The organism is Butyrivibrio sp., assembly GCF_015056685.1.
In the GTDB taxonomy this organism is placed as follows: Bacteria; Bacillota; Clostridia; order Lachnospirales; family Lachnospiraceae; genus Butyrivibrio.
The window spans coordinates 1-56558 of sequence record NZ_SVFW01000012.1 but is presented as its reverse complement, the minus strand read 5'-3'; the positions used below and the strand labels follow the sequence as shown (position 1 = coordinate 56558).

Annotated in this window: 66 protein-coding genes, 3 pseudogenes and 1 riboswitch; of the genes and pseudogenes, 58 read left to right on the top strand and 11 right to left on the bottom strand. The window is 40.9% G+C overall.

Annotated elements, in window-relative coordinates; genetic code table 11:
• Positions 1-1046: 1046 nt before the first annotated feature.
• Positions 1047-1364: pseudogene (locus tag E7303_RS18150) on the bottom strand (alpha/beta hydrolase family protein); the annotation flags it as partial.
• Between the two features lie 379 nt (positions 1365-1743).
• Between E7303_RS18150 and E7303_RS06110 the strand changes: the two are divergent.
• From E7303_RS06110 to E7303_RS06010, 21 genes and pseudogenes are all read left to right on the top strand, one after another.
• Positions 1744-2556, top strand: a complete 813-nt coding sequence (locus E7303_RS06110; protein WP_292144312.1) for an AraC family transcriptional regulator — start codon at positions 1744-1746, stop codon at positions 2554-2556.
• A 125-nt stretch (positions 2557-2681) separates the two neighbouring features.
• On the top strand, positions 2682-2867 hold the full coding sequence (locus E7303_RS06105) for a hypothetical protein (RefSeq protein WP_292144311.1): 186 nt from the start codon (positions 2682-2684) through the stop codon (positions 2865-2867).
• A gap of 3 nt (positions 2868-2870) precedes the next feature.
• Positions 2871-3185, top strand: coding sequence for a TIGR04076 family protein (locus tag E7303_RS06100; protein WP_292144310.1), 315 nt, complete (start codon positions 2871-2873; stop codon positions 3183-3185).
• 86 nt (positions 3186-3271) lie between these two features.
• Positions 3272-4360 (top strand): macro domain-containing protein, encoded by a 1089-nt coding sequence (locus E7303_RS06095; RefSeq protein ID WP_292144309.1) that lies wholly within the window; start codon positions 3272-3274, stop codon positions 4358-4360.
• A gap of 115 nt (positions 4361-4475) precedes the next feature.
• Positions 4476-5753, top strand: coding sequence for an ADP-ribosylglycohydrolase family protein (locus E7303_RS06090; RefSeq protein WP_292144308.1), 1278 nt, complete (start codon positions 4476-4478; stop codon positions 5751-5753).
• Between the two features lie 2 nt (positions 5754-5755).
• Entirely contained in the window at positions 5756-6430 is a 675-nt protein-coding gene (locus E7303_RS06085) for an SIMPL domain-containing protein (protein ID WP_292144307.1), read from the top strand.
• The gene (locus tag E7303_RS06080) at positions 6427-6873 is read left to right on the top strand and encodes a BRO family protein (RefSeq protein ID WP_292144306.1); all 447 of its coding nucleotides are present in this window, start codon (positions 6427-6429) and stop codon (positions 6871-6873) included. The genes E7303_RS06085 and E7303_RS06080 overlap by 4 nt, the downstream gene beginning before the upstream one ends.
• The gene (locus E7303_RS06075; RefSeq protein WP_292144305.1) at positions 6870-7691 is read left to right on the top strand and encodes an AAA family ATPase; all 822 of its coding nucleotides are present in this window, start codon (positions 6870-6872) and stop codon (positions 7689-7691) included. Before E7303_RS06080 ends, E7303_RS06075 begins: the two co-directional genes overlap by 4 nt.
• A gap of 278 nt (positions 7692-7969) precedes the next feature.
• Positions 7970-8587 carry a hypothetical protein gene (locus tag E7303_RS06070; RefSeq protein ID WP_074892158.1) on the top strand — a complete coding sequence of 206 codons (618 nt, stop codon included), beginning with the start codon at positions 7970-7972 and terminating at the stop codon, positions 8585-8587.
• Positions 8574-9482: a nucleotidyl transferase AbiEii/AbiGii toxin family protein gene (locus E7303_RS06065; protein ID WP_292144304.1), complete on the top strand. Its 909-nt coding sequence runs from the start codon at positions 8574-8576 to the stop codon at positions 9480-9482. The genes E7303_RS06070 and E7303_RS06065 overlap by 14 nt, the downstream gene beginning before the upstream one ends.
• Before the next feature lie 242 nt (positions 9483-9724).
• Entirely contained in the window at positions 9725-10000 is a 276-nt protein-coding gene (locus E7303_RS06060) for a type II toxin-antitoxin system prevent-host-death family antitoxin (protein ID WP_292144303.1), read from the top strand.
• Position 10001: 1 nt separating this feature from the next.
• The gene (locus E7303_RS06055; protein WP_292144302.1) at positions 10002-10283 is read left to right on the top strand and encodes a type II toxin-antitoxin system RelE/ParE family toxin; all 282 of its coding nucleotides are present in this window, start codon (positions 10002-10004) and stop codon (positions 10281-10283) included.
• A gap of 176 nt (positions 10284-10459) precedes the next feature.
• Positions 10460-11263: a cyclophilin-like fold protein gene (locus tag E7303_RS06050; protein WP_292144301.1), complete on the top strand. Its 804-nt coding sequence runs from the start codon at positions 10460-10462 to the stop codon at positions 11261-11263.
• A gap of 21 nt (positions 11264-11284) precedes the next feature.
• A complete protein-coding gene (locus E7303_RS06045; protein WP_292144336.1) occupies positions 11285-11875 on the top strand; it encodes a sce7726 family protein in 591 nt (196 codons plus the stop codon).
• 17 nt (positions 11876-11892) lie between these two features.
• On the top strand, positions 11893-12639 hold the full coding sequence (locus tag E7303_RS18010) for a YdcF family protein (protein WP_334298569.1): 747 nt from the start codon (positions 11893-11895) through the stop codon (positions 12637-12639).
• A pseudogene (locus E7303_RS18065) lies at positions 12621-12758 on the top strand (VOC family protein); the annotation flags it as partial. The gene E7303_RS18010 and the pseudogene E7303_RS18065, both read left to right, overlap by 19 nt.
• A 21-nt stretch (positions 12759-12779) precedes the next feature.
• Positions 12780-13193 (top strand): EamA family transporter, encoded by a 414-nt coding sequence (locus E7303_RS06030; protein WP_074892142.1) that lies wholly within the window; start codon positions 12780-12782, stop codon positions 13191-13193.
• Positions 13194-13207: 14 nt separating this feature from the next.
• Entirely contained in the window at positions 13208-13543 is a 336-nt protein-coding gene (locus tag E7303_RS06025) for a hypothetical protein (protein ID WP_074892164.1), read from the top strand.
• Positions 13544-13568: 25 nt separating this feature from the next.
• Positions 13569-14036, top strand: a complete 468-nt coding sequence (locus tag E7303_RS06020) for an HD domain-containing protein (protein ID WP_292144300.1) — start codon at positions 13569-13571, stop codon at positions 14034-14036.
• Between the two features lie 770 nt (positions 14037-14806).
• Positions 14807-15514, top strand: coding sequence for a PBECR4 domain-containing protein (locus E7303_RS06015; RefSeq protein ID WP_292144299.1), 708 nt, complete (start codon positions 14807-14809; stop codon positions 15512-15514).
• Positions 15515-15556: 42 nt separating this feature from the next.
• Positions 15557-15772 carry a hypothetical protein gene (locus E7303_RS06010; protein WP_292144298.1) on the top strand — a complete coding sequence of 72 codons (216 nt, stop codon included), beginning with the start codon at positions 15557-15559 and terminating at the stop codon, positions 15770-15772.
• A gap of 31 nt (positions 15773-15803) precedes the next feature.
• Here the strand turns inward: E7303_RS06010 and E7303_RS06005 are convergent, their stop codons facing one another.
• Entirely contained in the window at positions 15804-16253 is a 450-nt protein-coding gene (locus E7303_RS06005; RefSeq protein WP_292144297.1) for a cysteine hydrolase family protein, read from the bottom strand.
• A 97-nt stretch (positions 16254-16350) separates the two neighbouring features.
• On the opposite strand from E7303_RS06005, the gene E7303_RS06000 reads away from it, so the two are divergent.
• Positions 16351-17463: a putative glycoside hydrolase gene (locus tag E7303_RS06000; RefSeq protein WP_292144296.1), complete on the top strand. Its 1113-nt coding sequence runs from the start codon at positions 16351-16353 to the stop codon at positions 17461-17463.
• Between the two features lie 4 nt (positions 17464-17467).
• On the opposite strand, the gene E7303_RS05995 is transcribed toward E7303_RS06000, so the two are convergent.
• Positions 17468-17686 (bottom strand): hypothetical protein, encoded by a 219-nt coding sequence (locus E7303_RS05995; protein WP_292144295.1) that lies wholly within the window; start codon positions 17684-17686, stop codon positions 17468-17470.
• A 121-nt stretch (positions 17687-17807) separates the two neighbouring features.
• On the bottom strand, positions 17808-18221 hold the full coding sequence (locus tag E7303_RS05990) for a hypothetical protein (RefSeq protein ID WP_292144294.1): 414 nt from the start codon (positions 18219-18221) through the stop codon (positions 17808-17810).
• Positions 18222-18539: 318 nt separating this feature from the next.
• On the opposite strand from E7303_RS05990, the gene E7303_RS05985 reads away from it, so the two are divergent.
• The 23 genes from E7303_RS05985 to E7303_RS05875 all read left to right on the top strand — a co-directional run bounded on the left by E7303_RS05985 (position 18540) and on the right by E7303_RS05875 (position 36956).
• A complete protein-coding gene (locus tag E7303_RS05985; protein ID WP_074885247.1) occupies positions 18540-18737 on the top strand; it encodes a hypothetical protein in 198 nt (65 codons plus the stop codon).
• A gap of 13 nt (positions 18738-18750) precedes the next feature.
• A complete protein-coding gene (locus E7303_RS05980; protein ID WP_292144293.1) occupies positions 18751-18960 on the top strand; it encodes a PspC domain-containing protein in 210 nt (69 codons plus the stop codon).
• 915 nt (positions 18961-19875) lie between these two features.
• The gene (locus tag E7303_RS05975; RefSeq protein WP_292144292.1) at positions 19876-20439 is read left to right on the top strand and encodes a GNAT family N-acetyltransferase; all 564 of its coding nucleotides are present in this window, start codon (positions 19876-19878) and stop codon (positions 20437-20439) included.
• Between the two features lie 85 nt (positions 20440-20524).
• Positions 20525-22006, top strand: a complete 1482-nt coding sequence (locus E7303_RS05970; RefSeq protein WP_292144291.1) for an ABC transporter substrate-binding protein — start codon at positions 20525-20527, stop codon at positions 22004-22006.
• Between the two features lie 24 nt (positions 22007-22030).
• Positions 22031-23815 carry an MATE family efflux transporter gene (locus E7303_RS05965; RefSeq protein WP_292144290.1) on the top strand — a complete coding sequence of 595 codons (1785 nt, stop codon included), beginning with the start codon at positions 22031-22033 and terminating at the stop codon, positions 23813-23815.
• 19 nt (positions 23816-23834) lie between these two features.
• Positions 23835-24737 carry an ABC transporter permease gene (locus tag E7303_RS05960; RefSeq protein ID WP_292144289.1) on the top strand — a complete coding sequence of 301 codons (903 nt, stop codon included), beginning with the start codon at positions 23835-23837 and terminating at the stop codon, positions 24735-24737.
• A gap of 15 nt (positions 24738-24752) precedes the next feature.
• A complete protein-coding gene (locus E7303_RS05955; protein ID WP_292144288.1) occupies positions 24753-25655 on the top strand; it encodes a carbohydrate ABC transporter permease in 903 nt (300 codons plus the stop codon).
• A gap of 63 nt (positions 25656-25718) precedes the next feature.
• Positions 25719-27095 carry a replication-associated recombination protein A gene (locus E7303_RS05950; protein ID WP_292144334.1) on the top strand — a complete coding sequence of 459 codons (1377 nt, stop codon included), beginning with the start codon at positions 25719-25721 and terminating at the stop codon, positions 27093-27095.
• 140 nt (positions 27096-27235) lie between these two features.
• A riboswitch (cyclic di-GMP riboswitch) is annotated at positions 27236-27310 on the top strand.
• A gap of 47 nt (positions 27311-27357) precedes the next feature.
• On the top strand, positions 27358-28326 hold the full coding sequence (locus E7303_RS05945; protein ID WP_292144287.1) for a DNA/RNA non-specific endonuclease: 969 nt from the start codon (positions 27358-27360) through the stop codon (positions 28324-28326).
• A gap of 21 nt (positions 28327-28347) precedes the next feature.
• Positions 28348-28920 carry a hypothetical protein gene (locus E7303_RS05940; protein WP_292144286.1) on the top strand — a complete coding sequence of 191 codons (573 nt, stop codon included), beginning with the start codon at positions 28348-28350 and terminating at the stop codon, positions 28918-28920.
• A gap of 463 nt (positions 28921-29383) precedes the next feature.
• Positions 29384-29602: a hypothetical protein gene (locus E7303_RS05935; protein WP_292144285.1), complete on the top strand. Its 219-nt coding sequence runs from the start codon at positions 29384-29386 to the stop codon at positions 29600-29602.
• A gap of 368 nt (positions 29603-29970) precedes the next feature.
• Positions 29971-30282, top strand: a complete 312-nt coding sequence (locus E7303_RS05930) for a hypothetical protein (protein WP_029231752.1) — start codon at positions 29971-29973, stop codon at positions 30280-30282.
• A gap of 70 nt (positions 30283-30352) precedes the next feature.
• Positions 30353-30655, top strand: a complete 303-nt coding sequence (locus E7303_RS05925) for a Dabb family protein (RefSeq protein WP_292144333.1) — start codon at positions 30353-30355, stop codon at positions 30653-30655.
• 89 nt (positions 30656-30744) lie between these two features.
• Positions 30745-31122: a zinc ribbon domain-containing protein gene (locus tag E7303_RS05920; protein WP_022775205.1), complete on the top strand. Its 378-nt coding sequence runs from the start codon at positions 30745-30747 to the stop codon at positions 31120-31122.
• 4 nt (positions 31123-31126) lie between these two features.
• On the top strand, positions 31127-31606 hold the full coding sequence (locus E7303_RS05915) for a MazG nucleotide pyrophosphohydrolase domain-containing protein (RefSeq protein ID WP_292144284.1): 480 nt from the start codon (positions 31127-31129) through the stop codon (positions 31604-31606).
• Positions 31607-31622: 16 nt separating this feature from the next.
• Positions 31623-32042 (top strand): DUF523 domain-containing protein, encoded by a 420-nt coding sequence (locus tag E7303_RS05910; RefSeq protein ID WP_292144283.1) that lies wholly within the window; start codon positions 31623-31625, stop codon positions 32040-32042.
• A 749-nt stretch (positions 32043-32791) separates the two neighbouring features.
• Entirely contained in the window at positions 32792-33136 is a 345-nt protein-coding gene (locus E7303_RS05905; protein WP_292144282.1) for a hypothetical protein, read from the top strand.
• A 592-nt stretch (positions 33137-33728) separates the two neighbouring features.
• Complete coding sequence (locus tag E7303_RS05900) at positions 33729-34274, top strand: GNAT family N-acetyltransferase (RefSeq protein ID WP_292144281.1); 546 nt, start codon at positions 33729-33731, stop codon at positions 34272-34274.
• A 42-nt stretch (positions 34275-34316) separates the two neighbouring features.
• Entirely contained in the window at positions 34317-34820 is a 504-nt protein-coding gene (locus tag E7303_RS05895) for a GNAT family N-acetyltransferase (RefSeq protein WP_292144280.1), read from the top strand.
• Between the two features lie 197 nt (positions 34821-35017).
• Complete coding sequence (locus E7303_RS05890) at positions 35018-35578, top strand: hypothetical protein (RefSeq protein WP_292144279.1); 561 nt, start codon at positions 35018-35020, stop codon at positions 35576-35578.
• The gene (locus E7303_RS05885) at positions 35541-35882 is read left to right on the top strand and encodes an arsenate reductase family protein (protein WP_292144278.1); all 342 of its coding nucleotides are present in this window, start codon (positions 35541-35543) and stop codon (positions 35880-35882) included. The genes E7303_RS05890 and E7303_RS05885 overlap by 38 nt, the downstream gene beginning before the upstream one ends.
• 55 nt (positions 35883-35937) lie before the next feature.
• Positions 35938-36291, top strand: coding sequence for an arsenate reductase family protein (locus E7303_RS05880; RefSeq protein ID WP_292144277.1), 354 nt, complete (start codon positions 35938-35940; stop codon positions 36289-36291).
• A 116-nt stretch (positions 36292-36407) separates the two neighbouring features.
• A complete protein-coding gene (locus E7303_RS05875) occupies positions 36408-36956 on the top strand; it encodes a GNAT family N-acetyltransferase (protein WP_292144276.1) in 549 nt (182 codons plus the stop codon).
• A 540-nt stretch (positions 36957-37496) separates the two neighbouring features.
• On the opposite strand, the gene E7303_RS05870 is transcribed toward E7303_RS05875, so the two are convergent.
• Positions 37497-38990: a hypothetical protein gene (locus E7303_RS05870; protein ID WP_292144275.1), complete on the bottom strand. Its 1494-nt coding sequence runs from the start codon at positions 38988-38990 to the stop codon at positions 37497-37499.
• A gap of 194 nt (positions 38991-39184) precedes the next feature.
• Here E7303_RS05870 and E7303_RS05865 point away from each other — a divergent pair, with 194 nt between their 5' ends.
• Both E7303_RS05865 and E7303_RS05860 read left to right on the top strand, forming a co-directional pair.
• Positions 39185-39904 carry a sulfite exporter TauE/SafE family protein gene (locus E7303_RS05865; protein WP_292144274.1) on the top strand — a complete coding sequence of 240 codons (720 nt, stop codon included), beginning with the start codon at positions 39185-39187 and terminating at the stop codon, positions 39902-39904.
• A 69-nt stretch (positions 39905-39973) separates the two neighbouring features.
• The gene (locus E7303_RS05860) at positions 39974-40645 is read left to right on the top strand and encodes an HAD family hydrolase (protein ID WP_292144273.1); all 672 of its coding nucleotides are present in this window, start codon (positions 39974-39976) and stop codon (positions 40643-40645) included.
• An 89-nt stretch (positions 40646-40734) separates the two neighbouring features.
• On the opposite strand, the pseudogene E7303_RS18060 reads toward E7303_RS05860, so the two are convergent.
• A pseudogene (locus E7303_RS18060) lies at positions 40735-40821 on the bottom strand (DUF1349 domain-containing protein); the annotation flags it as partial.
• Between the two features lie 192 nt (positions 40822-41013).
• On the opposite strand from E7303_RS18060, the gene E7303_RS05850 reads away from it, so the two are divergent.
• Entirely contained in the window at positions 41014-41547 is a 534-nt protein-coding gene (locus tag E7303_RS05850; protein ID WP_292144272.1) for a hypothetical protein, read from the top strand.
• 42 nt (positions 41548-41589) lie between these two features.
• Here E7303_RS05850 and E7303_RS05845 read toward each other — a convergent pair whose 3' ends face one another.
• Positions 41590-43590, bottom strand: a complete 2001-nt coding sequence (locus E7303_RS05845) for a glycoside hydrolase family 3 protein (RefSeq protein WP_292144271.1) — start codon at positions 43588-43590, stop codon at positions 41590-41592.
• 190 nt (positions 43591-43780) lie between these two features.
• Between E7303_RS05845 and E7303_RS05840 the strand changes: the two genes are divergently transcribed.
• From E7303_RS05840 to E7303_RS05805, 8 genes are all read left to right on the top strand, one after another.
• Positions 43781-44326 carry a prolyl-tRNA synthetase associated domain-containing protein gene (locus E7303_RS05840; RefSeq protein ID WP_292144270.1) on the top strand — a complete coding sequence of 182 codons (546 nt, stop codon included), beginning with the start codon at positions 43781-43783 and terminating at the stop codon, positions 44324-44326.
• Between the two features lie 109 nt (positions 44327-44435).
• Positions 44436-44921: a GNAT family N-acetyltransferase gene (locus tag E7303_RS05835; protein WP_292144269.1), complete on the top strand. Its 486-nt coding sequence runs from the start codon at positions 44436-44438 to the stop codon at positions 44919-44921.
• A gap of 210 nt (positions 44922-45131) precedes the next feature.
• A complete protein-coding gene (locus E7303_RS05830) occupies positions 45132-45296 on the top strand; it encodes a hypothetical protein (protein WP_292144268.1) in 165 nt (54 codons plus the stop codon).
• Positions 45297-45333: 37 nt separating this feature from the next.
• The gene (locus E7303_RS05825; RefSeq protein ID WP_292144267.1) at positions 45334-45633 is read left to right on the top strand and encodes an HNH endonuclease; all 300 of its coding nucleotides are present in this window, start codon (positions 45334-45336) and stop codon (positions 45631-45633) included.
• Positions 45634-45650: 17 nt separating this feature from the next.
• On the top strand, positions 45651-46235 hold the full coding sequence (locus E7303_RS05820) for an SOS response-associated peptidase (RefSeq protein ID WP_292144266.1): 585 nt from the start codon (positions 45651-45653) through the stop codon (positions 46233-46235).
• A gap of 174 nt (positions 46236-46409) precedes the next feature.
• Positions 46410-47822, top strand: coding sequence for a transglutaminase domain-containing protein (locus E7303_RS05815; RefSeq protein ID WP_292144265.1), 1413 nt, complete (start codon positions 46410-46412; stop codon positions 47820-47822).
• A 49-nt stretch (positions 47823-47871) separates the two neighbouring features.
• Positions 47872-48252, top strand: coding sequence for a DUF1284 domain-containing protein (locus tag E7303_RS05810; protein WP_292144264.1), 381 nt, complete (start codon positions 47872-47874; stop codon positions 48250-48252).
• Positions 48253-48384: 132 nt separating this feature from the next.
• The gene (locus E7303_RS05805; RefSeq protein ID WP_292144263.1) at positions 48385-48597 is read left to right on the top strand and encodes a hypothetical protein; all 213 of its coding nucleotides are present in this window, start codon (positions 48385-48387) and stop codon (positions 48595-48597) included.
• Positions 48598-48609: 12 nt separating this feature from the next.
• On the opposite strand, the gene E7303_RS05800 is transcribed toward E7303_RS05805, so the two are convergent.
• Both E7303_RS05800 and E7303_RS05795 read right to left on the bottom strand, forming a co-directional pair.
• Complete coding sequence (locus E7303_RS05800) at positions 48610-49788, bottom strand: MFS transporter (RefSeq protein ID WP_292144262.1); 1179 nt, start codon at positions 49786-49788, stop codon at positions 48610-48612.
• A 38-nt stretch (positions 49789-49826) separates the two neighbouring features.
• Positions 49827-52262 (bottom strand): EAL domain-containing protein, encoded by a 2436-nt coding sequence (locus E7303_RS05795; protein ID WP_292144261.1) that lies wholly within the window; start codon positions 52260-52262, stop codon positions 49827-49829.
• 236 nt (positions 52263-52498) lie between these two features.
• On the opposite strand from E7303_RS05795, the gene E7303_RS05790 reads away from it, so the two are divergent.
• The gene (locus E7303_RS05790; RefSeq protein ID WP_292144260.1) at positions 52499-53431 is read left to right on the top strand and encodes a DUF1848 domain-containing protein; all 933 of its coding nucleotides are present in this window, start codon (positions 52499-52501) and stop codon (positions 53429-53431) included.
• A gap of 185 nt (positions 53432-53616) precedes the next feature.
• Complete coding sequence (locus E7303_RS05785) at positions 53617-54006, top strand: DUF4342 domain-containing protein (RefSeq protein WP_292144259.1); 390 nt, start codon at positions 53617-53619, stop codon at positions 54004-54006.
• A gap of 191 nt (positions 54007-54197) precedes the next feature.
• Here E7303_RS05785 and E7303_RS05780 read toward each other — a convergent pair whose 3' ends face one another.
• Both E7303_RS05780 and E7303_RS05775 read right to left on the bottom strand, forming a co-directional pair.
• Positions 54198-55241 (bottom strand): DMT family transporter, encoded by a 1044-nt coding sequence (locus tag E7303_RS05780; protein WP_292144258.1) that lies wholly within the window; start codon positions 55239-55241, stop codon positions 54198-54200.
• A gap of 244 nt (positions 55242-55485) precedes the next feature.
• On the bottom strand, positions 55486-56184 hold the full coding sequence (locus E7303_RS05775; RefSeq protein WP_292144257.1) for a hypothetical protein: 699 nt from the start codon (positions 56182-56184) through the stop codon (positions 55486-55488).
• Positions 56185-56558 lie beyond the last annotated feature (374 nt).

The following is a 56558-nucleotide window of genomic DNA, read 5'->3' as shown; positions in this document are numbered from 1 at the left end:
AATGCTGGTACATAAGCAATCCAGTAAAGGACTTTGTTGGCATTGAAAGTTCTCATTGCGATAAGCCAGAATCTAAAATCTGTTGTAAAGAAGAAATCTGCTACGAATACGATCAAATATACTGTGAGGAATGTAATAAATGCGAGCAGTAAACTCTTAAAGAAGTTACCAACAGATATCTTTATTCCCCAGGTTTCAGGTGTTGCACCATCTTTTTTGCTAAACACAAAGTAGTTGATCAGGAAAACAATGAGGATGCATGCACCAGAGATTAAAGCCCATGCAGCTATTTCATTTGTTGATCCTTCACCAAACCAACTATTTGCTGTTGCCGGAGCAAACGATTCTTTTCCGATAAGATTGTGCATTACCGGCATTGCAAGTGCTGCTGGAAGAAGCATATTAATACAAAAGAATATCCAATAAATAACCTTGCTCTTTGCTGTTGTCAGGGCTGGAGCAGGAGGGAGTTCTTTATCAGCACGAAGACTTGAGAAGAATGGTACTGCGTCCATGATCCAACATGCGAATGGGAATAAGAACAGGAGCATACCTATAAGTCCAAGGAGATTAAAGAGCTGTTTGATAAGCCATACCTGATTGTCTGGACTAATATTTTCATGACCATCAGGGGTTCCAAGTGTATTATAAAAGAACTCAATTACATCATGAGAAGTATTACGTGAGAATACATTTTGTGGATGTATTTCAGGATTCTGGTAATATACACGTGATACGGTTTTACCATTTATCTGACCGGTATAGTATTTTCCTTCTTCAACAGGTCCCTGCGCACTTGGATCAGCCTGACGAACAAAATTAAGTGCGGCCTGACTTTCAAGTATATGCGCCGGATCATTATTTGTATCTTCCTGACGGAAGAAATACTCATCATATTTGCCTGCGATTACTCCCCAATTGCTGTCGGCATAAACTGGGCCGTCCACACCATCGAATTCCCAAGCTTCATAAGCGGGATCATAACCGATTTCGAGAGCTGCGGCAATTTTATTCTCTCCGCCTTTATAACCTTCCTCTACATAGTGCTGTAATGTGCTCAGTATGATTGCTGCTCCCATAGAATGACCGCAGATACCAATTTTGCTTGTGTCAATGTTGTCCATGTTAGCACAGGCATAATCAATAAGAATCTGAACATTAGCAAAATTAAGAGCCGGATTGTTAACCATACCACGAGGAGTAGATGATCCGTGCCCAAGAGCATCACCTGAAATAACAATGAAGCCACGTCTTGCAAGCTCTACCATATTCATGTCTTGCATTTGCAAATTGTGTTGACTACCGTGTTGAAGGACTACAAGAGGTAATTTGTGATCGGCAGTAGCATCTTTTGGAATATACATTTGTGCATACAAAGTATCATCATTGCTGATAACAAGGTTAAGCTTTCGAATTTCGACCTTTCCCCCTGCGGTCTGAATTAGGCTTGACCCTATAATGCTGATAACCATGCAGCATAGAGCAATTATTAGCCATAATCGATTTTTCTTTTTCATGTTTTTTCTTCCTTTCCCCACATTATCTTTTTTCATATGCTTTTTGAACGAGGATAAATATCAAAATATATCCTCGTTCACCCCATGTGTGTAACTATATTGTGTCACTAGCCAACAGTGAATTAAAGAAATCTATTGTCATTTTATAGACATTATTTGTCTCAAATCTTGTAAGTAAAAGAAGATAGAACTAAAATTAAAATATACTCACATGGAGGTATTTCTCATGCTTGCCAATTTTGAACATCTTGCTTTTGACAAAGGCTTGCATATCTATGTAAACAAATTTCTTAATCTTCACAAAAATCCGCACTGGCATTTTGAAACTGAGCTTATAGTATGTACCTGTGGGAAAGCGAAAGTAATTTTGGAAGGTAGAGTTTATGAATTGACACCAGATTACTGTCTCTTTTGCTATGGAGAGAGCATACATAGTATCGAAAGCGATGAAGGGACCACTATATACATAGCTCAATTTGAAAAGAATCCGGATCATAATAGTAAGGATTACCGTTTTAAGACCCCATTTATTAAAGACCGATACCATATTAAGGATAGGATTTTGAAAATCTATGATGAGTATCAAAACAAAGGATTGTTCTATGTAGAGTTGATAAATTCTATCACAACTGAACTTATGGTAGATGTCATAAGAAACGAAGAAATGATCCAAAAAGACAGTGAGCATTATTTTGCTGTGGTCAGATATAAAAGACTTTTGTCAGAGATAGATAATCATTATGATACTCTTTCTTTTCATGATGCTGCATCATTTATGAATATGTCTGACGCATATTTTTCCAGGGCATTTAAGACGATGTCTGGCATGACTTTTTCTCAATATCTAAATGTAATACGTATAAGTCACGCTATAGACCTTTTGGAATCAGATCCTGATATGTCTTATAATGAATTGCTTGCTGAGACAGGATTTAATACCATTAGAAATTTTAACCGTGTGTTTAAAGGCATAACAGGTTATTCTCCAAGACAGATACCATCAGGTTATGTTCTTCATGTTAGATCGCTAAAGACATGATTTTTCCACAGAAATATTATGAAAGAAAAATAAAGCAAATACAAGTGGGATTTCATATAATGATAAAAAGGGTTGTTATAGGAAAGGATGATGGCTTGTGTTATGAGGAAGGATTTTAAGAAGATATGTGGAAAATAAAGCAGATATTTGATGGGGATTATGGCTGCGAGGAATTACAGTCGGGACAGAAGCCTAAGGTATCAGTTACTCTTGTGGATGATGCTGGGAATGAGAAACTTGTGTCAGTTGAAGATGACTGGCTTACGGAGAATGGACTGGACGTTGGCTCTGAGTGGCCATTAAAGGTGTGAGATATGAAGAAGGTTAGAATCACGGTTAAGAAGATTGCCAAGTATGAGGATCTTATGGCAGAGTATGAAAACCCAATAGAACATGCTTGTTTCATGAAGCTCGGACAGACTTTTGTCTGCAATGGATGGGAAAGACCGGAAGGTTTCTGTGAAAGTGCATGGGAGACAGTTTCGCCTTTTGTGATGACATTAGCCCATGGCGGAGAAAACTTTTATGATGGCTGGATGAAGAATCCTAAGTCCGCGATGATTTCCTGTAATGACGGATTTAGGCCAGTGAGTTTCTTGATTGAGACGATGGATGAGGATAGTGAGTAATGGTGAAAAATGTTTTTAGAATGCCAACGCCTGTGAAAATAATAGGGCGGACATCAACAATTACGAATGCATTTGTGGAGGACTAAATGCCATTTCAAATTATCAGGAATGATATTACAAAAGTAAAAGCAGACGTCATAGTAAACACTGCTAATCCAGAAGTAGCTATTGGTGGTGGCGTTGATTCTGCCATATATAAAGCTGCAGGGGAAGAGGAGCTTCTTGCTGAACGAAAGAAGATCGGAAGACTTGAACCTGGTGAAGTAGGTATTACTCCGGCATTTAATCTGAATGCGAAATACATTATCCATGCCAGCGGCCCATGGTGGGAGGGCGGCGATAAAGGTGAGTTCGATGTACTTAGAAGCTGTTATGAGAAGTCCTTGAATTTAGCCTTGGAGAATGGCTGCAATAGTATTGCTTTTCCACTTATCGCTACCGGAGTATATGGGTTCCCTAAGGATAAGGCGCTTCAGATAGCGACATCTGTTATACAGCAGTTCCTTTTTGAACACGAGATGTCTATTATCCTGGTTGTGTTTGATAGAAAAGCTTTCGAATTATCCGGAAAGGTCTACTCTGATGTTCAGGGTTATATTGATGAGAACTATGTGAAGCGCAGCTATCATCGAGAATACGGCGACAGAGGTGTAAGGAACGCAAGACTACGTGCAAGATATGGTCTTGATGAGATAGGAAGTGTTGATGGATGTGAGACTTGCGCTGATGCAGGAGCTTTAGAGGAATTTGAAGATGGTGCGCCAGAAATGAAACTGATGGCTATGGCTGCACCTGAAGGCATGAGTTTGGATGAACTTTTGGATTCTCCGTCAGAGAGCTTTCAGGAAAAGCTATTCCAACTGATTGATAAGAGTGGATTGGATGATGTATCGGTTTACAAGAAAGCCAACATAACGAAGAAGGTATTTTCCGATATCAAGACTAAGAAGCATTATAAGCCAAGTAAGAAGACGGCCGTAGCATTTGCTATAGCGCTTGAACTTTCTATGGATGAGACGACAGATCTTTTGCAAAGAGCCGGAATTGCCCTATCGCCTAGCAGTAAGTTTGATTTGATAGTTGGATACTATATTAGCCATGGAATATATGACATGATGGAGATAAACCTGACATTGTTTAAGAACAAACAAGAGTGTTTGGGAGCTCTACAATAAAGGATTTTTAAGGAGAAGTGAAAAGTCACCTGGCAAGTGACCACTTCTCCTTTTCGTTTTTCTATACTTATCTCATAACAAGGGAGCAAACAGCGCAAGCGGATAGGAGGCAGATATGTACGGAGCGATTCTTGGAGATATGGTTGGAGCACCTTATGAATTTGACAGAGGTAATAAGAGTAAGGATTTCGAGATGTGGAACAGAAGAGTTCGTTTCACGGACGATACTGTTATGACAATAGCTGTTGCAGATGCAATCTTGACAGCAGGTAAAGATTCCGGAGAAAAAGAGATCAAGGAAGAGCTGGTTAAAAAGATGCAGGCTTGGGGAAAAAAGTATCCCAATTCCGGATATGGCGGAAGATTTGTTCACTGGCTTGGTAGCAGGAAACCCAAGCCATATGGAAGCTATGGTAATGGCTCTGCAATGAGAGTTTCATCGGTAGGTTGGCTGTACGACACAATTGAAGAGACAAGAGAAGTGGCCAGGTGGACTGCTGAGGTTACGCACAATCATCCTGAAGGAATCAAAGGGGCTGAGGCAACAGCGGCAGCGATATTCATGGCAAGGAACGGAGCAACTAAGAATGAGATAAAAGAGTATATCGCAAAAGAGTTTTGTTATGATCTGAGCCGCACATGCGATGAGATAAGACCTGGATATCATCATGATGAATCCTGCCAGAAAACAGTACCGGAGGCAATCACAGCTTTTCTTGAAGGATCGGATTTTGAAGACGTGATCAGGACAGCGGTTTCACTTGGCGGAGATTGTGACACGCTTACATGCATTGCCGGCGGAATGGCAGAAGCGTTTTATGGAATCCCGATAAAGATGATGGTGGAAACCTGTGACAGACTTGGAGATGACATGATTGAAGTTTTACAGGCTTTTGATGATATTCGAAATGGGGATTCATCTGATGATACAGATATTGAAGGCAATTCAGTTATCTTTTCTGCGGTAAAAGATTTCCGTGCTGAGACGACACATGAGAATCTTGCAAACGTAGTTCAGGCATTCTGCAGGAGAATCAAGGAAGGCGGTAGGTTCATTGTTCCCGTAATAGCACCGCAGGCATTGACGGAAAAGTTGGATTTGGATCATGTAGCCGTTGGCGATGAGTTCAGAACCGATGTAGATCTTTCCTTCAAGTTTCAGCACATCGAGGACAATGACGGAGCTGTTTGGGCAGTAGCATTCACATCTCGTGAAGAATACGAGAAAGGAGCAGGCTCAGATACATTAGTTATGGATATAGAGCAGCTGCTTGAAGGATTTGCAGGGAATACATCTGAAGCAGGAATCATGATAAATCCTTGGAGCGAGAACTTTTTACTGAGAAAAGACCTTATTAAGGCAATTGTAGAGATATCAAAGGAGGAAAAGTAATTATGGCAAACGAGAGAACGATAAAGGTAACTGGCAAGGGAAATCTTAAGGTAAGACCTGATATGACAAGAATTACAATAACTCTGGAGGGACAGAACAAGGAATACGACAAGACTCTTGAGAAGTCTTCAAATGATACTGAAGCTCTGAAGGATATCCTTGAGAAACAGGGCTTTGATAGAACTGATGTTAAGACTGTTCTGTTCAACGTAGATACCAAATATGAGAGCTATCAGACCAAAGATAAGAACTGGAGAGAGCGCTTTGTGGGCTATGAGTTCAAACATGTAGTTAAGGTGGAATTTGATTCAGACAATACAAGGCTCGGCAAAATACTTTACGCCCTGGCTAACGCAAAAGAAATACATCCTGATTTCAGACTCAGCTATACGGTAAAAGATCCGGAAGCATCCAAAAATGAGCTGTTGGGTAAGGCTGTAGCAGATGCCAAGGCTAAGGCTGAAGTTCTTACTATGGCTGCAGGTGTGAACTTAAAGGATATCAAGAATATTGACTATTCTTGGGGTGAGATTCAATTTGAATATGCACCAATGCGCAGGGATATGATTTGCAATACTGTTATGGCAGCTGAATGTGATGGCTCTTTTGATATGGACATTGAGCCAGATGATATAGAGGTTTCAGATACTGTGACAGTTGTGTGGGAGATTGGGTGATAGAAAAGTTAGGGAACGAGTATGGACAGGAGTTTTGGTATGCAAAGGAACTGCAATATGCCCTTGAATATGCATCATGGGCGAAATTTAAAAGAGTATTAAATAAAGCGAAAACGGCTTGCAACAACAGCGAAGCCAGTATTGATGACCATTTTGCCCAAGTGGGCAAAATGGTTGAGGCGGGAATTGCACCAAAATCAATTGAAGATTATGAACTTTCTCGTTATGCATGCTATCTGATAGTTATGAATGGTGATTCCAAGAAGGCGATTATTGCCCTAGGCCAGACTTATTTTGCGTATGTCCTTTTTATGGGACAACTAATAAATATAATAGAATTAGAGGCTTTGAGAAGCTTTGGAATCGAATGGCTATATGAGACATGCTGTGTGAAAAGTATGATGTCAGGCATAAAATTGAGGAGTTTATTTGAGGAGCTATGATCTATCTTTCAAGCTTTATGTTGAGTAATCGAAAATTAAAAAATCCCAATATATATCCTTACAATGTATTCAAAGATAAAGATATAGAGCCGTTTGTCTTTTCATCAATAACCATTTTGTATGGCAACAATGGCTCAGGTAAGTCCACAATCCTGAATGTAATTGCAAATAAGCTGATGCTAAAGGGGAAGGAATATGCTAATTCTAATTCCTATGGAACTGTAGATTACTGTGGGCAGTTTTCGTATGAGTGTAGATATAGTCTTGCTGATGATGAACGAACTGGCAGAGCGTTTAAGAAAATACCGGACTCAAGCAGGTATATCAAGAGTGAGGACATTCTCTACGAGATCAAAAAGATCGAGCAAAAACGTGTTTTGTCTGAGGGAATGGTTTATGACTATGTCCAAAAAGGCTTAACGAAGGATGAGGCGGAAAAGTACTTGCGAACAAAAGAAGGAAGCAGACAAATCGGCTATATCATGTTTGGACAGGAAAAATATTCAAATGGAGAAACAGCAATTCAGTATTTTGAGGACAATCTTGTTCCGGATAGCCTTTATCTTTTGGACGAGCCGGAGGTTTCTTTGTCACCTGCGAACCAGGTTAGACTTGCGGAAGAGTTAAATAGGATGTCACACCTTTTAGGCTGCCAGTTTATTATTGCAACGCACTCTCCATTTATGCTGGGGACATTGTCTGATGCTAAGATTTACAACCTTGATACACCTGATTGCAGGATAGCAAAATGGAACGAGCTGGAAAATGTGCGATATTTCTATGACTTTTTTAAAGCTAGAGAGCATGAATTTATGTAAAAAGAGGACTTGGAAAAGAAAAGAGTCAAGGAATCTGATGCGCATTTCTGAGGCAAAAGGAACCTTAAAGCAATCAGTAAAAAAAGAGCATTGAAGAAGGTGCATTGATGAATGAGGCAGAATTGCTTAGGAAAGCTAAAGAGAATCGCAAAAAGTGCGATCCTGAAGGGAAGACTTATTCTGCATCTGCAATTAACAAATATTTTACTTGATATAATTCAGTATTGAGCATATTATAAAAGTGAAATGGATAATTTCAAGAATGTGAGGTGAGCAGATTGGTATATGATTATATAATTGAAAATTTTAAAAATGGCGAACCCATATTTTTAAGTGAACTCCCCGGAGAATCCAAAGATTATCTTAGGCAGGAGATGAAAAAGCTTGTAGACGAAGGGAAACTGGAACGTCTGTATAATGGCGTCTATTATCTTTCCTATATTACGATACTTGGAACAAAGGGTAAAATATCGGTTGATAAATATATAGAAAAGAAGTATTTAGAGACTGATGGAAAAGCATCCGGCTACATTACAGGGCTTCAGATGGCTAATAAATATGGCTTTACAACACAGAATCCGGCTTGTTATGAGGTATGCAGTAATGAGGCTAGCACGAAGCAACGAAAGCAGGAAATTGATGGAAACACAATTGTTGTCTATAAACCGGTTGCAGATATTAACGAGGAAAATAAAACGGCACTGCAATTTTTGGATTTAATGTCGGTGATCGACAAATATAGTGAGATCAGTGGTGCGGAGCTAGTGAATAAGCTTAAAAAATACGTTGAAACGGTTGGAATTGATTTTTCCATTGTCAAGAAATATCTGCCATTGTATCCGGATCGTGTATACAGAAATATTTATGATGGAGGTTTGATGGGTGAGTTGGTATAAAGAGTATAAAGAGGAGTGGACGGAAATCATTGAAACCGTTGCTGCAGAAGAACACCGTCAAACACAGATGATTGAAAAGGATACGATTCAGTCCATGATTCTTTTCAAACTTTCAAAGAGTGAGTTACCATTTGTATTTAAAGGCGGTACTTCGTTGTCCAAGGCATATGGACTGATAGACAGATTTTCGGAAGATATAGATTTGTCTATGAACAGAAAGCCTACAGAGTCGGAGAAGAAAAAGACGAAGAAGCTTATTTGCTCTTCTTCAGAAGAATTAGGGCTCGTACTGTCAAACGCGGATGATATCCAGTCCCGGCACAGCTACAACAAATATATCTTTATGTATGAATCGCTTTTTAGCGATATTCCGCTTGAACTTATAGTTGAAACGAGTTTTTATCAGGAAGTATATCCTGTCGAGACTCATGCAGTTGGAAGCTTTGTTGGAAAGTTTTGTGAAAAACGTGGAGTTAAACTACCGATTCCTTTTGAGGAAGCTTTAGTAAATATGCAGGTTCAATCTCTGGAGCGTACGTTTATCGATAAGGTATTTGCTATATGTGATTATCGCCTGCAGGATATGCAGGACAGAGACTCAAGGCATTTGTATGATATAGCAAAGCTCTTGCCGGAAATTAAGATAACACCGGAGTTGGATGCTTTAATTGATGATGTCCGTGATGACAGGATGCAGTCAAAGAACAATCCGGCAGCGCAGCCGGAACACGATATTCCTGCGATGCTTAAGGAAATCATTAGCAGTCGTTTTTACGAATCTGACTATAACAATATTACAAAGAAACTTCTGTATGAAGATGTAAGCTATGAAGAAGCCATTTCCAAGGGAATTGCACAAATAGCGGATATGGATATTTTTAAATATAAAAAATAATCGTAAGATATATATTCAAAAGATAACTAATAGTCATGAGGGCGTATAGACCGGTGGTTTATACGTCTTTTCTTTTGCCTGATGATGAGAGAGCCTATGCAGATATTATTGGGAGAACTGCAACGGAACTGTAACGTTGCGGCTCTTTTTTGGCCTTGAATTCTTCGAAGTATTTTTCGAATAATTTGCTGAAAAAGTGACCTGGAATAATTATAATAAAGTTAAGAAACGGAGGTGATATTATGCCAACAATTGCACCTATTTCTGAATTACGCAATTATGGACAGGTCTTGGATAAAGTGGAAGCGGGTAAACCGGTTTACCTGACTAAAAATGGTCGAGGCGAGTATAGCATACATAGTATAGAGGATGACGAAATTTTTGACAAAGCAAGGGCTATAGTTAAACTCGTCAGTGAACTCAATGCGGGATTCGCTTCTGGAGAAGAGGAAGGATGGATTAGAGACGATGAGGTCGCTGAACATTTTAAAAACAGGCGTAGGAGGCTAGAAGGCTGAGATGGATTATGAAATAGTTTACTCGCCGATAGCTTTAGCTGATTTTGACATTGCTGATAAGTATATTGCCGATTTAAGAAAAAAGCTAAAGAATGTCAGTAAACGGCCTAAAACTGGTGAACGCCTGTATTACGATGATATTTTTACCGGTATTTATTATGTTACCCACAAGAAGTACAGCGCTTTTTATAGAATCAGGGCTGGTCGCATTGAAGTGGGAAGAGTCTTATATAATAGGAGTGCGTACATTAGTCTCGTTATAAAACCTATGAATGAAGAATAAATATAGATGTTTTTGATTTATAAAGGGTGTAGCTCACGTTAACTACACTCTTTTTTGATGGATTAAACTAGCCGTCTCATATAGCGTCGAAGTACTTTTTTGCATATAATTAGGGGAGTTAAAAGTATATGAAGAAAGTATTGATTTTATGGGGTAATGACTGAGGAGACCATTAAGTGAAAAGAAGATATTTAACCCTGGGGATGCTTACGCTAGCAATGGTATTGACGGGCTGTGGATCTAAAACTGAATCGGATGTAACAATTATCGGTAGGGCTGATGGACCGACATCTGTTTTTCTTGCGTCCAAGAACGAAAAAGACAGTTACACGCAGATTGATCAGGAAACAGCAAAGCTGATGATGGATCTTAATGATGGCCATGTGATTGTGGATGTCAGGCGCCAGGATGAGTATGATGAAGGGCACATTCCAGGAGCTATATGTATCCCTAATGAAAGCATTACTGATTCTATGCCATCGGAACTTCCTGATCTTGAACAGATAATTCTTGTTTATTGCAGGAGTGGAAGGCGCAGCAAAGAGGCAGCACAGAAACTTTTTGATATGGGATATATCAATGTCTTTGAGTTTGGTGGAATCATCGACTGGATGGGAGAGGTTGTTACAGAGGAGGCAAAAGAGACAGCTATGACACTTTCTATTGATGGAAAAGAAATGCCGGTTACATGGGAGGATAATGCCTCGGTAAATGAGCTGAAGGAAATCTGCCCTCTCAAAGTAAACATGTCAATGTATGGCGGCTTTGAGCAGGTTGGACCAATAGGTCAGAGCATAAGCCGGGATGATAAGCAGATCACAACAGAGTTTGGGGATATCGTGCTTTATTCAGGAAATCAGATTGTGGTTTTCTATGGTTCAAATTCCTGGGCATATACTAAGCTTGGGCATATTGATCTATCTGAGGAAGAGCTGACACAGCTTCTTGGTAATGGTGATGTTGTTTTAGAGATAAAGTAAGGACTATAGATGAGTAAGGACATTTTTTATGATAAGGATATCCGGGAACCATTGTTTGATTTTCTGGAAGACTCATTTGGAAAAGTGAGGATTCTTGAGGAGAAAAGAACCGGCAGTGCCAGAGCAGACGTCGTCATGATTACACCGGATTTTCTGTACGGCATAGAGATCAAAAGCGATGCTGATACATATGCCAGGCTTGAGAAACAAGTCAAGAACTACAACTGGTACTATGATCGTAACATTATTGTTGTTGGTTCATCACACGCAGCTCATGTAAAGGAACATGTACCTGACTGGTGGGGGATTATCACTGTTGAAGCTGACGAGAGCGGTGCGCCTGACTTTTATGTGATGAGACAAGCAGAGGAAAATCCCAGAGTCAAGGATAAGAGGAAAATCTCCATTCTGTGGAGGACTGAGTTAAATCATCTTTTAGAGAGAAATGATCTTCCCAAATATAAAGAAAAGAGTAAGCTGTTCGTTCAGGAAAAGCTCATTGAAAAAGTTCCCGGTGAAATCCTGTGGAAGCAGGCATATGAGGAATTGTTTGAGAGAGACTATAACACAATAGCGGAAGAAATTGAGACCTATAGAAAGAATCGTAGCTGAGGATATGTTATTGAGATATGAAGAAAAGATTGATATGGTTGTTACTAATTGGAATATGTCTATTGTATTCTGGGAGTATCTATTTTGTGGGAAGCGGAACTTTTTCTTTTGTGATATGGCTTATTGGAGCATTGTTTTTTGGAACAATATTCTGGTTCTCCGGGAAAGATAGATGGAAAAGGGTTCCGATACTAGTGCGAAGGATAGTGAATGTTTGCATAGCGGCTATTATGGTGGCTTTTATGCTATGCATAATTGCGATGATAAGTCATTTTAATGATAAGGGACAGGATGACCTTGATTACATAGTTGTGCTTGGCGCACAGATGAGGAATAGTGGACCGAGCATTATTTTTAAATACAGGCTTGATGCTGCTTATGATTATCTCATACAGAATCCGGATACAGTATGTATTGTTTCCGGAGCTAAAGGGAATAACGAATCAGTAAGTGAAGGAGAAGGTGGAAAAGAGTATCTAGTCTCAAAAGGAATTGTGGAAAACAGAATCATAGCTGAAACGAATGCAGTTGATACAGTTCAGAATATAGCCAATTCTCTTGAAATAATAGGTGATAGGGATGGTCTGACGATTGGTGTTGTGACCAATAATTTTCATGTGTTCAGGGGAGTGCATTTAGCGAGGAAGCTTACAGATAACGAGGTTTACGGAATAGCAGCGTATACAGTTCCTTGGTATCTTCCAAATAATATGGTCAGAGAATGCTTTGGGATTTTTAGGGATCTGAAAAAGTTGATGAGCTGACTGATCGTCTTAAGAATGATGGCTTTGAAGTGGTCAGTGGTCCAAGGACAACTGGCGATGGATATTATGAAAGCTGCATCGTTGCAATTGAAGGAAATCAGATAGAGATTACAGAGTAATGTTAGCGGGGGATAAATGATATGTGGTTTTTGTTTGCAATTCTATCAGCAGTGTTTGCTGCACTGACATCAATACTTGCCAAGGTCGGCATTGAGGGAGTTGATTCTAATCTGGCTACAGCGATAAGGACCTGTGTTGTGGTGGTAATGGCCTGGGTTATGGTGTTTATTACAAGTGCTCAGGGCGGTATAAGTTCGATCAGTAGAAAGAGCTGGATCTTTTTGATTCTGTCAGGACTTGCTACAGGAGCGTCATGGCTGTGTTATTACAAAGCGCTGCAGATGGGTGAAGCTTCAAAAGTAGTGCCTATTGATAAGCTGAGTGTAGTAATCACGCTGGTGCTGGCATTTGTCTTTTTACATGAGGAGTTTACGGCGAAGTCTTTGATCGGATGTGTGCTTATTGGAGCAGGGACACTGATAATGGTAATTTGATGGAGGAAAATGACATGCAGGGGAAATATCCGGTAATAACATTGTGCGGAAGCACTAGGTTTAAAGATCAGTTCATGGAAGCACAGAAGAGGCTTACTCTTGAAGGCAACATTGTCATCAGCGTAGGCTTGTTTGGTCATTCCGGAGATCAGGAAGTCTGGGAAAACATGGACGAGGGAACGCTTACTAAGACAAAAGAGATGCTAGATGACATGCACAAGAGGAAAATCGATATGGCAGATTCCATATATGTAATCAACGTTGGAGGCTATGTGGGAACTAGCACTAAGAGTGAGATTGAATACGCGATAGCACACGGTAAAGAGGTCAGATACCTGGAAGAACCATAACTCATATACAGGATAAGGGGGCTTTATGAGTAGATTAAAAGACTTAAGACAGTATGTTGATAAGAAGCTTAACAAGATGGAAGACGAGGATAAAAGGACAAGTGCAATAGCGCATCTTTATGGTGTATCGCTTGCTGCGCAGATGATTGCCAAGAAAAGAGGCCTGGATCCGGAGCTTGCGGCTATGGCTGCCATGCTTCATGACATGCATGCTTATAAGACCGGCTCTTATGACGACCATGCTCATCTTGGTGCCGATTATGCCAAAAAGATCCTTACAAAGCTTGAACTGACAACACCTGAGGAGACAGACATTATCTGCTCAGCAATATATCACCATGATGATAAGCTGACTGTAGACAGTCCTATGGATGAAGTACTCAAGGATGCGGATGTAATCCATCATTGTGTGAACGACCTTTCCAAGCCAATCAAGGAAAAGGAGCAAGCAAGGTTTGACAGTTTAATGAAGGAATTTGGAATGACTAAGTAGAAATGTGAAATAAGGTTAATTAGGAACACTAGTTATGTATATCACTTTGATGATTAAATTTCCATAACTATCAATATTAGAATAGTTATGGAAATAATGTAAGGGAGCTTGCTCAGATAGCGCTAGCAACACTATTCCTATGTACTCAGAAGTATTACTCAGAGGGTGTCAGTGGCGCCGTTAAAGGGTAACAACAACTTAAAACTCCTATTTGCGAATGGATGTTTCTGTTTTTTGAAGCATCCATTTTTATTGTGTAGAAGCTTTGAATAAAGGCGCTTCGGTTTTCTTAATGACTTTGATTTTTAAATGATGCCACTGCTTTCATAATATGTGTTAATAGCAGAAGACTACGTGCAAGATATGATCTTGATGAGAAAGGATGTTAATTGAGAGATAATAAGAGGAACAAGTATAAGGAGTATTAAATAATGGAATGCTGTACGATAATGATGTAAAAAATGTATAAAATGATGATTGTCATATTGATATTTACAATCCTGCATGTTATATTTTAATTGCCAGATGAGCGTGCTCATCTTTATGGAGATAAGGAGCTTCTCCCACTGGTTCTGACAGTGTAAAAACTCGAACTCCGAGATGGCTTAATGTGGCGCGTGTCGTTATCAGGAGACCATCAAAACCTTTACGGATAGGTTAATCCGTGCCGCGAGGCAAGATGGCGGGCATCTATAAAATCAGAATATTAGAGCAAAGTCAAGTCCGATTGGATTACCAACCGGGCTTTTTGCTTTGAATTGGGGTAAGTAATGGCCAAAAAAAGGATTACGACGACTTCTTGGAATTATAACAGCATAAGAATCAAGTCTGATGAAGAAATAAAAGAACTTCTGTGTAAATCAGCAAATGCGTACTCGCTAATCTGCGATAAAGATGTAATGTTTATTTATAGAAAAAACTCCGAAAATGCAGAGTATAAGTATTACATTGTCAATTGTAAGAAGGAGAATTTTATCCATTTGGTGGGATGTAAGGTAAATAATTACGTTAATGCAGAGGCTTTCTATGAAGAATGTCTTAATCACGCAGAAAAGCCTATTGATAAAGAGCACATTACATATAAAGAGAGTAAGAAAACAGCATCAGCGAAATTAGAAGTGTTTCCGTCTTTGTTTGAGTATAGAGGTGTTAAGGCGTACAGGATGGGAGTTCATAACAAGATAACAATTAACAATCAGTTTGAAATGGCTATGGGAAATAATAAAGGAGTTCTTGGCTTTGATAAGAGGAAGAAAGGTATGATTCCAGTTCCTGTAACCATGCTGAACGGGATAATAGGTGATTATGCAACAGATTACTCAAATGTTATTGCTGTGCTTGTGAAGAATAGCTCAGAAAAGAGATTTAGGGAAGTAGTAGGATGTGTGACGAAAGGAATAGCAGTTTCAGATCTCCCAGCATCAATTAAAGATAAAATAGACTTTTCAGATGATGAGAGAATTGAAAAACCTGTTTAACATTTCGATTGAATAATTGACTTAAATAGCAGTTGTCGAAAGATGGCAGCTGAAAATGATTTTCTACTTATTTATGCGGAATCTGACAACGGCAAGAGGATTGACATCATATTTGAGTATGAGAAAGGCAGGGACTACTCAGAGCTTCGACATGCTTTAGCAGATCTGGCTGCAAAGTCACTGGACAATGCTCCAACGGTCAACACAGATGTGCTTACCAATTATGATCAGATGAAGGACTTATGTTTTATCCGATAACTGAGGGTGGGGATGAGCGAGTAACCACATATTAAACGGTGATTATTACGCCAGCATTTCTCAATTCGTTAAGCGTCTTTTCAAATATCTTTTCATTCCTGGCGGCTGTGCATTGTAGGTTAAGAGTTACTTTGTAGCCTGCATTGGCAGCAGCAAGGCATGTTTTCTTTATGCAACTGTTACCATCTACACCTATTATCTCAAGTTCAGTAACGTTCTGAATCTTTAGCTCTTTTACAAAAGAATCATTTGTAAAGGCGCTTGGAAATCTCTTTTCATAGATGTGATCTGAGACTATGAGGAGATCTTTTGCAAGTGCATAGCTATCATCATCTCCACTAATACCTATGTTGCGGACGTAGAAGAGTTGGGTTCCAGTTGATTTAGCCGCAGCAATCCTAGCGTTGATCCTTGGCAGCAGATCAGCGTCGTAGTAGTTTAGATATTTTTCTTGAACATCGATCACTAGTAGTATTTTCATATGTTAATTATAGTGCTAAGTTATGAAAGAAAAATAAAGTGACCGATATCAGGGAAAAGAATGATATTAAGAGTCACATTAATTGGTCAAGGTAGCTATGAAAAAGAAATGTTTTAAAATACTGAGTAAAAAAATAATATCGTTATTCCTGGTGCTGACAATGGCTTTGGGACTGTCTAAAAACGTATATGCTGAAGGTGATGAGACAAGCCTTCCATCGACAGACCAAATACATGGAATATATGTAAGTGCTTATGTTGCCGGTACAAAAAACATGATGGAAGAGATGATCACTCATATAGATGGCAGTAATATCAATGCCGTTGTGATCGATGTCAAAAATGATGAGGGAAACATCGTCTTTGACATGAAATCAGATCTTATCGATAAGCTTGGAGCCAAAAATATACTTGTGAAAGACATGCCAGGGCTCATTGATACTCTTCATGAGCACGGAGTTTATACTATTGCCAGATGTGTTGCCTTCAGGGATCCGTATATAAAAGATGTAGAACCTGAGTGGATGTTAAGAACTGCAGATGGCGAAATATATGAAGATAATAAAGGCTTTAATTGGATGGATCCAAGAAATGACGACGTCTGCGACTACCTTATCGAGGTTGCTCTTTCTTGCAAAGACGCTGGGTTTGATGAAGTTCAGTTTGACTATGTAAGATTTCCCACCGGAATAACCGAAGAAGACCTTGGCATGAACGGATATGGTAGGAGAAAGGCCATTAACGACTTTGTAAGGACTGCTCACGCTAAACTTAAGTCATCGGGCATGCCTCTGTCACTGGATGTATTTGGAACTGTCATAAACTCAAAAGTAGACAGAAATATCGTTGGGCAGGAGTATTCCTGGCTTTCAATGGGATGTGAGTATTTATCTCCGATGATATATCCATCGCACTATTATGAAGGAACAATGGGCAATGATTATCCTGATCTTTACCCATATGAGACGATAGATGCAGCCATGAAGTACTCAGAGACAGCACTAAAAACCGTTAATCCGAACGGAAAGAGAGTGCAGGCATCAGTCAGGCCATGGCTTCAGGGCTTTACCGCATCTTATCTGAAAAAATACCGCCAGTATGAGGCAGAAGAAGTAAGGGAGCAGATAAAAGCTGTTAATGATAATGGTATTGACTCATGGATCATCTGGAATCCGTCCTGCAAGTATCCATGGGAAGCGTTTACTGAATGAGACATTATTTTGTTTTTACAGAAATAAGTCTTAGATCACTGGTCCCAAAGAACAGTGAATTTCGTATCATACCTATCCTGAAGAGGTTAAATACATAAAACATAGATTTCATGATGTTTATAAATCCAAATGTACTTACAAGTTCCTCAACAGTTGGAGGATAGCCCCATCTTCTTGAGTGATTTCCGACGTATTCTGCTATTTTTGTTTCAAGTATTCCCATTATTGTAATCCCCTTTGTGTGCTTTTGTTATCGGCAGATATTACTCTGGTCGATATAAACATCTTATCGGCTTTGTGTGTTTGAAATGTTTCTGAAATATAAAGTATCCATAAAATCACTTTTACAACATTCTCTTTAGGTCATTTCGTATGCTTGTAACCTGATTTATAGCATTTTCACACTCACGTTTTGCCTTTCCAATCTGTGACTGGACGATGACATCCATTAAAAATCCGTCGCAGAAGAGATCTCCAAATGTAAGGAAGCCGTTAATATGCACAGATGAGTATCCATCTACGTCTCTTAGTTCTTTTGAGAATTTTTCGAGGGCTCTTTTGGCCTTATCTATTTCATTCTCAGCATCACTCATTTTACTGTGTTTTATAAGACCGCTGATAAATCCGCCACCAAGGGTGTCAAATAATCCCCATCCGCTTGCGCTGGAAAGGCACCTTTTGGCTCTTTCAAGGTGGTCAAGTGCAACATCAGCTGCTTCTATAGCTTCCTGTATTTCTCTTGTTCTTATATCATACATGGCTTTGCCTCCAAATTTTTGACAATAGTATTAAGTGTTAATGATATCTTAAAGCAACAGGGCAGATAATAACATCACTTATTGAGAAGGATAACGGACTTTATTCTCCTTTTTTAGCGAAAAAAAGTACCGCCACCGGGAGCCTGCCGCAGTGACGGTACCTTATCTTTTTGGAAGATTGTTCATCTGATATCTTCCTAAAATCGAAGAATAGGAGCTTCAAATACGCTAAAAATGTGATATATTCACACAACCTTATGGGATAAAATGTGTCTATAAAGAAATCAAAAATACGGCGGTTGCGAAAGGAGGATACCCATGAACGGATTTTGGAAAGGGTTCATTGTTGCGATGCTCATAGTATATGTGATTTCACCGGTAGATCTCATTCCCGGACCAGTAGATGATATTGTGCTGGTATTTCTTTCATACGTAGCCAGCAGGAGAAAAAATCTGGTTGAAAAAAGTGATGATGAGCGTATTGAAGTAATTGATGCAGATGGAAGGGAGCTTTAAGGAGGCATGTGTGATGGAAAAGAAATTATACAGAAGTAATGACAGAAAGATATTTGGTGTGTGCGGCGGTATTGCTGAGTATTTTGGATGGGATCCGACCGTGATAAGGATATTGTGGGTAGTCTTTTCGATATCCGGAGGTGCGGGAGCCGTGATATATCTTATTGCTGCGCTCCTCATGGAAAATCATCCTGATTATACTAGCAGGTATGATAACAGATAAGATACACATCCGCCATTAAGGATGTTGATATAGGGGCTCCGGGGCTTTCACTGTCCCGGAGCTCATTTTATGTCAATATGAATTGGATATTTAGAAGAAATCCAAATTAAGCGTAAGTTTTTTTAACATGTAAATATATTAAGCCGCTATATTTCCTGAATTAGGAAATGTAGCGGCGTTGTTTTAGGGAGGACCCTTCGGATATTCTCCGAAGGTGTGTGTGTTATGAAAAAGTATTATTTTGTGGGGGTCAAGAAGTTGTGTCCTTCTTGATGTCTTTATATTACGATTTGAACTTTAATTGAAATTAAAAATGTTATGAAAGAAGAATGAAGCATATACAAGTGGGATTTCATATAATGGTAGCCATACCTTGTTCGGTGCAAAAACACGGCAAATCTGCCTATATCAAGGAATTTGTGAAAGGAGCAGTTGATTTTTGGGTTGGTGCTCTGCCTATATTAAAGGGATAGGGAATAGAGGCAGTTGATTTTGCAGTAATTGTTCTGCCTATATTGTAAAAAGCGCTAGAGAGGCAGAAAAATAGGGCTAAAATTCTCTGCCTATATTTATAAAAAGTATAATAGAGGCAGAACCGGACGTCTAAAAAGCACTGCCTCTTTTTAAGAAAAATGCGATATAGGCAGAGCCATGCCTCTTAAATACACTGCCTATATTACAAGAATATGAATGGTAGCAGAAAGGGTGTTAAGAGGGATATTGGGTAATGGATACGATTGATATTGTTGTAAAGCGCATTAATGAAATGGAATCAAGGCGGATGGTGTTAGATTATATAGTCGATAAAATATATGTCTTTGATGACGAAATTATGATAACATTATTCTATAATGATGATAAAAGAACATTAGAATTTCATCTATTCTACAGGATAGTGAGGAATTATTGAATTATATGGAAGTTACAGAAAAGCAGTGGGCAGCATTTTTTCATGAGATCAATCCGGGCTTTTTCAACCCGGATCATGATGAAAGAATGCAGAAGGACAAAACTTCCTCCGAGATGTGTCTCGATCTGCGGAAGTTTGATGAAAACTGCTATGAGAAGAAATTTCCTGAAAATATAACATTCGGATGTTTGAACAAAGATCTCGATGAGCTGTTAGCGGTAGTGGAAAAGGTGATGCCGATCTGGGTCCCGCTTTTTGACGGGCGTACAAAGGTATATTGCGGTTTCGTGGATGGGAAGATTGTCAGCTTTTGCATGGTTGAGGATTTGGGAGAGCATATATTAGCCGGAGAGAGGGTAAAAATCGGTAGCCCGGGATGTGCCGGAACGTTACCGGAATACCGCAATCGCGGAATTGGAACGGTCATGCTCCGTAATGTGACGAAGATCCTCAGGGATGCGATGTATGACTATAGTTATGTCCATCATACTTATGAGACCGAATGGCTAAAAAAACTCGGATACGAGGTGGCTCTGCGTTGGGACGACAGAGGCTTCATCTGGTCTTAAAGTGAGCGCAAATATTAACAATACAGTTGTTTGAGGACATCGTTTAGAGGATTGAATTTGATGAGATTAAATAGGAGGCTTTTGTATGAAAAATAGGTTTATCGCGCTTTTTCTTACAGCGTTCATGATGATCACGGTGTTGTCAGGATGCCAAAATGCATCTTCAGGCAAATCGGACACTTCTGCAGATTCTTCGGATAAGGTTGAGATCAATATATATCACTGTACATTTAACATAGCATCGGCCGATAGCGCAGAAGTTCAGGTAATCGAAGATGCGATCAATGACTATATTGCAGACAAGATCAACGTCAAAATAAAACTCACGGATTTGGGCCAGGGCGAATATGAAGACAAATGCAATCTTGCCATAGCAAACGGCGAAGCGAATCTTTTCTGGACTGCCAGCTGGATGGGCAGCGTGTCCACAGATAGTCTTGTATCAGGGAAGGCCGCATATGACTTGAGTGAATTACTTCAGGGAACAGATTTATATGATTCCATACCCGAAGCAGTATGGGAGTCTTCCCAATATAACGGAAAGGATTATTTTATTCCCTGTTATAAGGAGTCATCAGAAGGATATGATCTGGTTTATCCCACGGAAAAAGCCACAAAATACGGATGGGATCTGTCGTCTGTTAAGAAATTGGCGGACCTCGAACCCATGCTTGAGCAGATGAAACAGGATGGAGTGAAGTATCCGCTGCTTTTGCAGATGATGCCTTTCTTTAGTAAATTCTACCTTGACGATTATGAATTCATCCTGGGAAGTACGCTGATTGCTGTTGACCGTGATACCAATGAAGTGGTGGATTGTCTCACACTTCCCGAATACAGAGAATTTCTTGATCTCATGAGCAGGTGGGGAGAAAAGGGCTATATCAGTGCAGAAGAAGCCACAAAGACGGTACCGGAAACTGCGATTAATACCACTGACTGGGGCTTTGCAGCCTGGTGGGATGTGCCGGTCAATGAGGAAGCCTCAGCAACCTACGGACAGGACTGTGACGTGATCCATATGACAAAGAATTATCTCAATTCCACGAGTACACTGGGCTCGTGCTTTGCAGTCTCCTCTGCAAGTACGGAGGAACAGGCAAAGGCTTGTGTGGATTTTTTGGGGTTGATGTATACGGACCAGGTATTGGCCGGATTATTCACCTTCGGTATTGAGGGAACCGATTATGATGTTGAGGACGGTGTTGTTGTCAAAAAAGGCGGACTCTATGATCACAGCTCTTGGGAATCAGGATCGATCGTGTCGACTCCTCTCGAGGTCGGTGACCCTGAAAACAAAGTGGAATTATATGAACAATTCAATAAAAACTCCGAGGAAGCACTTGCAAACGGGTTCCGGTTTGACTTTTCTCCCGTAGAAGCCGAGTGGTCAGCGTGCAACAGCCTCTTTGACCAATATGGCTATGTACTTGAGCAGGGGGGATGTCCCACAGCGGAAGTGGATGCCAGACTGGAAGAGTTCCGGTCAGAGCTTGATGCTGCCGGATACCAAAAGGTCCTTGCCGAAGTCGCAAAACAATATGAGGCATGGAAGGCTTCAAAATAAAAAATAAGGATCAGTCACAAGATTATGTCTAAAGGAAGATATTCCAAGGGCGCTGATAATAAAGTGCTCGAAAAACTTTTTTTCAAACTGTTGCCGGTGCAGATCGTGCTCATCGGAATGGGCTCCATCAATTCCATCATAGACGGAACCATTGCCGGGCATTATATTGATGAGAGAACAGTGGGTGCTATCGGTCTGTTTTACGCGGTGATAACGATCATAGGAGCAATCAGTTCGATAATACTCAACGGCGGAGCAGTCATCAGCGGAAATCATATCGGACGCGGGGAGATTAAAAAGGCCGGCGGCATCTTTTCACTCTGCATAGTTCTTGCCCTTATGCTTGGTGTGATAAACACGCTGGTATGTATCTGCTTTCCCGAACAGATTGCCCTTTTTTGCGGCGCGGATGATTCCTTAAAAGAAAGTGTTGCACAGTATGCAAGGGGATATTGTATCGGATTTATCCCTATGTTTTTGGCAGAGCAGCTCTCGTATTTCCTTCAGGTTGAAAATCAGAACAGGAGAAGCTATGTCAGTGCTGTTGTCGCGTTTTTCTGTAACATATTCCTCAATCTTTTCTTCGTTGAGGTGCTTAATCTGGGGATCATTGGGCTCGCATATGCCACCAGTGCCTGTAACTGGATATTTTTCCTGATATTGGCATCATACTATTTTTCAGATAAAGCACAGTTACAATTCAGTTTTAGGAATATTCCCTGGGAAGAGACCATTGACCTGATCAAGATAGGAAGTCCCTCTGCTTTGGAGCAGTTCTATTTGGCTGTAAACAGCCTCACGATGAACAGGATCATACTGAAATACGGTGGAGAGCCGGCTCTTTCCGCAAGGTCTTCACTGGAAATGCTCGGGGGATTTTTCATTGCATCACAAGTGGGGTGCGGTTCTGTCATTAAAACACTCTCCAGCGTCTATATCGGTGAGGAGGACAGGGATTCCATCAAGTATCTGATGAAGCTGGTATTTACGAAAGTTATGGCCCTGACCTTTGCAATCATGATCTTCATGATGCTGTTTGCCGGAACCATGGCGCACATATTCTTTCCGGACAAAACCTCTGACACCTACATCCTTGCCAGGCAGCTGTATATGATCTATGCGCTTGCTCTTCCTTTGATACTTGTGAATCAGATACAGTCCAATTATCTTCAGGCAACAAAAAACAACATTGCGTCTCATGTCTCATCTTTGGTGGATGGTTACTTTGCGACGGTTATCCCGGCGGTTATCCTGGCTCCGGTGGTCGGCATCCTCGGTGTATGGTGGGCGGATCCAATCGGAGGAGTGCTGACCGCACTGGTTTATCCTGTCTATGCCATCATTTTTTGGAAACATATTCCAAGGAGTAGCGATGAGTGGCTGTTATGGAGAGAGAATTTTGGGGTAAAAGAGGATGACCGGCTGTGTATTGAGATAACCAGCATGGAAGATGTCATAGGATTTTCTGCGAGAATACAGAACTTTGTGAAAGAGAGGGGATTTTCTCACAGGACAGCCTTTTTCTCTGCGCTGGCCTTGGAGGAGATGGCCGGCAATATTGTCAGCTACGGGTTTGGTGACAATCGTAAAAAGTATGATATGGATGTAAGGGTTGTCTCAACGAAGAACGGCGTATTGCTCAGGATCAAGGACAATTGCAAGGCCTTTAATCCCGTGGAAATGAATCAGATCTTTAATCCCGAGAATCCTTTCAAAAACATCGGGATACGTATGATATCAAAAATAGCAGATGAATTTTCGTATCAGAATACCTTCGGACTGAATGTTCTGACTATCATGATAAAATAGTCTTTAGGAGGGCAACAGGATGAGCTTCATGAAGAAACTTTGGAGATTCCGGGCACTCATCTTAATGGCGCTTCCCGGATTTCTCATCCTTTTCTTTTTTGATTATATGGTTATGGGAGGCTTGGTACTGGCCTTTAAGGATTTTGATTACAGTCTGGGAATATTGAACAGTCCGTGGAGCGGACTTGATAATTTTAAGTTTCTGATCGCATCCAGATCCACATTTTTTACCATTACACGTAATACACTTATGTATTACGTGATATTTACGGTTACGGGAATGATCCTGGAGATCAGTCTGGCCATAGCGATGGATCAGCTGGTTTTTAAAAGGGTCGGGAAAGTGATGCAGAGCATATTTGTGATCCCGGTATTTATATCATTTACCGCTGTGCAGTTCATTGTTTATGCGTTCTTAAGTCCTGATATGGGAATGATCAATCATCTGTTTGGCTTATCTGTGAGATGGTACCTGGAGGCAAAGTACTGGCCGGTGATTCTGACTATCGTAAAACTGTGGAGCAGTACCGGCTATGGAGCGGTGCTTTACATGTCAGTACTTGCGGGGATCGATCCTGAATTGTATGAAGCGGCACAAATGGATGGGGCGGGGAAGTGGCAGCAGATATGGCACATCACCCTTCCCTTACTGAAGCCCATGGTTACCATAATGCTCCTTTTATCTGTCGGAGGGATCATGCACTCTGATACGGGGTTGTTTTATCAGGTGACAAGGAACAGCGGATCGCTATATAATACTACGCAGGTTCTGGATTCGTATATTTTAAACGCCGTTTTCCATAACGCTGATTTCGGATTTACTGCGGCGGCATCGTTTTTCCAATCGGTTGTCGGAGCCATTCTGATCCTACTCGCCAACGCGGCGGTGCGCAGGATCAATCCTGATGATTCTTTGTTTTAGGGGGTGGCGGAATCGATGCAAAAGAAAAGAAATAAAAAGATAACAACCGGGGAGCTGGTTCTTTTTTTGATGTTGCTGCTATTGACGATTGCCGTAGCAATTCCAGTCCTGTTTGTCTTTATAGCTGCATTTACTGATGAGACTGTCCTTGCAAATGAAGGATACAGACTATTTCCTTCCACTTTGTCGCTGAATGGTTTTCGTGTGGTTTTAAAATATGAGAAGCAGCTATTCGTATCCTATGGAGTAACCATATTTGTCACAGCTGCAGGAACCCTATTCGGAATACTTGTTATGAGCATGTATGGATATGTCCTGATCAGGAAGGACTTTCCCTTAAGGAAGTTTCTGACGGTATTTCTCATGATTCCCATGCTTTTCAGCGGCGGACAACTATCAATGTATATCGTATACACATCTCTTTACCATATGAAGGATAATATTCTGCTATTGATATTGCCGCAAAGTGTGCAGACCATCTATGTCATTATCCTAAGGACCTATATCGCAAGCAGTGTGCCGGGGGAGTTAATGGACTCTGCCAGAATTGACGGAGCCGGAGAGTATACCATTTTTTTCAGAATTGTATTTCCGCTTATGAAGCCGGCATTGGCATCTGTTGGATTTATGATGGCAACCATGTACTGGAATGATTGGCAGAACGCTCTTCTTTTTATGGAGAGTAATAAAAAGAAGCCTTTGCAGCTTCTTCTGATCAATATACAAAGGAGTATAGAAACACTTTTATCAAACAGAAATATCCCTTCCACCGCACTTGCAGCCATGCAGGGAAGGGTTCCGCAGTACTCCGCGACAATGGCGACCGTCGTGGTAGTCATTCTCCCGGTTATGATCGCATATCCCTTTTTTCAGAAGTATTTTATTAAGGGACTTACGATTGGTTCCGTTAAGTACTGATCTCTGTTATTTATATCTCTTTTGCTACAAAGAGTAAAATTGAACAAAGGAGCATATGCTGATATGGATCTCTTTGAATATATGGCAGGCAATAGAAAAGAAAAAGAAGCGCCTTTAGCTGCAAGAATGCGCCCACAGACACTTGATGAAGTTGTGGGGCAGGAAGATATAATCGGCGAAGACAAGCTGCTTTATCGTGCTATAAAGGCAGACAGACTAAGCTCAATAATCCTTTATGGACCTCCCGGGGTAGGAAAGACAACACTTGCAAAAGTGATTGCCAATACTACCTCGGCAGATTTCCATCAGGTCAACGCTACAATAGCCGGTAAAAAAGATATGGAATCCGTAGTTGAGACTGCCAAGAACAACCTTGGCGGATATGGAAGAAAGACAATTCTTTTCATCGACGAGATACACAGATTTAATAAGGCACAGCAGGATTACCTGCTTCCATACGTCGAAGACGGCACACTGATACTGATAGGTGCTACTACTGAGAATCCTTACTTTGAAGTGAATGGAGCGCTTATATCAAGGTCAAGGATATTTGAACTAAAGCCTCTCTCTAAAGAAAACATTCTGACTCTCATAAAAAGAGCTTTTGAGTCAGACAGAGGTGTAAAGCAGTATAACGCAGAGATAACGGATGAAGCGGCAGATTTCCTTGCAGACATAGCAGATGGCGATGCCAGAGCGGCGCTCAATGCAATAGAGCTGGCAGTGCTCACCACAAAGCCTTCAGCAGATGCAAAGATCCATGTAGATCTTGCGGTAGCAGAGGAATGCATCCAGAAGAAAGCGATTCGCTATGATAAGACCGGTGATAACCACTATGACACCATAGCAGCATTTATAGAATCCATGTGCGGATCGGATCCTGATGCAGCACTTTACTATCTTGGACGCATGCTTGCTGCAGGAGAGGATGTTAAGTACATAGCCAGGAGAATGCTGGTTGCAGCATCTGAGGAGGTTGGAAACGCGGATCCCATGGCAATATGTGTTGCATCATCAGCCGCAATTGCAGTTGAGCGTGTCGGAATGCCTGAAGGAAGGATCATTCTTGCCCAGGCAGCAACCTATATAGCCTCTGCGCCTAAGTCCAATGCAGCTTATCTCGGGATAGAGAAGGTATTGCAGACAGTAAGAGAAACCGGAAACCTTCCAATCCCTCCTTATCTGCAGGATTCCTCATATAAAGGAGCTGCCAAACTTGGAAGAGGTGTAGGATATAAATATGCTCACAATTATCCCAATCATTGGGTAGAGCAGCAGTATCTCCCGGATGCAATAAAAGACATGACATTTTATGAGCCTAATGATATCGGTCATGAAAAAGATATAAAGGAATATTTCAGAAATATTGGAAAAGATCCACAGAGGTATGAATATAAGGATCCTTCCAAAGAAGGCAATCCTGAAAGACCGTGGGAATGAAGAATTTATTATGATGAAGAGCTGCCTTACCAATAAACCTGAAATTACCACTATTACGGTGGGAAAAGACATATTTTTAATGTTTTGTTAATAGAAATTTGATTGATTGAATATAACATGGGCACTACAATGTTTGTAGTGAAATACTTAGGTAAAACCGGAGTGATCCGGCGACACAAAGCTACAGGGACTTAATGAGTCAGCCAGCTGCAACTACACACCGCAGCTTTGCGGTGTTTTTGTTTTATAAGAGGAAGAACTGATGAGGGAAAAGAGAACTGCTACAAGTACATATGCGCTGATAATTGCTTTCGAATTGCTGATATGTACAGTTTTCTCGCTCAATCTGTCAGCGATTCAGGTAGAGGCAGCGGAATCAGCAGCATCTTTTGCCGGAAGCGCATCAGTAGCTATAAATAATAATGTTCCAGAGTTTACGGCGGATGAAATCACCACAGATTCTTATGAAAGCTATGGAAATTTTGATTCGCTTGGACGATGCACAGCAGCAATGGCCTGTGTTGGCAAGGACATAATGCCAACTGAAGAGCGTGGTTCTATCGGTTCTGTTAAGCCCACGGGCTGGAACCAAAACAAATACCCGGGAATTGTAAATTCTGAACCGCCATATCTTTACAATAGATGTCATCTCATCGGATACCAGCTGACTGGCGAAAACGCTAACGAAAAGAATCTTATAACTGGGACAAGATATTTTAATATCGAGGGAATGCTTCCCTATGAGAACAGGGTTGCCGGATACGTAGAATCAACTGGAAATCATGTGATGTACAGGGTTACGCCAATCTTCTCAGGTAATAATCTCCTTTGCGATGGTGTGAAGATGGAAGCTTACTCTGTAGAAGATGGCGGAAGTGGAGTAAGTTTCAATGTATTCTGCTACAACGTACAGCCTGGAGTCCTGATCAATTATGCAGATGGCAGTAACCAGCTTGATGAAGGCTTTGTCATAACTTCAAATGAGACAGAGCAGGAGATCACAAAAAGCTCGCCAGTTCAAACTGAAACAGCAGTTGAAGCACAGTCTGAGCAAGCCGACCAACCTCCCCAGAGTGCAAGTTATATTGCCAATAAAAATACCAAGAAGTTTCATTATCCGTCATGCAGCAGTGTAAGTGACATGAAGGAAAAGAATAAACTTTATTATGAAGGTTCAAGGGATGACCTTATAAATCAGGGATACGTTCCATGTAAGAAATGTAACCCATAAGAACACCAGGAGGGACAAGAAATGAAGTATCTTATCAAGAAACAGTTATTAACAGTGGTATTAGCTGCAACAATGGTATTTGGAGTTTTTGCTCCTGCAAAAGTGGCTTTGGCAGCAGGAACTACGGCTTCAGCAACAGCAACGGAATCAAAAGAAGTACAGGCCTTAAAGACCTACAAGGGAAACACCACAACCTTTAATGCCTATGACTACTATATAAATAACGTGGATCTTCAGACAGCCATAGGCGCTGATGGAGATGCTCTTTTAAAGCACTATAATGAACATGGAAAAGCTGAAGGCAGGGTTGCTATAGCAGCCACAACTACAGCTTCTGATACAACTACATCGACAGCAGGAACAGCTTCTAAGGGAACAAAAAGTAATGGCGGAAATGGTTTCGATACTTATAATATCCCGTCACAACAGCAGACTGAGGCATCTTACGTTCTGAATACCAGCACCAAGAAGTTTCATTACCCATCTTGTAATGACGTTAAGAAAATCAAACCTGAAAACTATGCGACATCTTCATTAAGCCGCGATGATATCATTGCCCAGGGATATTCTTCTTGCGGACACTGCCATCCATAAGCAGTAGTATTTAGGCGATTGAGTTCCTATAATAACATAATACCGAAAAAAGTAAGGATGTATCTGATTGTAGCTAAAACTGCAGTCAGGGCATCCTTTTATTTTGGCAGCTAAATGGCTGAATATACCATACAGAACAATACAATATTAACTTGAATATCGATCACTAGTAGTATTTTCATATGACAATTATAGCGCTAAGGGATTAATGAGAATATATTAAGCCGCTATATTTCCTGAATTAGGGAATGTAGCGGCGTTGTTTTAGGGAGGACCCTTCGGTGCTTTACCGAAGGGGTGTGTTATGAAAAGTTTTGTTTTATGTGGGGTCAAGAAGTTGTGTTCTTCTTGATGTCTTTATATTACGATTTGAACTTTAATTGAAATTAAAAATGTTATGAAAGAATTATGAAGCAAATACAAGTGGGATTTAATATAATGGTAGATAAGTGAGGAAAAGGCTATGGTTGGTAAATATCTAGTAATAACTTTGTGTGGTAGCACACGTTTTAAGAATGAATTTATGGAAGCACAGAAGAGACTTACATTGGAAGGCAACATCGTTATCAGTGTAGCCATACCTTGTTCAGTGCAAAAATACGGCAAATCTGCCTATATCAAGGAATTTGTGAATGGAGCAGTTGATTTTTTGGTTGGTGCTCTGCCTATATTAAAGGGATAGGGAATAGAGGCAGTTGATTTTGCAGTAATTGTTCTGCCTATATTGTAAAAAGCGCTAGAGAGGCAGAAAAATAGGGCTAAAATTCTCTGCCTATATTTATAAAAAGTATAATAGAGGCAGAACCGGACGTCTAAAAAGCACTGCCTCTATTTAAGAAAAATGCGATATAGGCAGAGCCATGCCTCTTAAACACACTGCCTATATTACAAGAATATGAATGGTAGCAGAACAAAAGCTACTAGAAAGTTCAATTGGAATATAATTCAAGATAATTGACGAGGGCAGTAGTAAAACAGAAAGATTTTTTTTTATAATTAGTTGATAGTATATGAAGACTTCTTGATTGATTTGATATTGGAGGGAAAACAATGATTAAGATTTACGGAATGCCTACATGTCCCTACTGCGATTACATCCATGAGCAGATAATTGGGCGTGAGAATGAATTTGAGTATATTAACATCGGCGAGAATATCAGGAACATGGGAGCTTTTACCAGACTTCGCGATACCAATCCGGCATTCGATCATTCCAAGGAAATTGGCGATGTTGGCATACCAGCCTTTGTTCTCGAAGATGGCAGTATAACTCTTGATCCTGCGGTTGTGGGCTTAATTGAATATGGAACACCTGATGCTTGCTCTATAGAAGACCATAAAAGTGGAAGGAAAGGGTGTTAAGAGGGATATTTGGTAATGGATACGATTGAGCGGAATAAGGAATTTGATGGAAAGGATAAAGGGAACGAAAATGGTTAAGCATGTGATTTTATGGACACTTAAGGATGAGCTTTCTGCAGAGGAGAAGGTGGCTATCAAGCAGGGAATCAAAGAAGGGCTTGAGGGATTAAAGGGCAAGGTCCCCGGGATTGTTGATATCAAGGTTAACATAAATGGCCTTGAATCCTCTAACGCAGACCTGATGCTTGATTCAACTTTTGAGAGTGTAGAGGCACTTAAGGGATATTCTGTGCATCCTGAGCATGTAGCAGTGGCTGATTCCAAGGTAAGACCTTATACCAAGATCAGAAGCTGTCTGGATTATGAGGTTTAAGGCAGGATAAAGCAGATAGTCAGAGATCAGTTCTTTTTACAGCAAAACTCTGAGCTTGCAAAATATATAAAACAGGGGTGAAGAGATAAATGTTTTTTATCATGGGAATCACAGATGGCAGGAAAGATTTTAACTTTAATCAGCTGATCACTTGTTCCATCTGCGGGAAATATGGACGTTTCAACGTGTTTATGACATATACAGTGCTGTCTCTTTTCTTTATACCGACTTTCAAGTGGAACAGACATTACTATGTGCAGACTAGCTGCTGCGGAACTGTTTATGAGCTTGATCCGGAGATTGGTAAGATGATTGCCAGGGGCGAGGAGGTAGAGATACTGCCAAGTCATCTGACTCAGGTAAGCAGTGGAAGAGGATTTACTACTGGCTATAAGAGATGCAGGCAGTGCGGATACGAGACAACTGAGGATTTTGATTTTTGCCCGAAATGTGGAACGAGGTTTTGATAGAATGACAGAGATAAGCAGGCTGAAAAGTATAGTAGAGACGCTTCGAAGTGAAAACGGCTGTTCCTGGGATAAGGTGCAGACACATTCCAGCTTGAAAGCTGCGTGCATAGAGGAAGCAGCGGAAGTTGTTGGAGGAATCAACATTCTCGAAAAGACTGGGGATGCGGCAAATCTAAGGGAAGAGCTTGGGGATCTGCTGTTGCAGGTAATGTTTCACTCTGTAATCGCAGAGGAAGAGGGGCTATTTACTTTTGAAGATGTTGCAAAGACCATTTCAGATAAGATGGTCAGGAGACATCCGCATGTTTTTGAGGGCGTGAAATATGCTTCAGAAGAAGAACTTCACGAAGCCTGGGCTGCAATAAAGAAGGAAGAGAAGAAAGGAAGAGAGTGGGAAGCAGATTACCTTGAAGGGGCTTTCAATGAGGCATCTGAGCTTATTGAAAAAGCTAAGGAGCGTAAGGGGGTTAAGAGCCAATGAAGGATGGAAAACTGTAATGGTCATAGCTGTTAGCGCATGCCTTTTGGGGGAAAACTGCAAATACAATGGTGGGAATAACTACAGCGAGAAGGTTAAGGCTTTCTGTGAAGGGCACGAAGTGATTCCTATATGTCCTGAAGTGATGGGAGGCCTTCCTACACCAAGAATTCCTGCTGAGATAGTGAACGGAGTTGTTACCAATAAAGAAGGCAAGATTGTTGATAAAGAGTTCAGATTCGGAGCAGAGGCGGCCTTTAAGAAGATTATGGATTCTGGTGCTGAAGTATGTATTCTTCAGTCAAGAAGCCCAAGCTGCGGAGTAAAAGAGGTTTACGATGGCTCTTTTACCGGAAAGAAGATCACAGGTATGGGAGTGTTTGCTCAGATGGTTAGTGAAACTTCAATTAAGATGATTGATGTGGAGGATTTGGACTGATTAAGATAATGCTAAAGGCACCTTGTCCGTACATCTCACGGAAAATGAGTTATTTTGCGGAGTGAGGTTCTAGTTGGAGTGAAGTTTTAGCGAGGTACGGATAAGATTAGTCTTAAAGCATGATTTTATCCGTGTTTTTTGCTCTTCAGGATTTCCTTTGCATGATGAGTACGGATAAGTTGGTCCATTAAAGCCAATCTTATCCGTAAACCAAGAATCAAAATCACCAAAAACCTAAAGAGAACAAGGAGCATTACTGCATATTAAATGAAATCCTAGAATGTGCAGTAGTGCTTTCTTTTGAATACTGTATCATTTAAAAGAACTGTATTCATACAGTAACGTGATCACTGTAATTATCTTGGTTTTCAAAATCCTACAGTAAATGTAAAAAATAATTACTGTAGATCTGTAAATTATCTTATTCCTGCAGTAGTAAATTTGGCAGGACTAATCAATAAAAGAAAAATAATACTGTATCAATAATATTTTTTGCGTTGGTGCAGTAGTGGGAATAAATAATTACTGTATCAGCAGTTAAAATCTCTTTTGTACAGTATAAATAGCAAAAACCTAGAAAAAGTACGGATAAATCGGTTCATAAAAGCCAATCTTATCCGTACGATCTGTAATCCAAGAAATTCTGAACACTAGTTCGCAGATAAAGAGACCTTTTTTGGACACCTGATATGGCAGAATAGGATTATCAAAAAACGGGATTATCAGAAAAGGAATGGAGATTGTGAATTATGAAAAGAACAATATTAAGTGTTTTAGTAGCAGTAATGATGATGGTAGCGGCAGTGGGAATGTCATCTATATCAGTAGAGGCAGCAGATAAGAAGACAACAACCAGTTATTCATCAAGTAAGAAGAGTTCTAAGAAGAAAACAACAAGCAGCAAGAGCTCATCCAAGAAGAGCAGTTCTAAATCTTCAAAGAAATCCTATGATTCTTACGATGTGCACAGTTACAAGTCAGCCCAGGACTTCGCTGATGATAAGTACGAAGAATTTTATGATTACGAAGATGACTATGAAGATGAAGACGAAGCTTATGATGCCGCTGAAGATTACTGGAACGATAACTATTGATGCGTGGCTGAGAGGAAAAGAAAACAAAATACCTGGAAGAGCACTTGGGCTAATACTTCGATGCTTGATATAGCGTCGAAGTATTTTTGAATATAATTAGTTGATAGTATATGGAGGCCTTTGAATGAAATGAAAAAACATATTGACAGCAAGTTGTCAGATAATTATACTAACAACTAATAATTTTCAGAAAGAGAGCAGCTATGATTAAGAGTATCCTCGTCAATTCTAATATGGTCAATAATGAATCCGTGAAATACAATCAGGGATCTGTTTTTGATATGCATGATGAGGAATAGTTACAATAGAGCATAGCTGTATTTTAATTATGATATGTGAGCCTCATCAGACAGTCGTTTGATGGGGCATTTTTATATCATAGGAAATTGCTTCCTATGATATAAAAAATCGCTCCGCTAAGGAAGCGCACTACTGTGTATGACATTTCACTAGGCTCGAAAAAACCTCGCCAAGTGATCTGCACATCGCGCGATTGGAAGATGTTGCATAAATGCAACCGCGCTCGGCGCGAGAATGTCGCAAGCGACATTCTTTTTTAGCAGAGGCACATATAGAAAGAAGAGGTGGAAAAATGGTTTTTGAAGAAAAAGAGTATATGCTCGGGGAAAAGAAAATATTGCTTCGAAGCGCTAAACCTGAGGAAGCGCAGCTTCTGGTTGATTATCTGAAAACTGTTTGTGGGGAGACAAGGTTTCTTCTCTGCGACCCTGATGAAGTAAAGTACACGGCTGAGTCTGAGGTAGAGTTTATCAATGCCAAGAATTCATCTGAGGATTCCATGCTGATGCTTGCGTTTGTTGATGGAGAATATGCGGGCAACTGTTCTTTTCAGCCTATAGGAAGCAGACGCAGGGCCAGGCATCGTGTAGATATCGGAATTGCTCTTTATCAGAAGTACACTGGATTTGGACTGGGACGGCTCATGCTGGAGCAGCTTCTTTTTACAATAAAAGAGCTGGGATATGAGCAGGCAGAACTTACGGTAGTTGGTGGTAATGACAGGGCATATCACCTCTATGAGAGCCTTGGCTTTAAGGAGTGCGGAAGGATACCGAAGGCAAACAAGTATCAGGACGGTACTTATGCAGATGATATTCATATGGTTAAGGAACTGTAATAATTCAAGATAAGCAGTTATCCGGGAAAGTGAGGAGCAGTAATGGAACTTCGAAGAATAAACGTTGACGATGCCAGATCACAATGGGAATACACAACAGAGCTACCTACCGATGAGAACGGGTTAACTAATCCATATCACGGCGTTTCATATGATGAATATATAGCAAATGTACTTCCGACTCTCATATCTTATGAGCATCCTGTAAATATGCCAGACTGGTTTGTACCTGAAACTTATTACTACTTATGGAACGAAGGAAAGCTGGTTGGAGAGTTTCGTATCAGACATCATCTTACAGATACTCTAAGGAACGGCGCGGGACATATTGGTTACAGCATCAAGAGGAATGAAAGAGGAAAAGGGTATGGGACAGCCGGCTTAAAGCTTACTCTTTCCGAGGCCAATAAGATTATCCCCGAGGATGAGATTTACCTTCGTGTCAATAAAGACAACATCGCATCTCAAAAGGTAATGCTGAATAATGGGGCATACAGAGCAGGTGAAGACGAGGATCATTATTTTATGAGGATAAAAAAGTACTAATTTAAAGAAATACTTGGTGTAAAACTGCCACTATCCAGTATGTTTCAAATAGTGGCAGTTCAAATTGCGGTCGTAGTTCTGCCTATATATGTGAATAGTACGATAGAGGCAGAAAGACAGGCTTGATCTTACGCCCAAATGGTAGATAGAATAATTTGGGGATAATCAGTCATAAATAAATGGAGGAGTATATTACTATGGAAAATCTACTATATCTTAATGCACTAATGCCTTATGTTTACCTGATACTTTTTTATACTTCAAGTAAAATTCAAGATAGCTGGGGAATGCTATATGGCATTTGTTTTGTAGGAATGCTTATTGAGATAATTTTCACCTTAATAATCTCGATGCTATCACATGATAAAAGTAAACTTGCGAAGGTGAATCTGATAGTAAAACTGATACAAATTCCATATTATGTACTGTTTTTTATAGTAGCGACGGGGATTTTTACAATCTTAATGGCTTTGGCAGGTGCAGGGATTTTTGTTTTACCAATACTTATAGCGATAGATGCTGCGGTATTTGCTACAACAGTTATCCCAGCAGAAATATGCACGATCAGGCTTAAAATGGATAAAAAGATATCTCTAACCAAAATGATATTTTATCTGGTTGCAAATGTATTGTATATTATTGACATAATCACAGCGTTTGCAATAAGAAACGAGTATAAAAAGCTTTCAGATGCTTTAACACAAGGAGTTTTAAAAAGAGATGAATATACAGATCTGGGGCACCAAAAAGTGCAATGATACAAAGAAAGCGGAGCGCTTCTTCAAAGAGCGCAATATAAAGTTTCAGTTCATAGACCTGAAGGAAAAAGAAATGAGTAAGGGTGAGCTGAACTCTGTTGTCAGCGCTGTTGGAAGTGTCATGGACATGGTCAATACTGAAGCCAAGGATAAAGACACTGTAGCTCTGATCCAGTATATTGCTGATGAGGACAAGTTCGACAAGCTTCTGGAAAATCAGCAGATCATCAAGACACCTGTGGTAAGAAACGGCAAGCAGGCAACTCTCGGCTACCAGCCGGATGTTTGGAAGAAGTGGCAATAATAGACAGGCGTTACAGAAACTTAGTTTTGCAAATATAAGATAGGAGGCATAAATCATGGTAAAAGTTTATTGTTATTCTAAATGCACTACTTGCAAGAAGGCGCTGAAATGGCTTGATGACAATAGCATTAAATACGAGAGCCTTGATATAAAGGGGCAACATCCTGACCGTGATACGATAAAGAAACTCAATGCTAAAAGTGGACTTCCTTTGAAAAAGTTTTTTAACACCAGCGGACAGCTGTATAGAGAAATGGAACTGTCAAAAAAACTTCCTAATATGAGTGATGACGAGATGCTTGATCTGCTGGCATCAGATGGGATGCTTGTAAAAAGACCATTGCTGGTCACAGATAAGAGAGTGCTTGCTGGATTTAAAGAGGCTGATTGGAAAGAGGCTTGCTTATGATCATGTAATGAAAGAACACATGATAGGACAGTATGATGAGTTGAGAAAGAAAAAATCTCGCAGAAACAGTAAGCTATAAGGATGATAAAGGAAGATAAGTACCAGTAGATTGACAGATGATGATAAGGAAAACAACTGAGAAAGATATTGAAAGATTAATGGATATATACGCTCATGCCCGCAAATTCATGGCAGAGCACGGAAATCCCAATCAGTGGGGAAAAAGAAATTGGCCACCCAAGGCTCTTATCGAGGCCGATATCAAAAATGGTTGCAGCTATGTCTGCGAGAATGAGCAGGGAGTTGTGGTAGGAACATTTTTCTTTTCCCAGGGAGAAAACATCGAGCCTACATACATGAACATTGATGATGGAGAGTGGATTGGGGATAACCATTACGGGGTGGTTCATAGGATCGCTTCTGATAGTTCGGAGAAAGGCATCGGCTCTTTTTGCATCAGATGGGCTCTGGAGCAATGCGGCCACCTTCGGATTGACACTCATGGTGACAACAAGGTCATGCAGGGAATGCTGGCAAAGCTCGGATTTACCCATTGCGGAACGATATACGTTTATGAGGATAATGATCCGAGACTGGCCTATGAGAAGATAGTTGACTCTTTTGATTTAAGTAAGGATAGTGAGTTTCTAGCGAGGTACGGATAAGATTAGTCTTAAAACATGATTTTATCCGTACTATTTGGCTCTTTAGGACCTCTTTTGCGTGATGAGTACGGATAAGAAAAGAGATACATAGATAAATTATCCGTATATCAAGAATCAAAATCATCAGAAACCTAAAAAATGTACGGATAAGTCGTCACATAAAAGACAATCTTATCCGTAATTCAAGAAATAAAACCGCTAAAAACCTAAAAAAATACGGATAAGTCAGTTAATTAATGACAAACTTATCCGTAAACCAAGAAATTCTGATAACGAAAATCCTGATAATCAAGAAAGTCTATAACAAGACAGATTTTAAATTATAAATTATTCGCTTATGTTCGTGGATTGGATGAATAATATGAAGCCGCTACATTTCCTAAATGAGGAAACGTAGCGGCATTATTGTAGGGAGGACCCTTCGGATTTCCACCGAAGGGGGTGTGTTATGAAAAAGTATTCTTTTGTGGGGTCAAGAAGTTGTGTTTTTCTTGATGTCTTTATATTAGAACCTGAACTTTAATTGTAATTAAAATTTTTTTAAGGAACATAAATCTGATTAAAATTGTAAAGTTCACCGTCAATAACACCTAATGCGACAAGCATGTCACTGGTCATATAATACTCTTTAGCATCTGCTGACCAGCCGGGGTAATTGTCTCCCTTAAACTCTCTTCCAACAATGTATTCTTCCTCGAGATTTGCAAATTCACCATCATCAACAAATTTCTGAAGATAGATATCACAGTTTTCTTTGATCTTAAAAGAAACATTTTCTTCGATCAGTTTTCTTACATTCCCCTCATTCAGCATGTAAACAACATGATATACCGGCTCATAGTCCTCTTTTTCAAGTGCATAATAAGCGTCATCATCACTGCATTTTACGAGGAAGCGGTCGAATCTGCTGGAGCCTATAACATCTTTTTTGAATTCTTCATCTGTTCCATATTCAAGTTCTTTATTTACTTCCTCAAAAGAAACAACTGAGAATTGAGTCCCGTTTTCAGAGAAGATATAGCTGTTTTCTTCTGCGTTATCAACGTATTCTGTTTTGATTTTTTCTTCACGGTACAGATCGCCGGTAAGTGTTGTTTCATCAAACTTTTTTACTATCATATAAAGGTTGCTGTCATTGTCATAATACTTAACGGCATCAAAGGTGTTAGCTTTTGCATTTCCGATGCATGAAAAAGAGATGGTTTCATTGTTGCCTGCAAATTCTAAAGTAGGAAAAGCGCCGCTATCCCAGCTGAACCTGGCTTGTGTACTATCATCTGCTGAAGCGAAATGGAAGGTAATGTTTTCACCATCAATTTCATAGGTGAAAGGAATCCCTGATAAGCCATCTGTTGTCTGGGTAGAACCGGAAGTTTCGCTGTCAAAAACATAGTAGCTTGAGATGTTGTAAAGGTCATCTCCTTTGTATGCTGCGTATACAGCTCCTGAAAGCTGTGGATAACCATCAGATGAAAGACCTGCTTTTGTGAAATTAAGTACCTCTGAGTTTGAATATTTTTCGCTAAGTTCATCATATAATGAAGGGTCTGCGGAGATATCTACGGTGCCGTCTTTGTAGTTATGGTAAACACCATCTTCAGCAGCTAGATAATCAATATTTGATTCTTCTGTAATAACGAACTTGCCCGTATCTTTACTTACATATCCTTTAGCTATAGAGTTACGCATTGATATTATGAGGCTGTTGTCATCGGTTACAGCAATCGGATATGCTATCCCGCCGCTTTGGACAGAAGTGACTTTCTCGATAGAACCATTTTTTTCTATGTAAATGGTGGCTTCATAGGTTGCCAAATGTCCCATAGTGTCATCAAAAATATAACTTGTTACTAAAAGAGCATTTTCTCCCTCCCAGACAGGAGCATATGCATATGACTGTCCTGCGTGGAGAGAGGTGATGAGCTGCTCATACTGTGAGGTTTTGCCGGTAGTTTCTGTAGTGGTATTTCCACATCCTGCCAATGCTGAAATGGCAATTGCTGTTGATAAAAGTAATGTAGCTATTCTTTTCATAATTCTCTCCCATATTCTGATTTTTTTACACTATTTAATGATACGATTGAGTTTGCACAAGAATTATAAAAAAAGTATAAATTCAGAATGATACCCAGGGACGGGGTTGATGGACCATTTTGTTATTCAGAATAGCATGGAGTGTTCTTTTTGCGTATAATAGAGTAATTCGGAATAGAGGATGGAAGAGATTAATGTTTTTTTGGATACTTGCTTCATTGACAGCGTTTTATGTAAAGGGACTGTGCGGCTTTGCAAACACGCTTGTTTTTACTTCAATAATGAGTTTTGCTGTTGCGAACATAGAAATATCACCAGTGGAGCTGATTCTTGGCTTGCCGACAAACCTGATCATTAGCTGGAAGGAGCGAAGATCAATTGATCTAAAGGTAGTACTGCCTTTGGCCATCATGGTAATTATTGGTAGCACTGTCGGAGCTTTTCTGTTAAAGAACACAGATGTTACCGTAATTAAAATAATCTTCGGAATATTGGTTATTTTTGTTGGTATAGAGATGCTGCTCAGGGAATTGACCAAAAAGAAATCCAAGAACTCGAAGGTTCTGCTTATAATTATCGGTATTTTGTCAGGGTTTTTGTGCGGACTTTATGGAGTTGGAGCGCTTCTTGGGGCTTATATCGGGCGGACAACAGAGGATACAAAATCTTTTAAAGCTAACATTTGCACAGTATTCATTATTGAGAACACATTTAGGCTTGGACTGTATCTCTTTTACGGAATCCTGACTATAGATATGTTAAAAAAAGCACTGCTACTCTCACCATTTATGCTGATCGGCCTTGGCCTTGGAATGTATAGTGCCGGTAAGATAAATAATCTCGTAGTGAAAAAGATAGTGATAGTTCTTTTGATCCTATCAGGTGTGGTGCTGATTTTTACAAATGTTGCATGATATAATAAATAGAAATTGACTAAAAAATGTGAGAACTTTTAGAAGTCTTATTAGAGTTGGTAGAGCGGAATGAACAAAAGATATAGTGTGATTTTTGATATGGATGGCGTCATCTTCGATTCGGAGAGAGCATGTCTTTATACCTGGACGGAGGCGGCGTCCGGCTATGGAATAACTAATGTGCGCGAAGTGTTCGACAGATGCATCGGAACGAATATGAACCAGACCAGACAGATTGTCGAGGATGCCTATTCAAAAGAATTCGGCGAAGGCATTGCAGATAAGCTTCTTTCGGAGAGCAGCAGACTCTTCCATGAGAAATACGATGGAGGCAGACTCCCCATAAAGGCTGGCGTAAAAGAAATCCTGGAGTACTTAAAGGCAGAGAATGTTAGATGCGCAGTTGCGTCATCCACAAGGAAAGCGGTCGTGGAGGCGGAGCTTCGAGACGCGGGACTTATAGATTATTTCGAAGAAATAGTTGGCGGTGACTCAGTAAAGGTATCAAAGCCTGACCCTGAGATATACCTCATTGCCTGCGACAAACTCAAAGTAAACCCCGCAGACTCTTTTGCCATCGAGGATTCATATAACGGGATCAGGTCAGCCCATGCCGCCGGCATGAAGCCAATCATGGTTCCTGACATGATCCCCGCAGACGCAGAAATGAGAGACCTCGCAGACACAGTCTGCGAGAGCCTTCTGGATGTCATAGATTATTTTAAAAATAGCGTGGGATAAGGGAAATTTCATCTCTTTAGAATTGCTATTTCGTCTGGGGTAAGATAGATAAATAGCTGCAATTATCTACGTTTTCGTTTTTTTAGACCTCAATTGTCCGGCTTCTGGCCGTCATGAGCTTTCCAGGCGCACTCAGTCAGGGCCATATTCGAGAACTCTGCGGTAAAAGAGCTGTCTTAATCAATATTATACGGAATATACACGGCGAAAAATCTTTTTTTAACCTATGAAGTGGATGGCTGCCCATTAAATATCGAGCGTGTGAAGAAAAATGTGACTGAGTTTCTTGAATAGAGCCCCTTTAATTGCTAATATTCTTTTTATAATGCAAAAGAGCTGACGAAGCAAGCAGAGTATTGGAGGGAGATATGAGAACACTTTTTATCGGAAACAGCCACACGTATTTCAATGATATGCCCAAGATGTTCAAAGACATTTGCAAAGAAAATGGCATTGATATGCAGGTGACTATGCTCACTAAAGGCGGCATGGGGCTAGATTATCATGCAGATAATGAGCAGACCAGGTTTAATATTCTTTTTGGGGACTACGATTTCATAATTCTTCAGCATGTAGCTCACCCAATGGGCGAGTTTTCCGTGATGGAAGACGCTGCGGACAGGATAATGGAATGGATCAGGCAGACCAAGGCAAAAGCCTGCTTTTACATGACATGGACTGAGGAAGGAAACGAGGAATTTCAGTCGGAGATGTCAGCAAGATACAGAAAGCTGGCTGAAAAATATGGATGCCTTGTGGCGCCTGTAGGCGAGAGATGGTGGGAACAGATTCATGCTCATCCCGAGACAGATCTGTATTTTGAGGACAGAAGGCACGCTTCACCCGCGGGTTCTATGCTTGCAGCCAGGACTATATTTGAGACGTTAAAAGAGCTTTATTGAGAAAAGCTGTCAACTCAATCTCTTTAAATGTCAGCTTAGGTGTCACTCTAAGTCAGTGACACCAAAGCCTCTTTCATAAAGATAAGTATTGCTGTAGCTAAGGGACCCATCGGCATTTTCTGTAACATCAGGGATGTTTACAGGAAGATGGCCCTGGGGTTTGTTTGAGCCAAATACTGTTTCGATGGCGGCTACGATATTGGCGTTTGTGGCCTTTAGACCGGAGCCGCTGTCGGTTTTATCTGTGGGATCTGTGCCAAGGGCTGAGCCCATGTAGGCAAGGACAATAGCATCTGCATCCCTGAAAATAGCGGCATCATATGGCAGGTTTTCACTTACAAGAATGAACTTTCCGCCTGCAGCGTGAATGTCATTGATAGCGCTGGTAATTCCGATGTACTGAGGGCTGCTCTTATCTAGAGCGCCATTGCCGGATGCATAGGAAAAGCCAATCACGACATCTGAGCCGGATATCTTTTCCTTCATTTCGTCTGTGTAGTGGAGTTTGACATCGGCGGAGGGATCGTAATAATAATCAATATTTATGTTTGTCTTTGAATCTATGTAATCCCCCTTTTTCAGTTCATCAATAGCATACTGCAAAGCTGTGGCATCAGCATTCTGTCTGCCAAGAACGAAGATATTCGCTGTTTCTTTTGCGACAGGAAGAGTGCTGTCATCATTTTTTACCACTGTGATGGCCTGTCTGGCCATGTCCATTTCAGCATCGTGATGCTCCTTGGAACCGACAATCGCGGTACTGTCAGACACATTTTTTTCTATATCTGTGTTTTCAGTTTCATCCAGCAATCCGTGTCTCGCTTTCAGAGAGAGGATACGGGTTACGCTCTCGTCAATCCTGGCCTGGCTTATCTCGCCGGAAGAAACTAAAGACGAAATCCCGGAGATGTATTCATCATAGAAAGTTGCAGCCTCTGCGTTTTTCAGATCCATAGGAAGGAGCAGAATATCAACGCCGCTGTTAATTACTTCTTTTGCGATGTTTACGAAGTATTCAGAGGAGTCTTTTTCACCCGGAACAAGACCCGCGTCAGCAATTGCGTCCATTTCAAGGGCATCGGTTACAACAACGCCATCGTAGCCCATGTCTGTTCTGAGGATGTCAGTTATGATCTTTTTTGACATAGTAGCTGGGAAAAAGCCGCTAGTTACACCATCTCCAAATGTCTTTTGCTCGTCGATAAGAGGAAAAGTTATGTGGGCCGTCATGATCATTTCTGCACCGTTTTCGATTGCCGCTTTAAAGGGCACAAGCTCGGTCTCCTTGATCTCGTCATAGGTCTTTTCAACAGAAGGCGTACCGATGTGGCTGTCTACACTGGTATCTCCGTGGCCGGGGAAGTGCTTATAAGTTGCAATGATGTTGTTCTGGGCAAGGCCCTTCGCATAAGCGCTGCCGAGCTTAGCCACCAGGGCTGGATCGTCGGAAAAAGACCTTGTGCCAATAACAGGGTTTGACGGATTATTGTTCACATCAATGTCTGGCGCAAAGTCAGCATTAAAGCCAAGAGCGGCAAGCTCTTCGCCAAGAATATTTCCGGTTTTCTCTGCATTTTTTTCTGAATCTGTCGTGGCTCCGATGGCCATATTTCCGGTCATACGTGTTCCCGAGGTCAGCCTGATCACGATTCCGCCTTCTTCGTCCACAGGAGTCAGATAAGGAATATGCGTAGAAACGCCTTCCGCCTGCATGTTATTATCCTGAAGCTCTCGGAGGAGCCTTGTCACCTGTTCATTTCCGGTAATATTGGACCCATATAATATTACGCCGCCATACTGATGGCGCCTTAAAGCCTCGCTTAACTCCGGAAAGGAACTGAGATCCGTTACATTTTCTTCATTCCAGGTTCTGAAAGCCGGGATTATCATTTGCGAAATCTTTTCATCCAGAGACATCTTTTTTACCAATTTGGATATCCTGGCGTCGCCCTTCACAGCGCCACATCCGCTCAGCAAATAAGTGCTCGTTAAAAGTGTAATCGTAAGAATAATTGAGATAAATTTGGAAAACTTTGACATCATTTCAAGAACCCTCAAAAAGAATTAATATTGCTATAATGTATGTTAATGTTCATTTTATCATTTATGACTTTTGTTTCATCATGGGGAGGGCATATTTTAGATTAATTTTAGAGATTGTTGTATGTAGTAGGAAAATCTTATAATGAAATAAAAAAGTTTTGGAAGGATTATATCGGTAATGGGAGTGGAAATGGAAATACATAACGGAAGACCGGAAAACACTGAAGGCAGGCTCTCTAGAGAGGTAAGAGTCTATGATTTTTTGGATGAACTTGGAATAGAATATCAGAGAGTAGATCATGAACCGGCCATGACTATGGAGGCCTGTGAAGCAGTAGATGTGGCGCTTGGAACGACCATGTGTAAAAATCTCTTTTTATGCAACAGGCAGAAAACGGCATTTTATCTGCTTTTAATGCCCGGAGACAAGAAATTTAAAACAAAGGAATTGTCGAGTCAGATAAACTCAGCAAGGCTCTCTTTTGCGGAAGCTGAAGACATGCTCAAGTATCTTGATATCGAGCCCGGCGCAGTAAGCGTCATGGGCCTTATGAATGACAAAGGGCATGATGTAAGGCTTCTTGTGGACGAAGACGTCAAGGCCGGGAAGTACATAGGCTGCCACCCCTGCGTTAACACATCAAGCTTGAAGATAAAGACTGAGGACATCTTCGGGAAGTTCTTGGCAGCAGTCGGCCATGAGGCAGAGATTGTCCACCTTGTTGGAGAAGATTGATGAAGGTGAGAGTGGAAGGGTGGCTATCTTGTTGGAGAAGTCTAATGTCGGGAAGAGCGAAAGGTTTGCAGAGATTTTGACTTAAGTGGCTGGTTTGGGAATGGAAAATATGGGGATGATTAAATTCAGAGAAATTACAGAAGCTGACAATGCCGCAGTAGCTGCGCTTGTTAGAAACAACTTGGAACAGTTTAAACTTAATATTCCGGGAACAGTGTATTTTGATGATGCGCTGGACCATCTGAGCGATTATTACGATGGAGATGGGCGGAAATACTTTGTCATCGAAGGGGATGATGGCCAGGTTATTGGTGGAATCGGTTATGATAGATTTGAGCCCATGAAAGATACAGCCGAGCTGCAGAAATTATACCTGATGGATTCTGCAAAGGGCTCAGGCCTGGGCTATAAAATGATAGACTTTATCGAAGGCAAGATGCGAGAGGCTGGGTATAAGGCTTCGTATCTGGAAACCCATGACAATCTTATGGCCGCCATTCATATCTACAAAAAGAAGGGCTATAAGGAGATAGAGCGCCCCAAAGAGGTAGTGCACAGCACAATGAACAGATTTTTTTGGAAATTGCTGGGATAATGGCTTGTAATTTTTGAACTTGTGTTTTGAAAAACGTGTTTATAATTGCGGTTTATTGATTTGTGGGATAAGATTGATGAAATAAGTTGAGCAATAATCGATTAATTATCCTACTCGAGGATAAATAATCATTCCTGCAAGCACTCATAATGGGATAAAAAATACAGTTTCCATGCTTTTATCCCACATGGCTAAGAGCGAGGAGAAACAATGACTAACAAAAAGAATACAGATAAAAACCAGTCGGAAACAGCTGCTCGTCCAGAGATAAAATTAAAAAGCAATCCAAAGGCAGATGCCATGAAAAAGGCGCCTGATGAAGTCATTGCCATGGCCATCAGAGAGGCCCTGATAAAAGATAAAGAGGGCAGATAAACCAAAAACAGATTGTCAAAAGACACAGGGGGCAATTATGCGGGGAATCAAGAATCATAAGTTGCAGCTAAAAGACCGGATTATGGCAAAGACAGGCGGGGTGTGCGCAGCATGCGGGAAACAACTTGAGAGGCAGAAAGTTACGATAGACCATTATGTCCCCAAGTACCATGGCGGCACGGATGATGAGAGAAATCTTTTGCCTTTGTGCAGAAATTGCAACAGGCAGAAATCATCCAGAATGGTGGTGGCTGAGGACTATTATCGATTTCTTGGAAAAAGATATTGCGAAATGGCCAGTGAATATAGGGATGAACTGGAAAGGCCTGTGTCTTAAGCAAGGAGGACAGTTATTTGTGCTGTAGATATTACTTTAGTGACAAAGCTGCATATAAGGTTGAGAGCGACTTAAAGCTAACCAAAGGAGCGCTCGCTACTCGCGCGGGAGACATTACTCCGGGGATGTCGACTCCGGGAATCATCTGGAATAGGGCAACTAATGAAGATTTCGCGCTGGAGGATTTGTTTTGGGGAATAACTTCCAAAGACAGAAAGCTCATCATCAATGCCAGGGCAGAGTCGGTGACAAAAAAGTCGATGTTTGCCGATAGCATTCGGAATCGCAGATGCATTCTGCCTGCTGCTGGATTCTACGAGTGGGACGCAAGTAAGACGAAGTTCAGGTTCAAAAGAGCTGATGAGAAGCCAATTTACCTTGCAGGTTTCTATGACCTTAGTGATAACAAGGACTCTTTTGTAATTCTGACGACCTCGGCAAATGCGTCAATGAAGCCTGTTCACGACAGAATGCCGGTAATGATTGATACGGGAAATGTCAGGGATTATTTAAAAGACCCGGCCGCAGCCCTTGAGATGTTAAAAGAGCCTATGCCAGAGCTTGATAGAAGCAGCGATTACGAACAGCTGAGCCTGTTCTGATCTTTTATCCGAACCCTGTAAAAGAAATGGCAAAAATTTTTAAAAAAATTTTATGCTAATATTCCAAAATAATAATTTGTCAGTGTTATAATGCGCTTGGGGAGGCTGAAGAGGCCTCTTTTTGCTTTAAAAAAAGAACACCTTAAGGATCATGGATGAGAGGAGAAGGTGGCGATGAAAGATTTTCTTGCAAAGATACTGTATTTCATTCTGGCATTGATCATTTTGATGTGCGTATATATTGGACTGTGCGCAGTCAATCCTGCCTTGTCGGAGCCTCTAAAAAAAGTTGTGGCTGACATCGAGGAGAAAAAGAGAATCAGTGCAGAAAGTGCTGCTGAAGCAAGCGCAGCTGCCGCAAGTTCAGAAGCGGCAGCAACAGAGACTTCTTTGGAAGAGGAAAAAGAAAAAGAGTCTGAAACAGAAGAAGTCAGCACAGATGGGCCGGAGACAGCGCATCCCTATAATTTTGATCTGACTTACAAGGACTATGTTGATGCGTGGGACGACAGCGTGGTTGATGAAGAACGCAAAGACAATCCTGATTATAAGGAGTTTGTGGATGCTTTCATAAATCCTTCGGAAGACGCGGATGAAGGGGATTACCCCAAAGACAGTTCCCATATGCTCTCGCCGCAACCTGAGATTGTTGATATTGAAGATGAAAAAGAGGCGCTGGAGATCATCGACAGCATTGATCAGGGTGAGACCGGCGTAGGTCTGGAGTTTGACGAACTTTACTATCCTTACTATCATATGCTGAATGACAGATGCAAGGCTTTGTACAGGCAGATGTACGCCAATGCCGTTGCGCTTAACACGAAGTTTGCGCCCATAAATGAGGCAACCACCAATAAAGAGGTGGAGAGCGCGTTCTGCTGTCTTTTGGATGACCATCCGGAGCTCTTTTGGGTGGATATATCCTATTATTTCCAGTATGACTACAATGGAAATGTTATAGAGTTTGACTTTGATTTTTATAAGAATTTCAATGATATTGCTTCAGCGAGGGACAAATTTGAGGCTACAGCCCAGAGCCTGGCAGCAGGTGCTCGGAGTTTAAGTTCTCCTTATGAAAAAGAGCTGTATATTCATGATCTGATAGTGGATAAGCTCAATTATCAGTACAATTCTCTGGATCAGAGTGCCTATAGTTCGGTGGTATTGGACAATACTGTATGTGCGGGCTATGCCCGTTGCTTCCAGTATCTGATGCAGCTGGTTGAGGTTCCAACCTACAATTGCCATGGTTGGGGCGGGAGCGAGCGCCATGCCTGGAACATAATTAAGCTTGATGACGGTTTCCACAATGTGGATTGCACCTGGGATGATTCGCTGGCTGGTTATGATTATTTCAATCTTAGCGATGCGGAAAACAAGTGCCATAGAAGAATGGAGTTTTCGGTTTATCTTCCTCCATGCGTTTCATCCGATTACAAGCCTGCGTCAGGGCAGGAAACTATCGATGCTGGTTCGGAAGCAAGTTCCGCTGCGAACAATGGGAATACTAATATTTCAATAGAAGTGGAAGATAACGGGTCGACAATCACAATTAAGGCTGAATCATCTGCTTCGTCTGGTAATTAAGCTGGCGCAAGTGCTTCGGTAAGTAATAAACGGAAAGAAGAGTTATATCATGGAAAAATGTTTAAGACCCCATCATGGGATGTGTTTTCAGTTCTATGAAGGCAAGGGCTACAGTGCTGATTTTACAGACCATATGGGACGTGTGATAAAAGAGCTAGAGGCTGCCCCGGAGCAGAAGGTGGTGCTGAAAGCTCAGACAGATATTGTCTGCAAAAATTGCCCAAACAATGAGGGCGGCCTGTGCAGTTCTCAGGACAAGGTTATCAGATATGACAAAGAAGTGCTGAAGGCTTGCGGACTCAGTGACGGATGCGAGATTTCTTTTGACAAGTTCACAGGACTGGTCAGGGACAGAATAATTAATGCGGGTATCCGAGGGAATATCTGTGGTGATTGTAGCTGGGATTACATCTGCAGGGGAAAAGAATAAACGATATTTTGCTAAAAAAGTGAAAATGATCATAGAAAGTCGCCGTATCGGTCATATATCCACAATCCTTTCCGGGATATACTTTAGCTATAAGAAACAATAGTTTATGTCTTTGAAAGGATGGTGTTTGTTATGTTATCACTGTTATTTATAATATTTTTCTTCTGGATTTTTGGTAAGATGATCGGCCTGGCATTCAGAGCAAGCTGGGGGATCATGAAAATTATGTTTACACTTGTATTCCTTCCACTTATTCTTTTCGGACTTTTGATCAGAGGACTTGTATACATCGCACTTCCAGTATTACTGATAGTTGGGATTTGCAGTCTGATTGAGAGAGCTTAAGATAAAAATCTTCTAGCGGCTCCTCTTTACATACATCCTACCGGCGCAGATAGCTGCGGCAATTGAGAAGATATAAAAGGCGGCCAGTATTCCAATGGCCATTCTCATTCCCAGGTGCTCTGCATTGAAGCCGGTGAGGGCTGTGAAAACAACACCGCCGATGCCAGTTGCAGTGGTGATCATGCCGGTTGAAAAGGCGGTGTTTTTTCCGGCGAAAGGAATCATCATATTGAGAACGCATGGATAGATGGCGCCGCTGGCAAAGCCAAGAGGGATGCAGAGCGCAAATACCACGAGGCTGTTATCCATAAGAGCTACAAGAACGGTGAGAAGTGGAATTGCCACAAGGGCAGTAAGCAGGATGGCTCTGGCTCTTTTAGCAAAATAGCCCACGAATACTCTCGAAGGGATCATCATTGCCCAGAACACTGAGAGGGCGTAGCGGCCGAGGCCTGAGTCCAAAACGTCCGCGAACAGAGTTTCTACAAAGTACGCGAAGCCGTTTTCAAATCCAACATAGATGCACATGATAACGCAAAGAAGCAGGATTCCCATAAGGAAGAATTCTGTTTCTTTTTTTGTGGACCCATCTGCGACAGCTCCCTTGGCAGCAGCTTCTCTTTTCCCCTCTCCTGATGCCATGATTCCGGCAAAAGAAATGAGGCTTCCCACTGCGAGAATGACAAAAAGAACTTTCCAGGTAAGCCCAAGTCCAAGGTAATACTCCACAACAAGCGGAGCCACCAAAGCTCCGAGGGCATACATGGAGGTCATGAATCCGATTTTTTTGCTTCCGCTGATGGGATAGGAGTCTGCAAGAGCAGCGATGGATATGAACTGAAGTGCACTGGTGGTGAGGCCAAGAAAGAACACACCTACAACAAATGCACTTTGTAGACCAATTATCTGGATTCCTGCGGCGGCCACAAACTGGACCACCAGCAGTAGCTTTATACACTTTGTTTTAACGTTGGCGTCTGCCCATGCGCCAAGGATCAGAGGGGCAAGCATGGTGGCAAAGAGCTCAGTTGCCGCAAAGAGGCCTTTGGAGGTCTCGGAAAGATCGTAGTTTTGCCCGATGCTTCGAAGACTGGCCTGATAGCCGCCTGCTTCAAAACCGTTAATGAATATGATCAAAAAAAGCACAAGCCATAAAAAGTCGAACTTTTCAGATTTATCATTACTGTTCATGGAAACCTCCTGAGCAGATATGCTTTTTTTAGTACCTTCTACTGCTGAACGCGTTCAAGGACCTTGTGGTACATGTTTTCATCTGTGGCTTCTTTGTCAGATCTGAGCATTGCTGAAATGCTGACTTTCAGCGTCATCTTGTTGCCATCGAGCTCTCTGATAGATTCGATTGCTTCTTTTAACTGACTGCACAATTCATCAACTTCAGACTGTTTGTCAGTATATAAAAGCAGCGCAAATTCTGACTGTATCATTCTTGCTACAGCGCATTTATCCTTTGTGACTTTTAGTATTTCCTGGCCCATTTGGTGTAAGAGCTTTTCGATAAAGTCTTCTCCATAATCAGCCATGACTCTAGCATGTTTCGTGTTTCTAAGTATGATAAGCGCATAGTCACGCCCAAGATTATGGTAGTTCTGGGAATAATCTATCAGGACATCAAGGAAACCTTTTTTATTCATACAACCGGTAATAGTGTCAGTTCTTTTTACGTTATAAAGTTTGTCTATTCTGGCCATCTCCTCATCAACATCAAAGAAATAGCCCATTAGACCGGTGATCTCATTACCGTCATATATAGGAGCTTTGAAGCACATGATGTTATGGACAACGCCTTTTACGATGCAGTAGCCTGGAACGCCTGAAACCACGGCACCATTTGTAAGAACGTCAATTTCGTCGTCTCTGTATGCTTTTCCGTCGATATGCCAGCCCATCTCCTCATCGTCTTTGCCGAGGATATCGTCGATGGTAAAACCGTAGAAGTCAAGGAACGCTTTGCTGGCGCCCATAAATTTCCTGTTTTTGTCCTTCCAAAAGAACTTAAGATGAGAGGCAGTTACAGTGTTTTCCCACATTTTTGCATACATTTGTGAGTCATCAGACTTAAGCCCGTAATCTTCGCGGTTATATAATTCCTGGATTTTGTTAAGGATTGAGTGGGTATCGTCAGGAGTTGGCTTTGTGCACATGAGGAATTCTTTTCCCTCTGTACCCGGTATCAGCATGAAGGACAGGCCTTTCCATTCATAATTGCCATCAATCTGTTTGATCCTGAACATGTTCTCAACATAGCCTTTGAAGCTGCTTTGTACACGGCTTGTCAGAGTGGACCAGTCGCAGAAAACATCGAATTTTTTTGCGTCAGCCAGTGCTATATAATCCTTCTTGAACTTTTGAACGTAGGAATTAAGGCGCATGCCATCGGTTGGAGCATTTCGCATATAGCGGAACTTTCCAACAAGCGGAATGATCGTGTTGTTGGATGGATTGATCTGAGCCACGGTGTCAAACATGTGATTTATTTCTTTTAACCTGAAAGCAAGGCTGTTGCTCTTTTCAATATTTGAATCAGTAGAAATATTGCGGATGGAGCTAATGTAGATATGGCTCCCGGCGTTTTCCGCGATCTCTTTTCCCTTGAGGCACAGAATGCTGCCGTCAACAGTGAAGTATAAGGTTTCAAGGTTCTTGCTCTGCTTAACGGTATCAACGAATTTCATTAGCTGGGCATTAAAAGAAGAACGGGAATGGAACACTTTCGCGTCAATCGTCTCCAGGTCATAGGAACTGCCAAAAGCCTGGGTTTTATAGACTTCATTCATGAAAAGAGTTCTGAAAACGCCGTTGTTATCTTCAAAAATTGCCAAAGGCTCGTCAGTACGCCTCGCATGGAAGCTGGCCACATCGTAGAAATGGCGCCACTGCCTCTTTTCAATCTCAATATTGCTCTCTTTGATATGGTCAAAAAGGTCATTTATGGGCATTGGTTTGCCGTAGTAATAGCCCTGAAGTCGGCCACAGCCGATGTTTTTGAGAAACTCCACCTGCTCCTGGTTTTCCACGCCTTCTGCCAGCGTCATGATATCAATTTCTTTTGCCATGATGACTGTGGAAGTTATTATGGCCTTGGATTTGGCGTCAAAGGAGCGAAGAAAAGACATATCGAGCTTAAGGGTGTCGAAATGATAGTCCTTAAGGACGGTAAGAGAAGAATAGCCGCTACCAAAGTCGTCCATCCACACCTCATAGCCGGTGCTCCTGAAGCGCTCTATCATGTCGGACATCAGCTCGGCGTCAGATACGATCATGCTCTCGGTTATCTCAACATGAATGTAGTCTCTTGGAATATCGTACTCGTCCACCGCATCCTCCAAAACCTTGAGCATGTCAGTGGCTTCAAGGTCAAGGCGCGAAAAGTTGATGGACACAGGAACTGCGTCGAGGTCATTATGAATACGCTCTGAAATGTCGGAGCAGACTTTTTTAACGATCCAGCAGTCAAGCTTGTGGATCTGCCTGCTCTCTTCGAGAGCGCCTATGAATTTATCAGGTGAAAGAAATCCCATTTCAGGGTCGATCCATCTTGCCAGAGATTCAGCGCCGCAAAGCTGCCCTGTGAGCGCGCGAACAACAGGCTGGTAAAATACTTTAACCCAGCCATTTTCCAGTGCTTTCTCGATATTAGCAACCACGTAATCGCGATTTTTTTGCGTTCCTGATCATTGTCTGAAGCAAGTGGCATGAACGTAATCTCCACGAAAAATTATTGCTATATTGAGCATAACACAAGTTGGATAGTAAATAATACTGCTAAAATGATTATAAATATGACAAATTTAATAGTTGTTTTCAAATAAGTCGTTTGCAATAAGTAGTAGTTACCGCGTAATATAATTATGGAGCTTTAAGTATTTGAAAGGATATAAGTATGATAATTCAGACCGGGTCTCGCACAGATATCCCGGCCTTCTATGCTGACTGGTTTGCAAACAGGCTAAAAGAGGGCTTTGTCTATGTGCGGAATCCTTACAATATGACATATATTACAAAGTATTTGCTAAATCCTTCGGTGGTTGACATAATCTGTTTTTGTTCAAAGAATCCGAAACCCATGCTTAAATATCTGGATCTTTTGAAACCATATGGAATGTATTGGTATGTGACGATCACGGGCTACGGAAGGGACATAGAGCCCAATGTTCCGGATATACAGGATGTGGTAGAGACCTTCAAAAGACTCTCTGAGTTTGCGGGCGTGGATTCAATGGGATGGCGATATGACCCGATTTTCCTGGATGACAAATATACGAAGGATTATCATCTTGAGAAGTTTGAGGAGATCGCATCGGCCCTTGATGGCTACACGCAGACGGCAGTTATCAGTTTTATAGATATGTATCAGAAAGTGAAAAAGAACTTTCCCGAGGCCAAGCCTTTAGAAAAAGCAGACAGGATGTACCTTGGTGAAAAGATGACTCAGATTGCGAAAGATCATGGAATGACGCTTCGGCCCTGCGCTGAGGGGAATGAACTGGAAGTATTTGGGGCAGACTGCAGTGGCTGCATGACTCAGGCAATGTATGAAAAGGCTGTTCATAACAGCATGAATTTCCCAAAGGTAAAGAATGCGCGGGCTTCCTGCGCGTGCTATCTTGCGAACGATATAGGCATGTATAATACGTGTCTTCATATGTGCAGATACTGTTATGCCAACTATGATGCGAAGACTGTAATGGATAATAATGAGAATCACGATCCGCTTTCGCCGCTCCTTATCGGGCATGTAAGGCCAGAGGATGAGATTCATCAGGCAGAGCAAAAGAGCTGGATCGACGGGCAGTTATCATTTGATTTTCTGTGAGATGGAGTCATGCTAAACAATGGCCAGATCTGGGCTGCTTTCCTGCTGATTCTCAAAAATGGCAAAATAACGTAGATTTTTTTGCTAAAGAAAACATGTAATTGAGTTCGCAGCAGCAATACAATGTATTCATAGTACAAGCAACTAAAAACATTTTTTTTAAGAAAGGATGTTGGTGAGGAATCATGAATATTACATTAGAAGCTGTTGAAAAAGTAATGGAGCAGACAGGCGTTGATTACAAAGCTGCAAAAGAAGCTCTCGTTAAAACTGACGGAGATGTTGCTGCAGCAATCAAGCTGATTCAGCCGGATTCAAAGGATGTTAGCGATGACATCAAGGAAGCAATGGACAAGCTTAAGAAGAAAGTCGAAGAAGGAAACGTTGACAGAATTCAGATCAAGAAGGGCGACGAAGTAGTATTCAGCGTACCTGTCAATGTAGGAATTGTCGGTGGAATTCTTGGACTGGCAGCAGCACCTTGGGCACTGATTGCTGGATCAGTTGCAGCATTTGGACTTGGTTGCAGACTTGAAGTTGTCAAAAAAGACGGAACTACAGATGAGATAAAATAAAAATCTTAAATGGATGAATGAAAGATATAGTGGTGATAAAGTTATTGCCACTATATCTTTTTTATTTGGATAAGTTTTAAATGAAACCAGTTTTTATTGGAGGAATTCTATGCAGGGTAGACTGTATTTTGAAATGATTTTTAAAATGTGATTATTTGCGTTTCCTGTCTGCATGAATTAGTTCTTTTGACTCAGGTATGGTCATGCTCAGCTTTTGAAAGAACTTCCAGTTCTTCCTTAGTGTGATGGTGGCCATGTTTTCCATCAGTCACATAATGATTGTGCTCATGGGAATGCGTTACTGTATGCGTATGCGTATACCCATCGTGAGTATGGGTGAAAGTATGCACATGCACATGAGCATGCTGCCTTATCAAAGTATCCACCACAACAAGACTGGCACCTGCTGCCATGATCAAAAATGCCACAGCGTACATTCCGGTGAGCTTTTCATGCAAAATAATAAAGGATAAAAGTGCTCCCACGAAAGGTGCAACCGCATAATATGCGCTGGTTTTGGCTGCACCAAGTACGCTCTGCGCTCTGATATATAGAAAAATACTCAGTCCATATGCAACAAAACCTAAAATAAGGGCTGGGAGAATATATCTGATCTGCGGAAAAGATTCATGTTTAATAAGAGCAATTCCCAATGCTCCAAGTCCTGAAAAAATTCCCTTTAGAGTCACAATCTCGTAAGTGCTTTTGGACGCAATGCTGCGGGTACAATTGTTTTCAAGTCCCCAGCAGACTGTGGCAAGAAGCACCAAAAGTGAGCCATAGGAAAACTTAAAAGAAAGACTCCCTTCAAAAGAAAGCAATATGCTCGATAGTGAGATAAGTCCAATTGCTGCCCAAAGCCTTTTGGAAACAGCTTCTTTAAATAAGATCAGCGCTATTACAGTCGTTGCCACAATCTCGAAATTGCCCAAAAGAGACGCATTCGATGATGTCCCGTAAGTTAATCCAAGCATAAGAAAAACAGGTGCTGCTATATCCAGTACGATCATCCCTATTACGAAAGGAAGGTCATTTCTTGTAAGCCGATCCTCCTTTTCTTTCTTACTCATAACAGAAATACAACTGATTCCTATTCCCGCACCCAAATACAGAAATGCTGCCATCATCGTAGGTTCGACATTATTTAAGAGCAACTTTGACATCGGGACATTTATTGCATAAAAAACCGCTGCCAAAAGTGCATACATAATCGCTCGTATTTTTACTTTTTCCATCGTTGCTGCTCCTGCGCCGATTCTGATAAGTTACATCTTTTTGTAAAATAATTTTTAGAAATAATATAAAATAACATCATCTGATATAAACAATAATAAAAATCCTCTAAATAATTAGTCAAATGATTAATAATTATTTCATTGATAATTATATTCAAAAAACATTTGGGGTGTTTATTTAATTATGAACTGTTGCTTACTCATCAAATCATTTGCAGCTACATTCATAGTTGCAGGCATATACCTATGCATCCCCTTCACAAAACATTTCAATTAGCATCTTTCTCATCCCCTTAATATCCAAGGGATTGTGTTCTGTCTCATATGTAAATATCAGATTTTTACCCGGATAGATTCCACTGGCTCTATACAGATCCATTTTTTCCATTGTTTTTAATCTATAACCTTCATCATCCATATATCCAAAGTGCTCAAAATATATTATTTCTCTTGTCCTCACTTTAAGTAATGTAAAATCCGGATACTTAAGCTTTCCATTGACCATTTTTACAGGACATTCATAATGGTAGGGAATGCCTAATTCATAGATAGTGTCTGCAATTATTGCTTCAGATTTAGACCTAACCTTTTCTCCTCTGCGTGTATCGAATATTTTCTTTTCAGGTTCATATGGATTTGGTTTGAATGTCTTAGACTGCCACTCTTTGGCTATTAGATCATCAGATAGAATATAAGGTGTTACCAGAGCTCTTCTCTCAGGAATCAACTTAGTATATGTATCTTCTGTTGGATTCTTATAATTCACAAGAAATCTATCAAGCAAATTAAGTTCATACTCAGCAGTTTTAATAAATTGTTTTTTGTAGTCACTTTGTGCTAATCGCTTAATGACATCCGTTTTCTTCATTGACAGATATTCCCCAGTTTTATCTGAGACCCCAGTCACTTTGTAATAGCGTGTTTGTCCTCTTGTTTTACTCACTCGCAAATGGCCTACTGATTGCTCTTTCTCGTCTTTCGCCGCAAGTTTGATTGCCTTCTCTAACAGCGCTCTACGTCTATTAACTATATTGATCAGCTCATTCATTTTTTTATCTTTCCTTTCTCACGCAAAAAAATCTCACATAAAAATACTTATAATTCTTTTATTTGAGTATCCTTTGGCCTAGACTAGGTGCATTGAGTAGCTAGTTGTATTGGTTTGCTTTTCTACAATTCATGACCTAATCTTCATTTTTCTTTCATTTAGGTCATGTTTTTAGCGCATCCATAGGCTTGCTTGGTCAAGTCCTAAATGTGGTGTAAAATGATTTCCTGATTTAAAAGTAGTGGCTGTGTTCGCCATCCTTGACGTCC

What these genes read in the sequence shown, in the direction of transcription:
- E7303_RS06110 (WP_292144312.1), top strand. Translation starts at nt 1,744, where the DNA reads ATGCTTGCCAATTTTGAACATCTTGCTTTTGACAAAGGCTTGCATATC.
- E7303_RS06105 (WP_292144311.1), top strand. Translation starts at nt 2,682, where the DNA reads ATGTGGAAAATAAAGCAGATATTTGATGGGGATTATGGCTGCGAGGAA.
- E7303_RS06100 (WP_292144310.1), top strand. Translation starts at nt 2,871, where the DNA reads ATGAAGAAGGTTAGAATCACGGTTAAGAAGATTGCCAAGTATGAGGAT.
- E7303_RS06095 (WP_292144309.1), top strand. Translation starts at nt 3,272, where the DNA reads ATGCCATTTCAAATTATCAGGAATGATATTACAAAAGTAAAAGCAGAC.
- E7303_RS06090 (WP_292144308.1), top strand. Translation starts at nt 4,476, where the DNA reads ATGTACGGAGCGATTCTTGGAGATATGGTTGGAGCACCTTATGAATTT.
- E7303_RS06085 (WP_292144307.1), top strand. Translation starts at nt 5,756, where the DNA reads ATGGCAAACGAGAGAACGATAAAGGTAACTGGCAAGGGAAATCTTAAG.
- E7303_RS06075 (WP_292144305.1), top strand. Translation starts at nt 6,870, where the DNA reads ATGATCTATCTTTCAAGCTTTATGTTGAGTAATCGAAAATTAAAAAAT.
- E7303_RS06060 (WP_292144303.1), top strand. Translation starts at nt 9,725, where the DNA reads ATGCCAACAATTGCACCTATTTCTGAATTACGCAATTATGGACAGGTC.
- E7303_RS06055 (WP_292144302.1), top strand. Translation starts at nt 10,002, where the DNA reads ATGGATTATGAAATAGTTTACTCGCCGATAGCTTTAGCTGATTTTGAC.
- E7303_RS18010 (WP_334298569.1), top strand. Translation starts at nt 11,893, where the DNA reads ATGAAGAAAAGATTGATATGGTTGTTACTAATTGGAATATGTCTATTG.
- E7303_RS06030 (WP_074892142.1), top strand. Translation starts at nt 12,780, where the DNA reads ATGTGGTTTTTGTTTGCAATTCTATCAGCAGTGTTTGCTGCACTGACA.
- E7303_RS06025 (WP_074892164.1), top strand. Translation starts at nt 13,208, where the DNA reads ATGCAGGGGAAATATCCGGTAATAACATTGTGCGGAAGCACTAGGTTT.
- E7303_RS06020 (WP_292144300.1), top strand. Translation starts at nt 13,569, where the DNA reads ATGAGTAGATTAAAAGACTTAAGACAGTATGTTGATAAGAAGCTTAAC.
- E7303_RS06015 (WP_292144299.1), top strand. Translation starts at nt 14,807, where the DNA reads ATGGCCAAAAAAAGGATTACGACGACTTCTTGGAATTATAACAGCATA.
- E7303_RS06010 (WP_292144298.1), top strand. Translation starts at nt 15,557, where the DNA reads ATGGCAGCTGAAAATGATTTTCTACTTATTTATGCGGAATCTGACAAC.
- E7303_RS06005 (WP_292144297.1), bottom strand. Translation starts at nt 16,253, where the DNA reads ATGAAAATACTACTAGTGATCGATGTTCAAGAAAAATATCTAAACTAC.
- E7303_RS06000 (WP_292144296.1), top strand. Translation starts at nt 16,351, where the DNA reads ATGAAAAAGAAATGTTTTAAAATACTGAGTAAAAAAATAATATCGTTA.
- E7303_RS05995 (WP_292144295.1), bottom strand. Translation starts at nt 17,686, where the DNA reads ATGGGAATACTTGAAACAAAAATAGCAGAATACGTCGGAAATCACTCA.
- E7303_RS05990 (WP_292144294.1), bottom strand. Translation starts at nt 18,221, where the DNA reads ATGTATGATATAAGAACAAGAGAAATACAGGAAGCTATAGAAGCAGCT.
- E7303_RS05985 (WP_074885247.1), top strand. Translation starts at nt 18,540, where the DNA reads ATGAACGGATTTTGGAAAGGGTTCATTGTTGCGATGCTCATAGTATAT.
- E7303_RS05980 (WP_292144293.1), top strand. Translation starts at nt 18,751, where the DNA reads ATGGAAAAGAAATTATACAGAAGTAATGACAGAAAGATATTTGGTGTG.
- E7303_RS05975 (WP_292144292.1), top strand. Translation starts at nt 19,876, where the DNA reads ATGGAAGTTACAGAAAAGCAGTGGGCAGCATTTTTTCATGAGATCAAT.
- E7303_RS05970 (WP_292144291.1), top strand. Translation starts at nt 20,525, where the DNA reads ATGAAAAATAGGTTTATCGCGCTTTTTCTTACAGCGTTCATGATGATC.
- E7303_RS05965 (WP_292144290.1), top strand. Translation starts at nt 22,031, where the DNA reads ATGTCTAAAGGAAGATATTCCAAGGGCGCTGATAATAAAGTGCTCGAA.
- E7303_RS05960 (WP_292144289.1), top strand. Translation starts at nt 23,835, where the DNA reads ATGAGCTTCATGAAGAAACTTTGGAGATTCCGGGCACTCATCTTAATG.
- E7303_RS05955 (WP_292144288.1), top strand. Translation starts at nt 24,753, where the DNA reads ATGCAAAAGAAAAGAAATAAAAAGATAACAACCGGGGAGCTGGTTCTT.
- E7303_RS05950 (WP_292144334.1), top strand. Translation starts at nt 25,719, where the DNA reads ATGGATCTCTTTGAATATATGGCAGGCAATAGAAAAGAAAAAGAAGCG.
- E7303_RS05945 (WP_292144287.1), top strand. Translation starts at nt 27,358, where the DNA reads ATGAGGGAAAAGAGAACTGCTACAAGTACATATGCGCTGATAATTGCT.
- E7303_RS05940 (WP_292144286.1), top strand. Translation starts at nt 28,348, where the DNA reads ATGAAGTATCTTATCAAGAAACAGTTATTAACAGTGGTATTAGCTGCA.
- E7303_RS05935 (WP_292144285.1), top strand. Translation starts at nt 29,384, where the DNA reads ATGGTTGGTAAATATCTAGTAATAACTTTGTGTGGTAGCACACGTTTT.
- E7303_RS05930 (WP_029231752.1), top strand. Translation starts at nt 29,971, where the DNA reads ATGATTAAGATTTACGGAATGCCTACATGTCCCTACTGCGATTACATC.
- E7303_RS05925 (WP_292144333.1), top strand. Translation starts at nt 30,353, where the DNA reads ATGGTTAAGCATGTGATTTTATGGACACTTAAGGATGAGCTTTCTGCA.
- E7303_RS05920 (WP_022775205.1), top strand. Translation starts at nt 30,745, where the DNA reads ATGTTTTTTATCATGGGAATCACAGATGGCAGGAAAGATTTTAACTTT.
- E7303_RS05915 (WP_292144284.1), top strand. Translation starts at nt 31,127, where the DNA reads ATGACAGAGATAAGCAGGCTGAAAAGTATAGTAGAGACGCTTCGAAGT.
- E7303_RS05910 (WP_292144283.1), top strand. Translation starts at nt 31,623, where the DNA reads ATGGTCATAGCTGTTAGCGCATGCCTTTTGGGGGAAAACTGCAAATAC.
- E7303_RS05905 (WP_292144282.1), top strand. Translation starts at nt 32,792, where the DNA reads ATGAAAAGAACAATATTAAGTGTTTTAGTAGCAGTAATGATGATGGTA.
- E7303_RS05900 (WP_292144281.1), top strand. Translation starts at nt 33,729, where the DNA reads ATGGTTTTTGAAGAAAAAGAGTATATGCTCGGGGAAAAGAAAATATTG.
- E7303_RS05895 (WP_292144280.1), top strand. Translation starts at nt 34,317, where the DNA reads ATGGAACTTCGAAGAATAAACGTTGACGATGCCAGATCACAATGGGAA.
- E7303_RS05890 (WP_292144279.1), top strand. Translation starts at nt 35,018, where the DNA reads ATGGAAAATCTACTATATCTTAATGCACTAATGCCTTATGTTTACCTG.
- E7303_RS05885 (WP_292144278.1), top strand. Translation starts at nt 35,541, where the DNA reads ATGAATATACAGATCTGGGGCACCAAAAAGTGCAATGATACAAAGAAA.
- E7303_RS05880 (WP_292144277.1), top strand. Translation starts at nt 35,938, where the DNA reads ATGGTAAAAGTTTATTGTTATTCTAAATGCACTACTTGCAAGAAGGCG.
- E7303_RS05875 (WP_292144276.1), top strand. Translation starts at nt 36,408, where the DNA reads ATGATGATAAGGAAAACAACTGAGAAAGATATTGAAAGATTAATGGAT.
- E7303_RS05870 (WP_292144275.1), bottom strand. Translation starts at nt 38,990, where the DNA reads ATGAAAAGAATAGCTACATTACTTTTATCAACAGCAATTGCCATTTCA.
- E7303_RS05865 (WP_292144274.1), top strand. Translation starts at nt 39,185, where the DNA reads ATGTTTTTTTGGATACTTGCTTCATTGACAGCGTTTTATGTAAAGGGA.
- E7303_RS05860 (WP_292144273.1), top strand. Translation starts at nt 39,974, where the DNA reads ATGAACAAAAGATATAGTGTGATTTTTGATATGGATGGCGTCATCTTC.
- E7303_RS05850 (WP_292144272.1), top strand. Translation starts at nt 41,014, where the DNA reads ATGAGAACACTTTTTATCGGAAACAGCCACACGTATTTCAATGATATG.
- E7303_RS05845 (WP_292144271.1), bottom strand. Translation starts at nt 43,590, where the DNA reads ATGATGTCAAAGTTTTCCAAATTTATCTCAATTATTCTTACGATTACA.
- E7303_RS05840 (WP_292144270.1), top strand. Translation starts at nt 43,781, where the DNA reads ATGGAAATACATAACGGAAGACCGGAAAACACTGAAGGCAGGCTCTCT.
- E7303_RS05835 (WP_292144269.1), top strand. Translation starts at nt 44,436, where the DNA reads ATGGGGATGATTAAATTCAGAGAAATTACAGAAGCTGACAATGCCGCA.
- E7303_RS05830 (WP_292144268.1), top strand. Translation starts at nt 45,132, where the DNA reads ATGACTAACAAAAAGAATACAGATAAAAACCAGTCGGAAACAGCTGCT.
- E7303_RS05825 (WP_292144267.1), top strand. Translation starts at nt 45,334, where the DNA reads ATGCGGGGAATCAAGAATCATAAGTTGCAGCTAAAAGACCGGATTATG.
- E7303_RS05815 (WP_292144265.1), top strand. Translation starts at nt 46,410, where the DNA reads ATGAAAGATTTTCTTGCAAAGATACTGTATTTCATTCTGGCATTGATC.
- E7303_RS05810 (WP_292144264.1), top strand. Translation starts at nt 47,872, where the DNA reads ATGGAAAAATGTTTAAGACCCCATCATGGGATGTGTTTTCAGTTCTAT.
- E7303_RS05805 (WP_292144263.1), top strand. Translation starts at nt 48,385, where the DNA reads ATGTTATCACTGTTATTTATAATATTTTTCTTCTGGATTTTTGGTAAG.
- E7303_RS05800 (WP_292144262.1), bottom strand. Translation starts at nt 49,788, where the DNA reads ATGAACAGTAATGATAAATCTGAAAAGTTCGACTTTTTATGGCTTGTG.
- E7303_RS05790 (WP_292144260.1), top strand. Translation starts at nt 52,499, where the DNA reads ATGATAATTCAGACCGGGTCTCGCACAGATATCCCGGCCTTCTATGCT.
- E7303_RS05785 (WP_292144259.1), top strand. Translation starts at nt 53,617, where the DNA reads ATGAATATTACATTAGAAGCTGTTGAAAAAGTAATGGAGCAGACAGGC.
- E7303_RS05780 (WP_292144258.1), bottom strand. Translation starts at nt 55,241, where the DNA reads ATGGAAAAAGTAAAAATACGAGCGATTATGTATGCACTTTTGGCAGCG.